This is a genomic window from Pseudomonas sp. V88_4 (genome assembly GCF_029967985.1).
GTDB lineage: Bacteria > Pseudomonadota > Gammaproteobacteria > Pseudomonadales > Pseudomonadaceae > Aquipseudomonas > Aquipseudomonas glycinae.
Genome location: NZ_JASCAF010000027.1, coordinates 55,068 through 112,738, shown reverse-complemented (window position 1 = coordinate 112,738; position 57,671 = coordinate 55,068). Strand labels below are relative to the sequence as shown.

Sequence of the window (57,671 nt, the reverse complement as noted above, 5' to 3'; positions counted from 1 at the left end):
GGCACATGTACCTGGACGCCGACGGTCATGCGGTGGCGTTTATCTGGGGCAGCATTCGTGACTACCACGACCGCCACTATTACGGCTGCACCTTCCCGGTCAAACCCGGCGAGTTCTTCGAATTCGGCGGCGAAATGACCCGCGCCTACTTCGGCAGCAGCCTGTCGGTGGACGTCCAGGTCGCCCTCTGGGAAGCCATGGCCGCCCAAGGCTGCAACAAAGTGGTGGACGTCTGCGAAACCCACAACATCCCGGCGCTGAAACTGCACATCCGCATGGGCTACCACGAACAGGGCCGCGTCATGCACGTCTATTGCCTGTTCGGCAAATGGCGCTTCTTCCGCGAAACCCGCTACGAAGGCTCACGCCTGGACCCACTGCGCAAACCGGGACGGCCGGTGGTGACGGCGGCTGCGCAGGCTTGACGGGTTTAACCTGCGACGGCCGGGACGGCGTCGCAGAATCTTCCTACTCTCGTACAGGAACCAGCGTCATTCAGTTTCAGCTCCATCTGGCTGCTCGCAATCATGTGAATGAATACATTCATGCAGAAACGCAGAGACAAACCGATGGATCAAAAAACATCCGATTTTGACATGACAGCATTGCTGGTTGATTTGAATGCCATCCGTGAGTACCTCTCTCAGATACTGGCAGAGGGTGACGATGAAGAGTTGCTCCGAGCAATCGGATACGTGACGCAAGCCCGTATCCGACTCACCGAAAAAGAGACAGCGCCTCTCGCCTCCCCCTCTTGTACCTGCCTCAGCGCTTCACCCCCACCCACGTAAAACACAGCGGCATCTGCGCCTCGCGGTTCTGGTACTGGTCATAGACTTCTTCCCGGTTCGAGTGCGGGTATTCCTTGAAGTGCGTGATGTTAAGGCCGGCCTCGAGGGCGGCGGTGAAGATCGCGCCGAGGGTGTGCACGAACCAGTAGGACTTGGCCGCCGGCTGTTCGACCTTGCCGACGTAGACGATCGGCTCCTCCTGCACGAACGGTTCTTCACGGAAGTACGAGCTGGCGAGGCGAAACGGATCGTCGGCCTCGGGGTCGACCATTTCCAGGAACGGGTGGGTCTCGTAGATCACCAGTTGTCCGCCCGGCTTGAGGGTCGAGGCGACGTGGCGAAAGAACTCGCCGATGTCAGGCATCCAGCCAAAGACGCCGATGGTGATCAGCGCGACGTCAAAACGGCCGCGCAGCGCGTCAGGCAAATGATGGATATCGGCCTCGATGAACTCGGCGTTGTGCGGCGAACGCTTGTTCAGTTCGCGGGCCTGTTCGAGAAACGCGCTCGACTGATCGATGCCGACCACGCTCAGTGCGCCGAGGGCAAACAGCGAAAGGCTTTCGCGACCGTTGTTGCAACACAGCTGCACAACGTCTTTGCCATCGACACCGACCTGCTCGAGCAAGCCGCGCAGGGTGTCGTCGAGGCAGGAAAAATCGGCCTGCGCAACTTCGGTCAGCAAGGCCTGCCACTCGGCAGAGTCCTGGTGATGACGGGCGGAATCATTCCACGCCTGTCGATTGCTCTCGACGGCATTTCTATGGTTTGGCACTTCCATGGCGCACTCCGGGCGATGCTCACCATTGAGCGGCCCGAGTCTACTTCAGCCTCGCGCAACAGGTTGTTGCGAACTTGTAAGCCGACAACGCCTGCACCAACGCCTGCAACGCGTGCAGCTATAGTTAATAGCCTTGGGGAAATCCGCTTCCACAGGTGCTGCCATGGGAATGTTCAATCGACTGCTGTTGTCCGCCTGTCTGCTCGCCGCCGCCCAGGCGCAGGCGCTGGACAGCAATTTCAACTACTACGGGGCGGACCAGCCCTTTGCCCACCCTGCTCCACCGTCGCTGTCGGCCCAGCCGCCCCGGCCGTTCGATGACACGCCGCCGCAGGATTTCATCGTTATCCCGGATCGCCATGTATTCCAGGACTCGCAACTGCCGACCGTGGCCGATGCGACGGTACGGGTGTTTATCCGCACCTACGATGCCGAGCGCGGCATTTACGTCAACGACGAGGTGCTGGACCCGACGTGCGTGCTGGAATGCCTCGGCTCGCCGAATCCGCGCAGCACCACCGTTTACCACTGACGCTTGTCCGGCCGCGCCAGGCCGAGCTTTTCGATGCGGTAGCGCAGCATGTCGCGGCTCAGGCCCAGCAGGCGCGCCGATTTGGTGACGTTCCAGTCGGTCTTGTCGAGCATCTTGCGCACCATGTCGCGCTCGACTTCCGGCAGGTTCATCGATTCGGTGTTGCTCGCCGGGCGCGGTTCGAAGTGCGGGTGCTGCACCTCGTGCTGATGCTGCGGTGGCAGCTCATCGCACAGGCTCATGCACACGTTCAGTTGATGAGCGGCGATGGTGTCGTTCGGCGCCAGCAGCACGGTCTGTTCAAGCATGTTGCGTAGCTCGCGCACGTTGCCCGGCCAGGTGTAACTGAGCAGCAGTTCTTCGGCCTGATCGCTGAAATGCAGGTTCGGTTTGCCATATCGCTTGCCGTGACTGGCGAGGAAGTGCCGGGCCAGCAGCAGGATGTCTTCGCCACGGGCGTACAGACGCGGCACCTTGATCGAGATGATCCGCAGCCGGAAAAACAGATCGCGGCGGAACTTGCCCTGCTGGACCATCTGTTCAAGGTTGCAATTGGTGGCGCTGATCACCCGCAGGTTGACCTTGCGCTCCTTCACCGAGCCGACCCGGCGAATGGTGCGATCCTCCAGCAGTTTCAGCAGCTTGGCCTGGAGCACCAGATCCATTTCACCGATTTCATCGAGAAACAGCGTCCCGCCATCAGCGGCTTCCACCAGGCCGACCCGGCGGTCCTTGGCATCGGTGAACGCGCCTTTCTCGTGACCGAACAGCTCCGACTCCACCAGGTTGGCCGGAATCGACGCGCAGTTGAATTCAATGAACGGGCCTTTGCTGCGCGCACCGTCGAAATGCAGCGCACGGGCGACCAGTTCCTTGCCGGTACCGGTTTCGCCCTCCACCAGCACTGGCGGCAGATCGCCGTTGGTCATGCGCCGTTCGGCTTCGAGCAACTGGCCGATGGTGTTTTTCAGGTGCAGCATCGGCGCCGATTCGCCGATCAGCGCCTGTACTCCGGATTTCTGCGCCTCGCGCTCCTGATAGAACGACAGCGTGCGTTCCATCCGTTCGGTGGCCAGGGCCTTGTCCAGCAGCAGTTTGAGTTCCGGCAGCGCGACCGGTTTGGTGACGTAATGGAAGGCGCCCTCCTTCATCGCGACCACCGCGTCTTCGACGTTGCCGTAACCGGTCATCATGATCACTTTCAGGTCCGGCGCGCTGATGCGCAGCTTCTGGATCAGATCGTGACCGCTCATGCCCGGCAGCGAGTTGTCGGTCAGGACGATGTCCGGCATGAAGCTTTCCAGTTGCCCCAGCGCGTCCTCGGCCGAGTGGCAGACCGTCACCTCGAAGTCCTTGCGCTCCAGGTAGGTCTGAATATTCTCGGCCAGCAGTTCGTCATCCTCGACCAGCAGAATGCTGTGTTCCATATTCCCCTCCCGATGCCACTCTAAAGTTGAGACTGACGCGGGTTCCTTCCTGCTCGCGGCTGGTCAGCATGACCGAACCCTGAAACCGCTCCATGATTCGCTTGACCAGCGCGAGGCCGACCCCGAGGCCGCCCTGCTTGGTGGTGAAAAACGGTTTGAACACCAGTTGTTGCTGCTGCGCGCTCATGCCTTTGCCAGTGTCGCTCAGGGTCATGCGCACCTGACCGGTCTGCGCTGTTTCAATCTCGACACTGAGTACGCCGCCTCTGGGCATCGCTTCCAGGGCATTGGCAAACAGGCTATTGAGAATTTGCGTGAGCAGCACCTTTTGACTGACCACCGGCGGGCAATCTTGTGGCGTGAATCGCACTTCGACGCCGTTGCGCCGGATCAGCGCATCAAACGCCCCCAGGGTGTCCTCGACCGCCGCCAGCAGGTCCACCGTCTCGCCGTCGTCACTCATCGGGCGCAACGACACCAGCAGTTCGCGAACCCAGCGCGACATGCGGTCGACCTGGCTGATGATGTCGCCGATGTTGCGCTGTGCGCCCGGACTGGCGATTTCCTGGGCCAGTTCGGCGCTGGAGCGAATGGTCGCCAGCGGATTGCGCAGACTGTGGGCTACCGCCGAGGACATTTCGCCCAGAGCGACAAAGGTTTCATTGCTGATCAGTTGCTGCTGCTGGCTCTGCAGCAGCGTCGAGGCGCGCCGCACGATCCAGAACAAGCCGAGGTAAATCGCCGCACCGCCCAAGATCGTCGCAGCCCAGATCGAGGCGAACCCACGGTCGATACGGTCGACCAGATCCGCCGGTTCCTTGTAGATCTCGACCATGGCGACCACTTTGCTTTTGTCGGCGTTGAACATCGGAATGTAGTTTTCGATGAACAGGTACTTGGGTTCGCGGGACAGCCGCTGCTCGGGTTTTTCATCGTCGATCTTGTGGTAGCTGGAAGACACCGGGACTTTCATCTCGAACGACTCATCCAGCTCGTCGTCGTCTTCAAACTTGACGTTGATCAGTTCGGGGTTGGTCGACCAGATAACCGTGCGGTCCAGGGCGTACACCGTGGCCAGCAGAACATCCGGCAAGTGTTCGACATGATCGAGAAACTCGGCACGGGCCATTGCATGGGACAGCGGATCGACGTCGGGGTAGTTCCCGTCCTGGCGCGAGTCGAGCATCTCGCCCATGGTCCGTTGCGGCGTGATGTTGGCGTGGCGCATTTCCGCGTCGCCGATGGCCTGCACGAATTGCGCGGTGAGCAGCGCATCGCGCTCCACGCTTTCGGTGACCACGAAGCGCGTGGAGATATACCCCAGCCCCAGCGCCACGGCCGCGATGATGAAAAAACTGGCCAGCGAGAACCAGCGCAGCAGATTGAACTGCCTGCCCCAACTCTTGATGGCTGCCAACGCTATGTTCGGCGCTGCTGTTTTTTGTTCTTCCAGTTGCTGCATGGGATTGCCCTGGCTTTTTTGTGTCGAGCCCGTTACAGCCGCCTTCTCGAATGAGTGTAGGTGGCAATGACCGTGACACACGGTTCAATGATGCTATTTAGCCGCTACTGCATACGACTCACCGCTTCGCTCGCAGAACCCGGTTTTACTGGCGTCAACGCCCCGTCAGCCAAGGGCTGCACGGTCGGATGCTGACGCTCGGTTTCGGCACTCAGAAAGTCGATGATCGACTGCGCCGAAGCTTCATCCAGACGCAAGTTGGGCATCGAAATTCGCTCGTATTGCTCGAACAGTTGCACTGCGATCGGGTCTTTCTCCGCCAGCACACGATCCGGTTCGCGGATCCAGCGATTGAGCCAGGCCGCGTCGCGCTGACGGGTCACGCCGATCAGGTCCGGGCCGATGTTGCGCATACCGATGCCTTCGCCATCCTGCGGGCCGAGGCTGTGGCACGAAGCGCAGCGGGTGCGGAACAGTTCTTCGCCATTGCTCGGCGGCCGGATCTGCGGGGCGTCGGCGTAGCTTTCTTCGGTGCTGGCCTGTTTCCAGTTTTGCAGCGTATTGGCCAGTTGGTCGGCGAGGATCCACGGGTTCTCGAACGGCGAGGCTTTCATCCAGCGCCCTGTGCTCTGGTTACCGACGATCAGGCTCAGGTTGTGGTCCTTGGTGCGCCCGTTGTCGACGCCTTCGATGAACAACCCGAGTTTCTTGCGCAGCTCGGTGACGTCTTCGAACTCGCCGGTAAGGAATTTCCAGCCGGGGCCGACCTTGAAGCGTTGCGCATAGGCCTTGAGCACTGCGGGGGTGTCGCTCAACGGGTCGATGGTGATCGAGTAGAAAAAGATGTCTTTCCCGACCCGGTCCCCCAGCAGTTTCTGCACCTGGCGCAGACGCGCGGTTTCCAGTGGGCAGGAGTCGCTGCACGAAGTGAAGATGAAGTTGATCACCACCACCTTGTCTTTGATCAGGTCATCGAAAAAGCGCACCTGCCGACCGTCCTGGTCGGTCAGCAGGGTGTTGGGGAAATAGTCGCCACCCCACGGGGTGGCGGATTCACTGGCGCCTTCGGGCTGCGTCTGATGGGCGATGAGCACCTGACTGCCGAGCAGGCAGGTGACCAACACCAGAATCAGGTGCATGCCCAGGGCGCGGGAGCGCGGCGTTGGCTGGGTCATGTCGGCTCCCTCCCTTTTCATGGTTTAACGGTCACTTGCGGGCCGAAGCCGTCGCCGGTGCGGAAGGTTGGCAGTGCGGCGGAGTTGACGTAGCGCACGCCATCCCAGCTCGGCAGCGGTGTCGGCATCAACTGCAGTTGCCCGGGTTTTTCGAGGTCCCAACGCAGCAGCATCGAGTTGTCTTCATGCTGGGTGTTGTGACAGTGCTCCATGTAAGTCCCGGCAAACTCGCGGAAGTTGATCGCCATCTCGACGTTGTCCAGCCCGTCGGCCTCCGAACCGATCCGGTAGACGTCCTTGCGCGCCCATTTTTCCCATTCCGGCGGGGCCTTGCCGCCACGGCTGAGGATGATCCCCTCCTCGAAGTGCACGTGCACCGGATGGCTCCAGCCCGTGCCGCCGGCCCTGATGTTCCAGACTTCCAGGGTGCCGATGCCGTTGACCCCGGCGTCCGTCGGGCCGCTGGCCAGTTTGGTCGAGGCGTTCAACCGGCGTGGGTCCATGTGGAAGCCGAAACCGCTGTCGGTCTTGATCGTCCACGGCGCTTCATCGGTGCCGTCGGCGCGGCCGAAGGTGAAGGTCCGGTGCAGCGCCTTGGCCAGCAACGCCTTGTCGGCAGCGTTGTCGCGGTGGATCTTCAGCGGAATCATCACCAGGCCTTCGGCCTTGCCCGGTTTGGCGGGCTCATAAGCGGCCGGGTTCATCGACAGATCCTGGCCGGTATAGGCCTTGACGTTCAGTTGCAGGACCTTGCCCACCACCGGGTCGCCCCGGTCCCATTGCGGGCCTTTGCTGGTCTGTTTGATGACCGCCAGGTATTTCTCCGACAGCACGTCGGCCAGCGGGATCACTTCTTTCGGGCCCTTGCCGTCGTCCTGGGCTTGCAGGTTGACGAAGAACAGCTTGTCGCCCGGTTTGATGCCGTTTTTCGCGAAGTTGACGATGATGTCGAACCGCTCGGCGATGCCCTGGGTCGGCAGAATCGCGTTGTGGTTCTGTTTGTCGCCGTCGGCATCGAGGTCCATCGAGCCGTCGAACGGCACGCTGTGTTCCATGATGTTGCCGTCGTTGGCGATCATGTGGAACGGCACCCGGCTGTACGACACGCCGGAGTTTTTCGGCCCCTGGAATTCGCCGCCGGTGCCTTTGACTTCACGCACCAGCGCGAGCTTGAAGTAGCGCGACACCGAACCGTTGAGGAGGCGGAAGCGATAACTGCGGGCCCGCACATCGAGGGTCGGTTTCCACTGCCAGTTGACCAGCACCTGATCACCGATGAAACCGTCGGTGTTGAACGGGTTGAACCACAGCTGGCCCTGCTGATCCCAGGCCTTGTCGGCGAACACCAGGTTGACGTCGTAGTCGCGGTTGCCCCACGGCAAGGCGCTGCCGCTGGGGAAACGCAGGTTGACGCCGTCGTTCACCGATTCGTTGCCACGGTCCAGGGCGCTGTAGTAGTTCATCATCGCCGCGTTGCCCTTGTAGACGTTCTGCGCGGTGAAATCGAGCATATGGTCGTGGAACCAGTGAGTGCTCATGGTTTCGCGCCAGTCGCCACGAATCTTGATGGTGCCGTGGTCGCAGGTCTTTTTCGCAGGTTGCATGTCGTTGACCCACAGGGTTTCCCCCGGTGCGCACGGAAACGCGGCGCGCGGATCTTCGGCCTTGGTATTGATGCTGTCGTAGCCGGCGAGCTGGATCGGCCAGCGATAGTCGTAGTACTGCCCGGGGAAGAAAAACGCGTTGGCATAACCATCGCTTTCCGCCGGGGCGTGGCCGTTGTGCTCGTGGGTGGTGATGGTGTGCAGACCGAAACCACGGTTGGCCGACGGATCGATCGGCAAGCCGTTGTAATGCCGCATCAACACCGGTTGGCCGTAGCGCACCATCAACAGTTTCGGTGGCAGCGTGCCGTCGAAGGTCCACACCGAGTTGTGGTCCTGCACCGGCATCGCCGGGTGGAATCGCGCATCGACACCCTTGGCCGTGCCATCGGTCGCCGGCACGCCCGCGACGTTGTGGTACAGACCACCGGGGCCGAATTCGCCGACGGCATAACCGTGCATCTGCCGACTGTCACGCAGACCACCGTTCAGCCGCGCGCCGGTCTGCACGGTCTTGTAGGCGACTTGCGGGTAGAACTCGTTCCAGCGCTGATGAGCCCAGCCTTTTCCCGGTGGCCGGCCTTCGGCGGAGGAACCGATGTGACGGTTGAGGAAGATTTCGATCTGCGCCTGCCAAGGGTTGCGGTCAACCACGTTGGCATACTGGCTCGGGAATGGCGTGAGCCCCGGTTGACGCAGGAACGCATCCAGCGCGGTGCCGGGTGGCGCGCTGCGGGCGATGTTGTTCGGGTCTTGCGCCGGCGCCGGGCCGATGGCGGCCGGCGGGAAACTCAACGGCGCGGCCGGTGTGGTCGGGTCGAGTTTTTCCGGGCCGAACTCTTCGAACAGGACCAGTTGCTGAGTGAACGGCTGGGCACCGTACAGCGGGCTCGGCTTGCCGTTGGTGGGGTAATTGAAACTGGTCTGGACGGTGGGCGGCAGGATGTTTTCCATGCGCGTCGTGTTGCGCGTGCCTTTGACCCCGTCAGGCAGATCGAAGGAGTCTACGTTGGCCTCGGGCATCGTCAGGATTGCATTGAGCGCGCCAGCGCGGTCTTCGGGCTCGTCGTAATAGGCCGACGGGTCGGACGCTTCCGGCTGATTCTCGTCGTCGATCGGGCTCGCTCGCACCCCGGTCATCTGGCCAAGGGCCAACATCAGAAAGACGCTCAGTGGCGTCAACAGGAACAGCTTTTTGGGGTCACGCATTGCTCTGTCCATCATCAGCCGCCTCATCTAAGGAAGGGGTGATGGTGTTTTGCAATTAACTCGCCAAAAAATCATTTCCAGTTGTTACAGGGGCTTGCGAGCGCTGTTGCATGCCCCACTCCCCGGTGACTGGGGCCTGACACCCACTGCTGGGGAGAAGTTCACCCCAATTTACTGAATGAGTTGAAACGCCAGACGAACGGTGGTGCCCTTGCCTTCCCGGCTGTCGAGGCTCACGCCTCCGCCAAAGCGCTCCATGATCCGTTTGACCAGTACCAGCCCCACGCCGAGGCCGCCCTGTTTGGTGGTGAAGAACGGCCGGAACGCCATGCTGCGCTGCTCTTCGCTCATGCCTTTGCCGGTGTCGCTGAGTACAACGCTTACGCCACGGCTGTCGCTCGGCTCGAGGGTGATAGTCAGTGTGCCGCCCTTGTCCATCGCTTCCAGCGCGTTGGCCAGCAGGCTGTTGAGGATTTGTGTGAGCTGCACCGGATGGCTGAGTACCATCGGCGTCTGCTGAGGTTGAAACACCACGTGCACGCCAGCCTTGGCAATCTGCTGCTCGAACGCCATCAGACTGTCGTGCAGCGCCGCCACCAGGTTCACCGGCTCCGGTGCGTCATTGAGCGGTCGCAGCGATTGCAGCAGTTCGCGCACCCACTTCGACATGCGGTCGACCTGGCCGATGATGTCCTTGATGTTCTTCTGCGCAGGCCCCGCATCGAATTCCAGGGCCAGCTCGGCGCTCGAGCGAATGGTCGCCAGCGGGTTGCGCAGACTGTGGGCCACCGCCGAAGACATCTCGCCCAGCGCGACAAAGGTTTCATTGGCGATCAGTTGTTTTTGCTGGGCCGCCAGCAGAATCGCCGCCCGACGCACGATCCAGTACAACCCCAGGTAAATCAGCCCGCCGCCCAGCGCGGTGGCCAGCCAGATCAGCGCCAGACCGCGCTCCATGCGGGCGATCAGGTCCTTGGGCTCCTTATAGATCTCGACCATCGCCGTGACGTTCTTGCCCTCGGCGTCGAACAGTGGAATGTAGTTTTCAATGAAGATGTATTCCGGCGGCACCACGAACTTCTGTTCTTCACGGCCCTTGTCTACGTTGTGGTAACTCGCCGACACCGGGATCCTTTGATCGAACGCCCGGTCGAGGTCTTCGTCGGCATGAATGCGGGTGTTGACCAGCGCCGGGTTGGTCGACCAGATCACGGTACGATCCGGCGCATAAACATTGGCGAGGATCACATCCGGCAAATGCTCGATGTGATCAAGAAACTCACCCCTGGCGCTGGCTCGGGCCTGCGGGTCGACATCGGGAAAGTCATTGTCCTGACGCGGGTCGAGCAACTCGCCCATGGTGCGGATATTGGGAATCGAGACGTGGCGCACTTCCGCCGACGCGATGGCCTGAATGAACTGCGCGGTCAGCAAGGCATCGCGCTGCACGCTTTCTTCGATCACGAACCGTGTCGACACCGCCCCGAGCGCCACCGCCACGGTGCCGATCACCGCCATGCTGATCAATGAAAACCAGCGCAACAGGTTGAACGGCTGCTTGCGCGCGCTCAGCTGCTGGCTGCCCTCCTCGACCGGTAGCGTTTTTGACTGCATGTTCATGGCCGCGACTTCCCGATACGTCCCTATAGGGTTATAGCCCACGGTTGGGTGTTTGCCCGGATGCGGGGGGTGAACGGCCCCACACTCAGCCGATTTCCCGGTCAGGCGAAAACCGCCAGGCGTTCATGCCCCCACAATCCCCAATGCTGGGGACAGTCGCCCTGTCCGGACGTTCGCCCTCTTCCCGCGCGTCCAGCTTCCAGCCCTTGCGCCACGGGCCTTTGCCGCCGGTTGGCCGGTCGTTGGTATGGAAGTTGTAAAGCCCCTCTGCAACTGACCCATCCCCAAGGGGCAGGTACTTTGATAGAGGGATTAACTCATGCACCCTTTACTGTCCAAAACCGCGACCGTCCTGGTCGTGAGCGCTTTGGCCCAGGGCATTGCCCAGGCCGCTCTGTTCGCCGTCGACCCGGGTCCCTACACACCGGCCAATGGCGGTTTCGCCAGCTGGTATCAGGACACACACGGTCGCACCCTGGATCTGTGCCTGTCCAAAGCACTCAGCTCACGCGTGCCGAGCACCCCGGGCGCCCCGTCTTACATGTGCTCGCTGCTGCCGACCCCCGGCGTGTTCGATGACACGCAACCGCTCGTATTCCCCACCAACTTCCCCGATGAAGCCTTCTGGTTCACTGGCGATACCTCCATCGTCGATGCGGCACGCGGCATCAATCTGACTTACGTCAGCGCCGTCGAGGCTGCCTTTGCCGCCGGCGATCCGGTGGAGGGCGACCAGATCAGCTTCGCGCGGATCCGCATCCGGGTCGATGTGCCCACTGCCGGCACCTACGTCATCACCCACCCCTACGGCGTCGATGTGTTCACCGTCGACACCCCCGGCCGGCGCGCGATCAACATGACCCGCGACATCGGCATCGGTACCCCGCAAACCTACGACGGCGCGCTCAAGGGTGACATCGGCCCGTTCCTGCGCAGCGTCAACGGGCCTTACACCGAGACCAACCCTTTGACCGGTGCGGCCGAGCAGTTCGTGGGCGATCCGAACCTCAACGAGGCCGTGACCGGCAGCCCGTTCAACACCAACTTCGTACGCATCGAAGGCCCCGGTGGCATCGACCTGCGCAGCACAACTTTCGCCGTGTCCGGCAAGTTGTCGACAGTGGTGCGGCCAACGCCTCTGATCACTGAGCGCAGCACCTACTCGCGCAAGCCCGGCGAAAGCGCACCAGTGGCCCAACAAGACGTGTTCGTCAAAGCCCCGCCAGCACCGGGCACCGCGGCCATCACCAGCAGCACGCCCGTGGTGAACATGAAAGAAGCCGACAGCACCGGCAGCTGGTATGCGCAATCGGCGGTCAACCCGACTTTGCCGGCCGTGTTGCAAGTGACCGCCGACAACCACCTGGCGATCGCCACCAGCTCGCCGACCACCCTGCCCATGACCCTGACCGACCTGGTGGTGATCCAGCGTGCCGAGTACAGCCTCAGTTCCGGGCAATTGACCGTGGTGGCCACGACCAGTGACGAAACCTCGCCACCGGTGCTCACCGCCACCTCCGACACCGGCGCCGCTATCGGTGCGCTGGGTGGCGACGGTGCGGAGAAAACCCTGGCCACCGGGATCACGCCGATACCACCGGCCAAGGTTCGAGTGACGTCGTCCAACGGCGGCAGCGATACCGAAGAAGTGGTCATCGTGCAATGAACGCTCACATGCCCAGATCCGCATCAGGAGGCATCATGAACAAGTGGCCACGCTTCGCGCTCAACGCGCTCGGGCTGACAATCTCGCTGACCGGCAGTGCGTTCGCGCAACTGGCCGCCGTCGATCCCGGCCCCTACACCTTCGCCACCGGGAAATTCCCGATGTGGTACCAGGACAATAACCTGCTGTCGATGGAGCTCTGCCAGTCCCGCGCCGCCAGTTCGCGCGTCCCGGTCAGCACCCCGCCGGCGTACATGTGCACCCTGCTGCCGGAACCGGGCGTGTTCGATGACGCCCTGCCGATGGTGTTCCCCGACAACTGGCCGCCGGAAGCGTTCTGGTTCCTGGCGGAAACCAATATCCCGAACAACGGCGCCGGTTTCGGTGTGGATGCCTACGTGGCGGGGGTCGAAGCGGCGTTCGCCTCGGGGAATCCGGTGGATGGCGATCAGCAAAGCTTTGCGCGGATCCGCATCCGGGTAAACGTACCCGTGGCCGGCACCTACACCATCACCCACCCGTACGGCGTTGAAACCGTCAACGTCACCACCCCTGGCCGGCGGGCGATCAACATCACCAAAGACATCGGCATCGGTGCGCCGGGCAACTTCAGTGGCGCGCTCAACGGTGCCATTGGACCGTTCCTGCGCAGCATCAACGGCCCGTATACCGAAGTGAACCCGGACACCGGCGGCATCGAAACCTTCGTCGGCGACCCGAACCTCACCGAAGCGGTGACCGGCAGCCCGTTCAACACCAACTTCCTGCGGATCGACGGTCCGTCGGGTGTTGGCTCGATTCAGACCAACCTGTTCACCGTCGCCGGCAAGGTCCTCGACAATCGTCAGCAAACCCACGTCGCCGTCGACCGCGCCACCTATCGCCGTACCTCGGCCGGTGTGCGCGCCGAAGTGTTCGCCAAGGCCGACAGCAGCTCGACCCTGTGCTTCCGCGAAACCCTGGCCTTACTGCCCGGACCACCGCCGACGCCGTGCCAGACCACTCTGTTGGGCGACAACAACGGACTGTTCTTCGGCCAGCGTCTGGGCAACGGCACCCTGCCGTCGGTGGTCGTCGTGACCGCGACCAACCCGGCCGGCACCACCCGTCCGACGGCTGTCTCGGCCAAACTCACCGACGTGGTGAAAATCCAGACTGCCCGCTACAGCTGGGCCAGCCACAGCCTGCTGATCGAAGCCACCTCGACCGATGAAGTCGCGGTGCCGGACATGGTTGCCCAGGGCTACGGACGCCTGTCGAAAACCGGCACGCTGCAAAAAATCACCGTGGCCGACCTGACCCAGCCACCCGCCACCGTCACGGTCAAATCCGCCGCCGGCGGCAGCGACACCGAGCCGGTAGTGGTGGTCGGCAGCGCACCGGACACCGGTGAGAACCAGGCGCCACTGTCCGTCGCCGACACCGGCAGCACCAGCTTCGGCGTGCCGATCACGCTCAGCCTGTTGACCAACGACAGTGACCCCGACGGCAATGTGCCGCTGAGTATCACTGCTCTCACTCAACCGGCAGCCGGCCAAGGCACCGTGGCCCTGAACGGCACCACGTCGGTGGTCTACACCCCGCCAGCCGTGGTCAACACTCCGCTGACCACCACCTTCACCTACAAGGCCCAGGACAACAAAGGCCTGGCCTCGGTGAACCCGGCCACGGTAACGATCAGCGTCGCGCCGAACCGGCCACCGACCGCCGTCGCCGACAGCGTCGCCACATTGGGTGTCGCGATCCCGATCAACGTCCTGGCCAACGACACCGATCCGGAGGGCAACGTGCCGCTGGGCGTCGCCAGCCTGACCCAACCGCCGGCAGGACGCGGCACGGTCAGTACCGACGGCACGGTGATCACCTACACCCCACCGGCCACCGTGACCACGGCCTTCACCGCGACCTTCACCTACATCGCCCGGGACAGCTTCGGCGCTCAGTCGACGCCGGCGACCGTCACGGTGCAAGTGTCGCCACGGCCAGCGGCGGAAACCTTCACGATCACCACCTCGACCGTGCAGGCCCGTTCCGGCGGCCGCTTCAACTGGGACTTCGCCGGCACCTCGTCGGTGACCACCGGCAACACCATCACCGTGCAGGTCACCACTCCGACCGGGCTGGTAACGCTGGGCACCACCACGGTACCGGTGACCGGACGCTGGCGGCTGACGCTGAACAACACGCTGGTCGTGCCATCAGCCAACCCGACCGCCACCATCCGTTCGTCCCAGGGCACCGTGCGGACGGTGTCGGTGACCACGCTCTGAGCCAGTGCCCCGCCTGCTTTCGGGCAGGCGGGGCAACGCTCAACGGTTAACGCCCGAGAGGATATTTGCCATGAACACGCCGACCGCCGCCCTGCTTTGCCTGCTCGCCCTGTGCGTCAGTGCGGGCGTGCGCGCCGACGACCTGATGGAAAACGATGACCTGGCGCCCAACAGCGCCGATCTCGGCGAACTGCCGCCGCCCGTGGGCCAGCAAGCCCTGATCGACCAGAACGGTCAGGTCAACCTCGCGCTGCTGTCGCAGAACGGTCAGTCGCTGCTGGGCAGGATCGTGCAGTCGGGCAGCAATCAGGAGGCGTACATCCTGCAACAAGGCAGCGACCTGATGGCCTTGCTCACGCAAAACGGCTCCGGCAACGCCGCGTCCATCACGCAAACCGGCAGCCACAACCGTGCGCAGATTTCGCAAAACGGCAACAACAACGACGCCAGCATCGAGCAGGCGGGCACGGGGCTGCAAAGCGCCGTGACCCAGTCGGGCAACGGCATGAGCGTTTCGGTCAAGCAATATCGCTAAGCACTGCAATCATCGGAGAGTTCATCATGTTCAAACTGACGCCCCTCACCGCCGCCATCCTGGTCATGATCAGTGCCCAGGCCATGGCCGACGACAGCCTTTCCACCCAGAGCCAGTTCGGCACCGCCAACATCGCCAACGTCAAGCAGACCCAGGCGCCGTTCAGCACCGCCACCCAGACCCAACTGGGCCAGGGCAACGACGCGGCCGCCGTGCAGGACACCGCCACCAGCGTCATCACCCAGGACGCGGTCGGCGACTACAACGCCGGTTACGCCGAGCAGCTGTTCGAAGACAACAGCACCATCACCCAACAACAGACCGGCGCCTTCAACACCGCCCACGCCAGCCAGTCCCTCGGCTTCGGCGCCGGCAACCAGGCCCTGCAACAACAGCAAGGCAGCGGCAACTTCTCGTTCGTCTACCAGGACTCGCAGAACGGCAGCGAAGGCAAGACCTTCCAGTTCGGCGACAGCAACGAAGCCAACATCGAGCAACTGTACGAAGGCACCGGCAACAGCTCGGTGATCACCCAGTACGGCACCGCCAACTACGGCACCGCCGAACAAGTGCTGCACAACGGTGGCCAGATCGGCATCAACCAGGCCGGCGAAGGCAACTACGCCTACGGCGACCAGCGCAACGGCACCGGCGGCAACATCACCATCAACCAGTTCGGCAACCTCAACGGCACCGAAATCTGGCAAGACTCGCAACTGGCCAGCCAGGCCACCGTCAACCAGTACGGCGACAGCAACGAAACCGTGGTCGACCAAAGCTTCGGCGAAAACAACACCGCCGCCGTCACCCAGGTCGGCAACACCAACGCCATCTATGCCGACCAGTTCGAATCGGTCAACTCGACCCTGGCCCTGTATCAAGTCGGCAACGGCAACGTGCACTTCACCTACCAGAACGGCGACAGCCACACCCTCAACGCCACGTCGGTGGGCAACGACAACAAGGTCTACGCCAGCAACTGGAAAGGCCCGCAACACGGCGGCCAGTTCGGCAGCAACCAGCGCGCCACGGTCAATCAGACCGGCAACGGCAACATCGCCAGCTTCACCCAGGACGGCATCGGCCAGATCATGACCACCCACCAGACCGGCACTGGCAACAAAACCACGGTCAGCCAGGCGGATTCCTACAACGAGCTGTACTTCGATCAGAACGGCAGCGACAACATCCTCATCGCCGACCAGCGCGGCACCACCAACCTGGTGCAGGGCTCATCGAACGGCTCGGGCAACAGCGCCGAATTCGACCAGTCCGGCACCGGCAACCAGGCCTACACCGCGCAGTTGTATGGCAGCGACAACATGATCACCGTGAAACAGGCTGACACCATGAACGTGGCGTATGTAACCCAGGGCGGCACCGGGAACATTGCCAATGTGGATCAGAGCGGGATGACGCAGACCGCGACCATTCAGCAGTTCGGGTCGGCTAACCAGGCGACGGTTTTGCAGCAGTAAGTGTTGAGTGTTGGAAAGCCGCGATCTTGAGGTCGCGGTTTTTTTTGCGCTGACGCTTGAGTGGCGTCCTACGGAAAACGGAACGTTTTCAAAAAATTCAGGGAGTTTTCTGACGAATTCTGGCGGTTGGCCGTCGGAAGTGCAGGCTCTAGGATTTGCCGGGACAACTTGATCCCCATGGAGCTTGGCCTACATGCAATTCATCCAGACAGCGACGACAGCGATACCGTTACCGAATAGACTTCCAGGCACCCAACCCGGAGGTTCCATGATCGACCCGTCTTTGATCGACCCACTGTGCCCGGTTGTTTCGGATCTTGGTCCTGAGGAGCAGGCTGCGAGTTATGACCGTTGGTTTCGGGCCGAAGTACAGGCCTCTCTCGATGATCCGCGTCCGAGTATTCCCCATGAGCAAGTGATGGCGGAAATAAACGCCTTGATGGAATCAATGCGCAAAAGCGCTGATGCAGATTAAGTGGCGACCCAAGGCTCGGGTCGAACTCTCGAAAATACTGAAGTACATTGGCGAGCGAAATTTTGTAGCGGCGACAGCACTTCACAAGTCAGTCGTAAAAACTACATCTGCGCTTCCTTGGCATCCACACCTATATCGCAAAGGTCGCTCTCCCGGCACTCGGGAAATTGTGGTAAGCCCGAACTATCTCGTCGTTTATCAAGTGGCGGACCGAATTGAGATTGTGAGCATCTTGCATGCGCGTCAGGAATACCCTCGACGCGACCCCAGTTAGATCCCGTCCTCGTCTCAACACAAAAAACCGTGCTTCCCATGGAGGTACGGTTTTTTTGTATCTCAGTACTCAGCTAATTGAGATGAAACATGCGATTTATAGCGGCTCGAGCCTTCTTGCCGTCTGCAACGCAAAGCACTTACCTAGCCTCATGCTTTCTTCGTTTGTCCTCCATCAGGGCCGACATTTCAGCCATCACCTGCTCATTCGGAATGCTGGGTCGTGGGTCATCGATTGAAGCCTGTATTTTGGCAATCAACCAGCGGTCGTAGCTGGCGGCCTGCCCTTCGCTTTCGAAGTCTGAAACGATTGGGGAGATCAGGGGATCCATGGTGACTCCAGTTTGAATGTGAAAAACGCGACCCATTGCTGGGCCGCGTTTTTTTATTGGGGATGTGCTGGATCAGTCCTTCAGCTCGACGTGATCCAAGGCCTGATTCACGGCCAGTTCACCCAGCATGAGGATCTGCGCGATGCCCAGGGCGGTCTTGCGGTGGGCGGGGTCGAGGGTGGCGGCGAAGTTGTTGAGCATTTCGCTGGCCGAGCCCAGGGATTCGCTGGCGTTGGCGAGCAGGGATTCGGTGTTGTAGGCCGGGTTGGCGAGGTACATCGGGGCGGGTTCGTTGACGCTGCCCATGATGTGGGCGCCGGGGCAGAGGTAATGATCGAGCGCGCGTTCGGCGGCTTCGTGGAGTTTTCTGGAGGTGGTGGAGGTGTATGGGGAGGTTGGGTCGGTTTCGGGGTTGGCTTGGGTTTCGGGTGGGTTGGGTGTTGGTTTGAACATAGTGAATCTCCGATCCTGAAATGAAGCTGGCCCATTCGGTTTCCGAACGAAGGGGTGGCAGCTGTACGCAGGCTGGAAACCCGGGGAACGGAGAACCCGGTTGACCCGAAGGTCTCCCGCGCACAGCCGCCATAACGGAGTGCACACTTTTCAAGGTGCGCAAGCATACGTTATGAAAAGCGCTTGTGCGCTCGGTTCTAGTCGGGGTTTCCAATCCCGATCGCTGAATTGGCAGCGACCGAAACAGGCTAGAGCCCGCGCTTCCGACGGACAACCTGAAAACCTTGTGGGAAGGTTCGGTGTATTCAGACACGTTTTTAAACAGACTTTAGGACGCTGGCCCTCACCCCAGCCCTCTCCCGGAGGGAGAGGGAGCCGATCGAGTTGTTTGGGAGAGGTACGCCGACGTGAAATACCGAGTTGCGCTCAGGTTTTAAGAACAAGTGAATCTGCCATTGCCATTGGAATTGGAATTGGAATTGCCATTGCAACCACCAACAGCAACAGCAACAGCAACAGCAACTACCACCATCACCATCCACCTACCACAACACGCGGCGCAGCCGCCCCACTCAACACAATGAGCGTTAGCTCGAGTAAAGATTTTGACGTGCCGGCCCCTTCGGAAGGCTGAGTGGAGGGATTCATCCGGGGGTGGGAGCGCAGCGACCGTTTGGCGAAGCCAAACACATCGAGAGGAGGTGCAGCGAAGCAAACCGTAGGCGATGCCCCCGGATGAATCCCGGAGCGAAGGAACCCCGAGCCCCAGCGAGGGGCCGAACGCCGGGGCCCAGCGTTTTGGTTCCTTTTGGGCGTTTGCAAAAGGGACTCGCCGTAAGGGCGAAACCGCCAGCCGCAACACCCGAAGAAACGGATATTCACCCAGACCACCCAGAGAACCTGGTCGGCCCAAAGGCCGCCAAGTTCACTCAGCCTCCGGATCCACCTTGTTCTGAGTCAGGTACCGATTCAAAACATCATCCTGCGAAGGCGTAGAAGCATCCCCCGCCACCTGCCACAACCGCCGCTCAATCCCCTGCGCCACCATATGCCCCACCGCCGCCTCAATCGCCGACAACACACACAACTGCGCCGGCTCATTCGTCGTATACCCCACCTCAGCCTCAAGCAACTTCTTGAACTCGATAAACTTGAAAATCCCCGCACTGCGCGCCACCGAATAAATCGTCTTGCTGGTCATCACATTCGCCAGCACCTGCCCGCTACGCACATCCACCGCACGCAAATTCACCGTCACCTGATCCACCCGGTACTCACGGGACAGATCGATCCCCAGATACCGCGCCCCTTCCCCACCGCTGCGCACGTTGGTGTCGTAAGCGATGATCCCGCCCTCGAGCATCATGTTCGCCGCCTGCAACGGTGGCAGCTCACCCTGAATGTTCACCGGCGTATTCGGTTTCTTCTGCGAAGCCCGAATGATCTTGCGTTCAGTCAGCAGGTTCTGCAGCCCTTCCCGCTCAAGCACCACAAACCAGCCACTGGCCTGCATCGCGTCCATCAACATCGACGCCGCGCCCTGGGTGACGCTGGTGGAAAACGAACTGGCCGGCGTCGGTTTGTACTGCCCGGTCTGGTCACGGAAGCCGTACACCACCGCCATCAGCCGGCCCTTGGGTCGCGGCATTTTCAGCAAGTCGTAATAAGTGGAGGCCCTGGGGGTCAGGGTCGGGGTATCGGTGTCCTGCTCGGCCGGCATCGGCTCGCGCAGACTGCACCCTTGTAATGCTGCCAACAACAGCCCTAGCGCAATTATTTTTTTCATGTCCATCTCTCCCCGGAACCGTCATCCCGTCATGGGTTGAGGCCGTTCACCTGAATTTCGGAAACTTCGCCGCTCGCTCGGTCGGTCACCTCGATCGTGAGAGCCCCCGAGTCATCAACGACATTGACGATAAAAGCGTCGGTGGACAGGCTCCCCGTGTTGCCGGTGGAGATGTTGTCCAGCAGTTGCCCCAGCAACCGTGACTGCAATTGACTGGTGAAGCGTTCGAGCGCCGAAGTGCCGGCCACCGTCGAGCGTTTCTTGAGGTCCGGATCGTCGTGGTCGTTTTGCGCCTGGGCGTTGTTGAGCAGCCAGGTGCCGTTGAGCGGGTTACCGCCGAACGACGGGTTGACCGGCGTGTAGACCAGTTCGGTGGCCTGGACGGCAGCGGCGCTGGCAAGCCCGATCAACAACCCCGAGATCCAGAATCCGCTGCGCCGTGAGAACGTTGTCGTGTTCATAGTTCGTCCTTCTCAAGGTCGGTGGTGTCCTGCAACAGGGCTTCCAGCTTGCGCCGGACGACCTCCAGTCGAACCGAGTCGGCGGCCTCGTAGGCCTCGTCCTTCAGTTCCACGGTGTTCGGCGGCAGGAAGCGCCGATACACCAGGCGTTGTTGATATTCGACGGTCACCAGGCTCCCCCAGCGCGCGTCGGGGCGCTCGCGCACCACCAGGTTGAAATCCATGCGGCTGGTGTCGCGCAGGCGCTCGCTGAACGAGTAGTAAAAGTCGTGGCCGATGTGCGAGATCGTGTCGTCGACGATGAAGCCCATCATTTCGTCTTCTTCGCTGGCGCTGGCCAAAGACGCCACGGCCGCGAGGATCAACGCGCACCACACGTGGCGGCTCATGGCTGCAACGCCTGTGGCAATGCCGACTGGCCCTTCGCCGGGCCGTTGGTGCCATCGAGAAAGGCTTTTTCAGCCACGAACTGCCAGTCCGAATAACGCTGCATGCCTTCGAAATCCGACCACTGCGACGGGAAGTCCGCCTGCTTCAACGGCACCTCGGTGGAGGCACTGTTGATCCCGGTGATGCGCCCGTCGAAACCCCGTTGCAGGGCCCATTCGCCGCCGCCGATCGGGTCCGGATAGAGCTGGCGCAGATGGTGGCGGGCTTCCGGAAAACGTTCGTCCTGCAACAGGTCGACCAGCTCTTTCGGGTACTGCGCCAGGCCCGGCGAACTGCGGTAGTAGCTGCGCAGTGCCTGGGCGTACTGGGTGCCGACCCAAAGCAGTTGCTTCTCGCGATCGCGGCGCGACACGGTCGACCACAACTCGCCGGCACTGGCCAGGCCCATGCCCATGATCACGATCAGGAACAGCACGCCCAGGTAGGTGAACCCACCCTGCTCCACGTGCTTACCACTCGGAATACTGGCTGCCATCACGCGCCCTCCCGGTAGCTCCGCTCTTGATGTCGGCGACGCCGCCCGCCACACCGTCTGGCGGTGCGATCAGCACCCATTGGTCATTGCGTTCGGTGATCGGGTCCAGCGGCGCGTTGCGCAGGTAACGCATCTCCACCAGTTGTTCGATGGAATCGGGATAGCGCCCGGTGTCGCCGTAGTAGTGATCCAGCGCCTCGCGCATGGCCGACAGGCTCTGGTGCAACGTGGTCTCTTTCGAGGCCTCGAGGCTGTTGAAGTAGCGTGGCAAGGCAATGGTCATCAGGGTCGCGATGATCGCCATCACCACCATCAGCTCGAGCAAGGTAAACCCCTTTTCCCGGCGCATGAGAATCACCACTCGCGGTACGCGATGCCGTTGAGACCCTTGCCCCGGGCGTGGGAGTAGACGTCGAACACGTCCTCGCCATCGCGCGGGTTCTGGGCCGAACTGTTGTAGGCCCGCAGGCCCCAACCGCCGTTGTCGTCACGTTTGGCCGGCACCAGCGGGTCCCGCGGTATCCGGCGCAGAAAGTAGAACTTCGCACCCTTGGCACTGCGCACGTCGCGCACGCCTTCGACCAGCACTTTCAGGTTCGGCGGATAGCCGCTGCTGTTCAGGGATTTCTCGATGTAGCCGGCATCGAAGGCACGCTTGTAGGCGTCGATGCCATCGCGAATCTGATACAGCGCGGTGCGCAGTTCCTGCTCCTTGCCACGCCGTACCAGGGTCTCGGTCAGCGGCGCGGCCATGCCGGCCAGCAGGCCGATCAGGGCCAGCGTCACCACGACTTCGATCAAGGTAAAACCGCGTTGGGAGGCGTTCATGATCAAGGCTTCTCGACGGTTACGCGGGTGGTTGCCACGGCCGCTTCACCGACTGCACGAGGCTGCGCGGCAGGCGCTGGCATCGAGTAGCTTTGCGAGCGATCCGGCGCCTGGATGTGCATGCTGGTTTCGGTGCCGGTGGGGAATTCCATGTCCGACGGGCTCTGGTACGGCAGGTTGCGCACGATCCGTGGGGTGATCGAGAGCACCAGTTCCGATTTGCCGATGGTGTCCTTGTTGCTGCCGAACAACCGACCCAGACCCGGAATGTCGCCGAGGCCCGGAATCTTGTTGCCGGTGGCGCCGTGGTCGTTGCGCATCAGGCCGGCAAGGATCTGGGTTTCGCCGTCATGCAGACGCAGCGAAGTCTGGGCGTTGCGGGTGTCGACCTGCACCGGGATCGTCCCTTGGCGGGTCGGCTCCAGCGGCGTGGCGTTACTCACTTCCAGGGCGATCTTGATTGCCACTTCGTTGTTCAGGTGCACGGTCGGTTGCACTTCAAGCTTCAGACCGACGTCGAGGTAAGTGACGCTTTCGGTGATCACCGGGCCCTGAGTCGACGGCACCGAGGTGGCGCTGATGATCGGCACGCGCTGGCCGATGTGGATGCGCGCCTGTTCGCGGTTGCTGACGCGGATCACCGGGCTGGCCAGAGTGTTGATGTCGTTGTCCTGGGCGTTGATCTTGGCTTGCGGCGACGGCGCGATCGAGATGCGGCTGGAATTGATGCCTTTGAGCTGATCAAGAATGCTCACCGCCGAACCGTCGCTGTTGACCACACCGAAGGTGCTCGGCCATTGCAGGCCCAGATCGAGAATGCGCTGGGTGGCGACTTCCATCACTTCCACTTCCAGCACCACTTCGGGGTTGGACTGGTCTTGCGATTGCAGGAGTTTCTCGGCCATGCGCACGGCGTCTTCGGTGTCGCGCATGGTCAGGGTGTTCAGGCGTTCGTCGACGAACACATCGCGGGTCTTGAGCATGGTCTTGATCATGTTCAGCGCGGTGTTGGCGTCGATGCTGGTCAGGTAGAAGGTGCGCATCACCAGCTCTTGGTAATCCTTCAGTTTCTGCGGCGAGTCCGGAAAGATCAGCAAGGTGTTTTCGTTCACCACTTTCTGGTGCAGCTGGTTCTGTTGCAGCAGCAGTTGCACGGCGTCTTCGATGCGCACGTCACGCACGAAGATCGTGGCTTTCATGTCCGGACGCAGGTCCTTGTCGAAGATGAAATTCAGGCCGGCAACCTGCGACAGCACTTCGAAAATGGTCTTGAGGTTGGCGTCGCGAAATTCCAGGGTCACCGGGCGGTCGAGCCGGGTGCGCAGTTGCGGGTACTGGATCACGTTGCGGCTCTGCACCAGACGGATATTGCCTTGCAGTTCCAGCGCGCCGTCGTTTTTCGGATCGAGTTCGAGGATCTGTTTGACCTGGCGGTCGGCGCCGTAGATGTCGCCCCGGCGCAGGTCGCCACGGGCCAGTTCCAGCTTCTCGTCCATGCTGCGCAGGTAGTCGAGCTGGCGCAGGGCATCCTGGGCGCGGCGGTTGTTTGGCTCGATGGTCAACACCCGGCTGTAGGCGGTGCGGGCCGAGGCGAAATCGCGGCGGGCGCGGTCGGTGTCGCCGGAGGTCAGCAGCGCGGTGATCGCCTTGGCCCGGCCGCTGTTGAGCAGCAGGTGCAGCTCGGTGTCGCGCGGATTTTCCCGCAAGCCTTCCTCGATCCGGGCCAGGCCCGCCTCGTACTGCCCCTGATCGATCAGGTCGGCGGCTTCCTTGTTGGCGACCTGCGCGGAACTGCACGCGGCCAGCCCGGCACACAGGCCGAGGCTCATCAGCAAACGGGATCTGTTCATTGCGTACTCCCCACAGACAAGGTCTGCGACAAATGCAAAGGCAGGTAGACCAGGCTCAGTTCCACATCGGAAATCGCCGCAATCTTCCAGGTGTCGTCGATCACATCCCCGCTGCGCACGACGTAGATTTTCTCGCCGTCCTGCAAGAACACTTGCAGGTCGCTGCGGTCATGCAGCCTGCCGACGAACTGAAACGGCACCGGTGGCAGGCTCGGGGCTTGCACCACCGGGGTCGGGTTGATCGCTTGTTCGGTGACCGTCGCCAGGGTCGGCGCGGCCTTCCAGGATTTGCTCGCAAACAGGTCGCCGGCGGGGCTCAGGTCCTTGATCGGTGCCGCATTCGCCTTGGCGTTGCTGGCGGGCAAGGCGCCACGGGCGCTGGCTTTCGCCGGGCTGGCCACGGCGACTTCGGTCGAATCCGCCTCGTCGCTCGGCGAGAAATATTCCGGCAACCAGGCCAGCGCCGCCGCCACGCCGAAGAACGCCACCCAGCCGGTTACGCGTTTGGTGTCCATCACGACCTCGACAGATAGAGGGTCATACGGATCCGGCCGCTGAGGTCGGTGTCGGCAATCTTCTTGCGTTGAAACTCGACGTCTTCCACCACCACCGCCGGCAACTGGCCGAGCAAGGCGTGCAGGAAACGGCGCAGTTGCGGGTAGCTGCCGCGCACCGGCAACAGGATCTGGTAGCGCGCCAGATGGGTCTTGGGATCGACGCCGAGGGCGTATTCGCCGCGCGCCAGGGTGATGTGTTCCTGCGCGGCCAACGCGTAGATGCGGTCGATGGCGACGGTGGCCTGCGGCTGGGCCGGCAGCTTGTTACGGAAATCATCGAGCTGACGTTGCGGCACCACGGGCGGCGCGATGCTGCCGTCCTCGACCTTGGCCAGGTATTCGGTGGCTTCCTGGGTTTGCTGGCTGAGCTGTTGCAGCGATTGCCAGCCCGGCAGCAAACCGCCGAGTGCCCAGGCAACCGTGACCAGCAGCAGCGCCAGACCGGCGAGGCCCGGAACGCCGAGGCCTTGCAGGTATTCGTGAACGATCAGTCTAGGGATTCGCATCGCCCATCTCCCAGGTCGCCGACAGGTTGAATTGCACCGGTTGCTCCGGCGATTTGACGACGATTTCGTGGCTCAGCAGCGACACGTCGGACAGCTCGTCACTGGCCTCCAGCCGTTTGTGGAAATCCAGCATCGCTTGCAGATCCCGCGCCTCGGCGCTGATCCGCACCTGGCCCTTGCGCGCATCCGGGGTCAGGGTCAGCAAGGCGATGTCGTCGCGCGGCATGGCTTCGAGCATGGCGAACAGGCGTTCCCAGGGGCGGCGCAGTTGCTGCGAGACCTTGCGCATTTCGGCGAGGTTCTGCGCCTGCTCGCGGGTTTCTGCCGGGCTCAGCGTTGTCTTGCTGCCGCTGTCGCCGGTGAGCTGGCGTTGGGTGTGCTGCAAGTGACCTTGCTGTTGTTCGGCCTGATCGCCGAGGTGCTGCTGCACGCCGAAGCACACCAGCGCGAGCAACACACCGCCGCCGAGCAGGCTCCAGCCCAACGGGCCTGAGCGCGGACGAGGCTGGAAGTCGAGGTTCAAGGCGCGCATGTCAGGCCACCGCCCGGGACATGACGTACAAGGCGTCACGCACGGTCATCGAGTTGTCTTCGAGGGTGCGCAGGTGCACCCCCGCCACCTCCGGTTGCGCATCGAGGCGCGCCGGGGCGTGCAGATAAACGTTGAAGGCGCGTTCGCTGGTGGAGGCTTGCAGTTGCCGTTCACGACCGATCAGCGCACTGAGTGCCGCGTCGCTGTCGCTGCCGCCCACCGAACGCACCGACGACCAGCGCCCTTCCCTTGCCAGCAGCAACACGCTGCGTTGCGGTTCGGCGACGATGAACAGGAAGTCACCGGCGTCGAGGCTTTTGTCGAAGCGGTTGAACGCGGTCATCAGGTACGGCTGCACCGAACGCAGGCGCAGGCCGCGACCCGTGACCAGCGTGCGCAGGCGTTCCAACAAATCCTGCGGCAAGGCACTGGCGATCCGGTCATGCCCGGCCGGCTCGGCCGACAACACCAGACTCCACGGTTGGGTCGGGGCGCCGAACAGGTCTTCGAAGCAAAGTTGGGCGAAGCCGCGCAGTTCCTCAGGGCTGCTGATCTGCTCGCTCCACGGCACCAGGCAGAAACGGCTGAAGTGGCCGGAGATCACCACGCTCAGCTCGGCGCCGGCACGGGTGTGTTCGCCGAGCAGACGGTCGAGGGTGTCCAGCGCCACCGCGTAGCTCTGAAAGCCTTCGTCGATGTAGCCGACGCTGCCCAGCCACAGGGTGTCGCTGCCCCGGCGCTGGCCGAGGCCGACACCGCTGGCGCCGAGCACGGCGATAAATTGATCACGCGATAAAAGTGACACGATTGATCTCCTCCAGCGTGGTCCGACCGTGCTCCACCAGCTCCAGCGCCGATTCGCGCAACAGGCGCAAACCACGGGCGCAGGCCAGGGCTTTGATCTGGGTGATGGGTTGGCGCTCGACGATCATCTGGCGCAGTTCGTCGTCCAGGTGCAGCAGCTCGGCAATCGCCGTGCGCCCGCGATAGCCGCTGCCCCGGCAGTGACCGCAGCCCTTGCCGTGGACGAAGTGATAGTGATCGACTTTCTGTGGGTCGAGGCCCGAAGCGCGCAGCTCTTCATCGCTCGGGTTGACCGGCGTGCTGCAACTGCTGCACACCAGCCGGATCAGGCGCTGGGCGAGAATCGCGTTGAGCGCCGAGACCAGGCTGTAGGGGTCGATTTCCATTTGGGTAAAACGACCGATCACGTCGAACACGTTGTTAGCGTGAATGGTGGTGAACACCAGGTGACCGGTGAGCGCCGATTGCACGGCGATCTGTGCGGTGTCCGGGTCGCGGATCTCGCCGACCATGATCTTGTCCGGGTCGTGGCGCAGGATCGAGCGCAAGCCACGGGCGAAGGTCAGGCCCTTTTTCTCGTTGACCGGGATTTGCAGCACGCCCGGCAGCTGATATTCCACCGGGTCTTCGATGGTGATGATCTTGTCCACGCCGTGGTTGATCTCGGTGATCATCGCGTACAGCGTGGTGGTCTTGCCGCTGCCGGTGGGGCCGGTCACCAGCACCATGCCGTAGGGTTCGGCGGCGAGGCGACGCAACTGGCGCAGGGTTTCGTCTTCAAAGCCCAGCGCTTGCAGTTGCACGCCGCAGACCTTGTCGGCCAGATCCTGTTTGTCGAGCACCCGCAGCACCGCGTCTTCGCCGAAGATGCTCGGCATGATCGACACCCGGAAGTCGATCTGCCGGCCGCTGATGCCGATCTTGAAGCGACCGTCCTGAGGCACGCGTTTTTCGCCGATGTCCAGTTCGGCCATGACCTTGACCCGCGAGATCACCTGCTCGGCGAACTCGCTGCCCTGGATCTTGCCGATGTTGTTCAGCACGCCGTCGATCCGGTACTTGATCACCAGGCCCTGGCCGGTGGTGCCGAGGTGGATGTCGCTGGCGTGCATTTTCAGCGCGTCGTACAGGGTCGAGTTGACCAGTTTCACCACCACGCTCGAGTCTTCGCTGATGCTGGTCAGCGACAGGCTTTGCAGGGTGTCGGTCTCGCTGCCGGCGTCGGCCTGGGCGTTGAGCGATTCGACGGCGTGGAAGCTTTCTTCGTGGCGGGCCAGATAGGCCTTGAGGTCGTCGGCGTGCACCAGGTACAGCGGCGCGCCGTGCAGGCATTCGTCGATCCAGGCCAGGCGCGCGGTGTCGAAGGGGTCGGCGAACACGCCGATGACTTCGTCGTTTTGGCGCAGCAGGATGAATTCACGTTTGAGGCATTGCGCGAGGGTGACCCGGTCGAACACCGGGGTCGCCAGAAACAGCGTGTCGGTGTCGAGCACCGGGTAATGCAGGGTGGCGCCGAGGCTGGCAATGAACGGCATCGGCGCCAGTTCACAGAGCACGGCCAGTGCATCGAGCACCCGTTCCCCGGAAGTGCTGGCCCGTGCCCGGGCCTGGGCCAGTTGCTCACTGGAAAAGCGTGGCGGGGTCTGGGCCTCCAGCGCAGGGTTGACCAACAGCGGTTCGACGACAACGGACAGACGATCCATGGCTTGCTCTCCAACACCCGGGGCTTGAGGCCCTGACGGCGCGGGAGGCGAATTCGGCGAGTGCCGGAACGTCTATCGCGCCATTACTCCCCGGTGAGCATTTGATCGTCGTCCGGTGCCATGACCTCCGACCGGTTTCGTCGGCGGTCCGCCAGCACCCAACTGCCATCGTACAACTGCAACGGGAAGCTCTCGGTCCTGCTCTGGCGTCGTTCGACAAAGCCTTCGGATGGGCTCGCACCGGGTTTCGCTTCGCGCTTTATCCCCAGAAGGTCGCAGACAGCTCGGGCCAGTTCCGCCAAGGGAAACGGTTTGAACAGGATGTGACTGACCCCCAGTTGCCGCGCCCGCTCACAGACTTCAGCGGTCGGGTGACCCGTTATCAGCACGAAATGACACGTCCTGTTCTGGCGGACCGCGTCGAGCACCTCGAACCCTTCCATATCGGGCAAGCGGTAATCGAACACCAGCACGTCGGGGGCGAAAGTCTCGGCCAGGCCGATTCCCTCTGCGCCGTCATGTGCAATCCGGACTTCCAGCCCTTGCGCCGACAGATAATCCTGAAGGTTCTGTGCAAGCAGCTGTTCGTCTTCGACAACCAGTACTTTGTTAACCAAGGTGGACTCCCTGAAACCTCAAGTGCCGGCAATTGAAATTCAATGACCCGAACCTGCTGGAGTGCGCCTCACAAGAGGTAACGCACACTTCATGCCAGGCTGAATGCCGGTAATTTTTTGTCTTCATGTCCTTGAATTGAATGGAAATGCCCGCTCGTCCCGGTACCCCGTTCCCCAGAAACGGGGAAGCACCTGAATGGGCATCGAAGCCATTCCCCACTATTGGGGGGGAACCTTCAGTCGTCGTCAATTCGTTCGATCCTGTTCTCTGCCCGTAATTGCGCGAGCACCTGACGACGAGCCTGGGTCTGTTGCTGTCGGGCGAGGTACGCCCTGACTGTTTCCAGCCCTTGCTCCTCTGGGACATCGGCCGCCTCCTTGTGGTTCTCGACAAAAATCAAATGCCAGCCGAACGGTGTGCGCACCGCCTCGCTGACTTCACCAGGCTTGAGGGCAAACGCTGCCGTTTCGAAGGCCGGCACCATCTGCCCACGGGCGAAATACCCCAGGTCCCCGCCCTGGCTGGCGGTGACATCTTCCGATCCCGATCGGGCGACGCTAGCAAAGGTTTGCCCCCCTGCGATAGCGGCACGCAACTCTTCTAAGCGTAGCCGCGCCGCTTCAACCGTGGCGGCATCGGCATCGCCGGCAACCTTGATCAGAATGTGCCGGGCCTGGACCTGCTCCGGTGCGGCCATTTCGGCGCGGTGTTCGTTGAAGAAAGCCCGCACGGTCTGCTCGTCCGGGGCCTGGACTTGGGTCAGTTCGGCGAACATCCGCTGCGCCGCCAGTTCGCGATGGGTGTACTCGGTGAACGAGGCCTCATCGAAACCGGCGTCCTGCAAACGCTGGAGGAATTTGTCGGTGCCTCCAATGGCGGTGCGGGTCTGTTCGACCTGTTCGCGCACGGCTTGCTCATCGATTTTCACCCCGCGCTTGCGCGATTCCTGCCAGAGCAGTTCCTTGTCGATCAGCGTGTCCAGCGCGGCCTGACGCAGTTGTTTATAGGCCTTGGGGTTGCGGATGCTCGCCACGGCACGCCCCTGATCTTCCAGGTACTCGGCGAAAAAACGTTCCAGGCGAAACTCGGAAATCGCCTCGCCGTTGACCCGGGCGGCCACCGGTTCATTGTTCGCCATTCCCACCGACAACCAGCCTGTCAGCAGCCAACACAGGGTTTTGAGCTTCATGATCAGGGCCTCCGGTCAGGGCGTGGCAATAATCGGTTTGTAGGGAGCGACCAGATAAAAACGCTGGTCGGGCAAGTCAACGGTGACCACGTGCGCCCCGCTCAGGCCCAATCGTCGGCCGGGGCCGAAGCTCAGGCGCGGGGTCAGGCCGGTGTCGAAGTCGTGCAGGCCTTCGAGGGCCGCCACCAGTTTTTCGCGGCTGGCGTCGCGACCGGCCTGCTTCATGCCTTCGCTGAACAACAGCATCGAGGCGTAGGCGCCGACTTGCAGCACCGCGTGCTGGGCGCCGAGGCCCTGATGTTCGCGCAACAGCGTCAGCGCCATGCGTCCGGCCTGGGTCCAGTCGCTGGGCACGAACGGATACGCCAGAAACACCCGCCGGGAAAAACCCTCCGGCACTTGCAGCAGATCCCCCGCCACCTGGCTCGACGCAGCAAACAGGTACGGCACCTGCCCGGCATTCTGCAATCCGGCCGCCAGCCGACTGAAACCTCCGCCGCTACCGAGGTAGAACACTGAACGCGAGCCCAGCGGCAAGCTGTCCGCCGCCGGATCGTAGGCCTGCAGATGGACTTTTTCCCAGCCGTGATCCTGTAGATATTGGCCGAGGACCTGTGCCGCCAGCACCTGGGCCGGGTCATCGGGATAGGCAATCAGCGTCGGCCCTTGCAGCACTCGCAAACTGGCGGTGGCGTAATCAGCCAGCGCGATCAGTTGCTCGCGCAGCCCCGGCAGCGGTTCGAAAATCTGTGGGCTGGCCTGCACCGGGCCGAGCAACGACAGGGCCCCGATCAGCGGCACGCCGGACTGCTCCAGGCGCGGCGCCAGTTCGCTGTCCAGCGCCGGGGCCAGCGGCGCGATCAGGGCAAAGACTTGCTCTTGCTCGATCAGCCGTTGCAGGGCCTGTTCGGCGCTGGCGCGATCCGGGCCGGGATCGGCCACGGTCAGGCGCAACTGCCGGCCGTGAATGCCGCCGGCCTGATTGATCCGCGCAACGCTGCCGTTGAGCACCGCCGCGATGGTGGCGCCCTCCTCGGCCAGCGGCCCCTGGCTGGGCAGCAAGGTGCCCAAGTGCAAGGTCTGGTCATCGAGCCCCGGATCGCGGTCATCGGCCAGACGCTTGAGGTACGCGGTGAGGTTGCGCTGATCCTTCATCGACAGCAGGAAGCGCGGCATGCTCGGGTCAAGGCGATTGTTGCCGGGGTCGCGGCCCTGCTGAATCACCCGCGCCAGACTGCTGTCGGTGTAGGCCGGGTAGTTGCGCCCGTTGACCTGTTGCTGACCGTGGATGCTGGTCAGCCGCGACCAGTTCAGTTCCGGCGGACGCACCCCGCCTTCGGGCCGGCCGAGACCGTCGGCGCCGTGGCAGTTGGCGCACGGCAGGCTGGTGGCCGGCAGCAACACATCCGCCGCGCCGACCCGCGCCATGATCGGCTCGCCGCTGGCGGACAGGCCTTCGCGGTACAGGCGCTTGCCGGCGCTTTCTTCATCGGTCAGCGGCAACGCGGCCGCGCCGAGGCTGACGCCAGCGAGCAGGATCAGGGCGAGGACGCGGCCGAGGTTCATGGCGCGGACTCAGCGGCCGGCCACGGGCATTGTCAGCAGCTGCAAGCGCTGGGCAATGGCGGCGGCCGGGGCGTCGGGACGGATTTTGCTCCAGCGTTTGTTGGCCACGTCGCCGACGATCAACTGGGTCGAGTGCTGCTCGGGCGTCGGCACGATCTGGCCAATGCGGCCCAGCACCAGGTCCATCTGCGCCTTGTCGCCGGTAAGGAAAAGCCAGTGAGGGTCATCGGCGCCCTGCTTCAAGGTGTAAGCCTTGAGCACCGCCGGCGTGTCGCGCAGCGGATCACTGGTAAGGGAAATGAAAGTGATGCCGTCGGCCTTGTCGCCCAGCAGCTCGCGGACTTCCTTGAGCTTGCGGGTGATCAGCGGGCAGGCGTCATTGCAGCTGGTGAAAATCACGTTGAGCAGCACCACACGGTTGTGCAGCGCATCGCTGTAGAAACGCTGGACGTCGCCGTTCTGATCCAGCAGCGGCGTGTCGGTGAACCAGGTTTTCGCGTCGTGTGTGCCTTTGGCCGGTGCGGGCGCAGCGCTGGCCGTTGTCGGTGCCGGTTGTTCGTGACCTTCGTGGGCCAGGGCCATAGTGCTGAAAATCCAGAAACAAACCGTCAGGGTGAGCCAGTCCAGGGTTCTCATGGTTGTTGCTCCATGGCAATCGCAGTGTGTTTTGCGTGGGTGCGCAGGCCGCTGAGTTTCTCGACCTCTTTGGCCAGCAATGCCGGGTCGGTGAAGCCGTAATAGCGCGTCCAGTGGCGACTGTTGCCGTCACCGACGAGGATCAGTGGCTGATGATTCTTGAAGTCGCCGCTGAAACTGCCGAGGCCCTTGAGGGTGGCGGTGATCGATTGCGGCGAACCGGTCAGCCAGCTCCAGCCCGGGCCTTTCTGAAAGGTGCGGGCGTAATCCTGCAAGCGTTTCGGGTCGTCGCGCTGCGGGTCGATGCTGATCGACACCAGTTGCACTTCGGTGCCTACCCGGGCACCGAGCTGTTTCTGCACCTTGCCCATGATCGACGAGACCACCGGGCAGACCGTGGTGCAACTGGTGTAGATGAAACTCATGACGACGATCTTGTTGTGCACCAGATCCTGCTCCAGGTGCACGGTCTTGCCGTTCTGGTCGAGCAGCGGCACATCGGCGAACTTGACCTGGGCGTGTTCCTGACTGTTGGCGGCCGGAGCCGTGTGCCCGGCATGCTCGTCCGCCGAGTGGGCGCTGGCCTGCTGGATACCGACGGCCAACAGGCACAGGGTCAGCAGGCCACGGGATGCAAATCGGTTCATGGTCTTTTCCTCGTCACTGAGTCTGGCCGGGCAGTACCCGGACACTGGCAAAGGTCTTGTCGTCGAAACCGGCGCCCAGCGAGGCCGCGCGCACGTGCAGGTACCAGGCGCCGCTGCGATCAAGCGTCACCGGTGCTTCGTACACGCCGTCGGCAACTTCCAGCGCCGCCACTTCACGGGGCCGGGAGGTCGGGGCGAGGAAGTAGCGCAACTGCACGTCGGTCACGCCGCTGCGTTGGGTCTTCTGTTTGCCCTGGACGATGCGGAACCGCACCACGTAGGGGTCGTTGAGGGCCACCGAAGTCTTGTCCAGCAGGAACTCGACTTTTGCCGCGCCCAGGTGTTTTTCAGGCGCGCCATCGGTCGCCACCTGGGCGCTGAAGCAATGAATGATGTTCGGCTGGTTGAGCAGAAACGCCACGTCGAAGCGCCCCGCTGCCGGCAGCTTGACCCGGGCGCTATAGAGCCCCGGCGAGACTTCGCGCAGGCTGCGGTCGATCACCAGCGCGGCGCGAGCGATTTGCCCCCGGTTGGGGTAACCGGACATCGGCGCATTCATGCCTTCGGCATAGAAATAGGTGGTGTTGTCCACCGGGTTGACCACGAACACCGCGTTGTCATCGCGCGATACCGCGAGGCTTGACGCCAGCGGCAGATCCCCGGCCAGCCGTGGCGGCTGCGGCCCGGCTTCAAAACCCTGGGTAATCGGCTGACGCCCTTCGCCCAGCGACGACAGGTTGATCATGGTGACTTTCGGCGAGGCCAGTCCGCGCACGTAGGCATACGCCTGGGTGAACACCACTTGATAGGGTTCGGCCGAGACGTCCAGATCATGGATCGCCGAATCGTTGGCCGCGTCGATCACCGTGGCGCGGTTTTCCACGGTGTTCAGCACCACGCCAAACCGGCCGTCGGCGCTGAAACCCATCGGGCCGAGGCCCTGTTGCAGCTTGATCACCCGGCGTACGGCGCGGCTGTTGCTGTCGATCACGGTGACGGTGCCGTCCTTGCCATCGGCCACGTACACCGCGCCGGACAGCGGCGAGTACGCCACCGACAACGGGCTGGAGCCGGTCCTGACCTGTTGCAGCAGGCTCAGGCTGGCGACGTCGATGACGCTCAGGGTGCCGTCGTCGCGGTTGCTGACGAAGGCGAAACGGCTGTCCTTGCTGAACGTGATTTCGTGGTGGCCGCGTCCGGTCGCCAGGTGTTTCAGCGGTTTGAGGCTCTGGGTATCGATCACCGTGACCCCGGATTCTTCAGCCTTGCTCGCGTTGTTGCCGACCCACAGCAGGCGCTCGTCCGGTTGCAGCGCGACCCGCACCGGTTGGCTGCCGGCGGCCACCGAGTCGATGACCTTGAATTGCTCGCTGTCGATCACCGCCACTTCCCCCGCCGTCGGCATCGACACGAAGACCCTTTTGTTGTCCTTGGGCGTGACCCAGTCCATCGGCGATTGCTTGAGTTCGATCCGCGCCAGGGTGCTGGTGATGCCGCCGACCGAGACTGCTGGATCAACCACCGAAGCGCTGGCATCGCGATTCATCACCAGCAGGAAATAGCTGTTGAGGTCGAGCAGCGGCCGCGCGCCGATGTTGGATTTGAGGAACGTGCCGACCCGCGACTTGCAGCTCTGGTCACGGCCCTGGGCCTGATCGGCGGCGACGGCTTGCGGATCGATCCACGCCCCCGGTGCCACACCGGACAACGGCTGGCCGGAGGCGCCGTCGGTGACACGAAACTGCACGTCGGCGAACTCGCCCTCACGCAACTGACCATCGCTGGCCAACGGCTTCAGATCGAAGGCGATCGACACGCCGTCGCGGGTCAGCACCTGCCCGGCGCCGGTTTGCGCCAGGGCAATCTCGCTCAGCGTGAGCAGTGCGCCGGCCATCGCCAGCAGGCAGATGCCGAGGATGTTGATGATCCTGTTCATGTCGCTCTCCCCTACAAATCCTGTCCCCACCTTTGGGAGCGGGTTCACCGGTTCCCACAGGTCGCGCATTGGCACCTACTGAGCAGGCGGCGCCGGCTCCGGCTCATTGGTCACCCGCAGCAATCCCCACAGCCCCGAGGTATTGCCATAGGCCGCGTAATCGCGGAACAGGTAGTCCCCCGGTATCGCGTTGCTGCCCCCGGCGCTCGGGATCATGAAGCTGAAGTGCGCCGCCGGCAGGATGCTTTCGTGAGCGCCGATGTACATCGACATCGGGTTGTAGCCGAAGCGCACCGAACCCACGCCCGGCGTGCCCATCGGATAGCCGCCGGTGTCGCTCTTCTCGGCCTGGAACGGGTTGAGCGACCAGACGTGTCCGTCGAGCTGGAACGTGGTGCCGCGACTGCCGCCGCTCGGCATCAGGATGTGCGTACGGAACGGCTGGCCGGGTTTGGCATACAGCACCGGCGTCTGCGGATCGCCGCCCACCAGCGCATTGCTGTAGGCCATGTGCGCATTGCTCATGTCGCCGTAACCCGCGCCATCGGCATGGCCGAACGGTGCATCCGGAGCGAGGCCGAAGCGGTACCACAGCGGTTCGGTCTTGTAGTTGATGGCCATGCTCGAGTTGTCCTGCGGATCGGTCGGCACGCCGAAGCCCTCGGCAGCGATGCCTTCGACAGGCCGGCCATTGGCCCAGCGAGTATTCAGCGCCTTGTGCCAGACCATCGCGAAGTCGCGGTAAGTCGTTTGCCCCGGTGCAGTGACTGTGGCGTTGACCTTGCGCGCATCGTCGACCCAGGTCGCGCCGATCGGCAGGATGCTCATCGCACCACCCAGGCCTTTTTGCGGTTGCTTGATCACATCCGCCGGGGTGATGTTCAGGCCTCCGAACTCCACGGCCGTGGCATTGATGTTGTCGACACTGCGCCCCAGTTGCGTGACCGGTTTGCCTTCACGCTCCAGGTGCCCGGCGTAGTACTGATAGGTCCGGGTCGGGTAGGCGCCGCTGCTGCCCACCCGTGGCGGCACGGTCTGGGTCGGGTTGGCGCCGACGTTGGCACCGTCGGACTTGGTGATGTCATAGGCCAGCAGTTGCGCGTGCAGACCCACATGGCTGGACGGCCGCATCAGGTTGTTGCTGAAGGTGGTCGAGCCCAGGCCGCTGTTGCGATCACGTTTGACGATGCCCTGCATCACGGCGGTCTGGGTCAGGTCGGGCATCACGCTCGGCAGACGGTTTTCCAGGGTGATATTGATGCAGTCCCCGGCCGCTGCGCGCAGCACCAGCGGTTCGACCGGAATGCCGGGTTTGAGCTTGCCACTGACCGGATCGAGGTCGGATTTGCGCACGTACAGGATCGCCGTCGGATCATGCAGCGGCCCGCTCTGGCCACCGATGGTGATGGTCTCGCCGTCCTCCGGATCGGTCACCGTGACTTGCGGGATGCTCACCGTGCGCGAGTTCAGCACCAGGGTGCCGCCCGCCGGATTCAGCGGCCCGCCGACATGCTGACCGAGCCCGGCCGAATCGCCGATGCTCAGGCCCAGCGAATTGCCGAGGATGTCGTTGGCCAGCGCCGCCACCACTTCATAATTGCGCTGCACCGTCGGCCGGGTGCCGATACCGTTGGGGTTGGCGCTGATCCGTGGGCAACTGCCTTCGAAGGCCACGGTGTTGCGCATGCCGGCCGGACTCGGGTTGTTGGGGATGGCGAACAGGTCATTGCGTTTGGCCGTGTAGTTGCGCATCACGCCCCAGATCCCGCTCCAGTAGCCTTCGATCGAAGCGTCCATCGAGTACAGATAGTCGCCTGTGGTGGCGGCGGAGCTGGAGAGCATCGACACGGGTGCGATGAAGCCCATCTGTTCGGAGATGCCGATCATCTGCGAGGCGCGCCAGCCGGAGTTGGAGCTGTTGCCGAAACCGGAACCGCTCTGCAGCCACTTCACGCCGTGCAGGGTGACGTTGTGCTCTTCCTCGTGGCCGCCGGCATGCACCCGCAGGCGCACGTTGTCACCGGTGTAGGTACGCAGCATCGGGGTGAACGGGTCGCCCGGCTCGCTGCCGCCCTTGTTGATGTGCGGCGGGAACAGCGTGGTGCCGCCAGTCGGTCCGGTGGCAGCCGTCACCAGATTCGGCGCCAGGTTCATCGCCGGGATCGCACGGTCGGTACGACTTTGCATGGCGTACGCCAGATCGCCGCCGAGGCCGTCGGCCTGCATGCCGCGCTTGCCGTCCGGGCCGACCTTGTTCGGGTCGTAGACCCGCAGGGCCAGCGGCTCGTTGCGATAGTTGACGACGAACATGCCCGGATCATCCACGGAGATCGCTTGCGGGCAAGGCCGGCTCGGGCAGCCCGGCACCTGACCGCCCTGCACTTCCAATACGCCTTCGAGCAGAGTGCTGGCGTTGTTGCGCACCGGCGGGTTGATCGCGTAGCGGAAGCTGTCGGCGGTGGCCGGGAAGGCTTGGGGATTGGGCACGCCGTTGGGGCCGGCGCCCACGTACACACCGGCTTCATAGGCGTGCTGGAAGTCGCTGTATTCGAGGAAGAACTCACGGAAGCTGTCGTTCTTGCCGTCGCCGTCGAGGTCGCCGGTGTTGATCACCGCCTGCCATGAAGTCGGCCCACCGTCCTGCCGTGCGCCGCTGTACAGAGGCTCGCCGGTTTCGGCGTGGAACCAGGTGGAACCGGCCGGTTCCGCCAGCACCGTGGCATACAGGCCGATCTGCTGGTGAGTCGATGGGCCGAGGTGGTCGTGGGTGAAGATGGTGCCCAGCCCCCGATCCACGCCCTTGGCGTTGACCACCGGGTCGACGAACCAGCGTTGCATGGCCGTGCGTGCGCCCATCCAGTCACTGCGCCCGAACTGACCGAAGAACGGATGCGCCTTGGCTTTCGGGCACGCCTGGGTGCCGTCGCGCGGATCGCTGCCCTCGCACTGGTTGAATTCGCGGATCGCATGAATGCGTTCCTGAACAGCACCGGGCGAGAGCACGCCGTCCTCGTAGTTCCAGCCGTTGGAAGAACCGTCGGCGGAGGTCAGGTCCCACTTCGGCAAGTGAATGTGCTGGCCGATCACGTCGGTCGGCGTGCGCACCTGATAGTCGTCCATCTCGTAGGTGGCGGGCACCAGGTTGGTTTGCTGGTATTGCACGCAGTCGAAGGTGTTCATGCGCATCACCAGCGGCTCTGGCGGACGCTGTTTGGTGATCACCGGCCAGGCGTCTTCCCACAACGCCAGAATCCGGGCTTGCGGGAAGTGATAACCGACCTTGTTGTACACCGCGTCGAACTGGATGTTGGCGGCCTTGTAGATCCGTGGCCGGTCGGCGGTGAAAGTCGAGGCGCCGACGAAGGACATGCCGTCCAGCCGGTCACCGCTGGCGAATTCACCGCTGCCGGCGCTGCTGGTCAGGCGTTTTTGCCGGTCGTCCATGCACGGTTCGTAGTACGGCGCACCGGCCATCGGCAAGGCGCCGTTGGTGCGGAAGGCCTTGGCCACGATCTGGTTGCCGGGCAGCAAGGCAAAGCTTGGGTGATCCTTTTTCGCGTGGAACGCCATCGCGGCCTGTTCGACTTCAGTGCCCTCTTCCGGCAGGTAAATCGGTTTGGCGCGGGTGACTTCCTTGGAGAAGTCCAGCGAGGTGGTCACGGTGTGCGCCGCGCCTCCGGCCGATACCCCGTCGAGGGTGTGACGCTGCAAGCCGCCGTCCCAGCCGCCGGACTGATTCGGGTCGAGGTTGGCCCACAGCGCTTTGCCGCTGGCTTTCAACGATTGCGCGGTGGCGGCGTCGAGCATGTCCAGCGGTGGGGTTGGCGGACGCTGCCCCACCGAACTTTCCATGCCGCCGATCCAGAACGGATAGCCAGGGTTTTTCAGGCTGCCGTCGGCGTTGCGGTTGGCTTCGCTGCGATCGACCAACGCCAGGGAACCAATGGCTTGCGAACCACCGTTACCGCCGTGGTGTTCGCCGTCGTCCTCTTCTTCATCGTCGTCGTTGCCGGCGACCAGGGTTTCGCCGATTTTCGGCACCACCACCACTTTGCCCGGCATCGGCGCCATGGCTTTGCCGGGCAGCGGCACCACGGCAGGAATCGGCGTGCCGGCAATGATCTCGCCATCCGGCAAGGCGCGGGCACCGGCAGCCGGTTTACCGCTGCGCAGGGCGTAAGGTTCGCTGTGATAACCATCGGCGCCCTGTTGCGAGACTTCCAGCCGGGTGCCTTCCTCGAACACATCGTGCACCCGCCACATCGACCACATGCCCTGGGCGAAATGCGGGTAGAAGTGGCAGTGATAGATCGCATCGCCGGCCACCCGGTTGCGGTTGCCGGAGCCGCCGTTGGCGATTTCGTAGGTATAGCCGGCGCCTGGGCCAATGCCTTGGGCATCGACGTAATCGGAGTTGTCGTCGTTGGGGTTGAACAGCCACTGATGGCCGTGCAGGTGAAAGATGTGCTGCTCGTGGCCATTGTGGGTGTTGCGGAATTTGACGAAGTCACCGATGTAGCTGTGGTTGACGTTCGACGGCTCCGACGGATACAGGGCCATGGTGGCCTTGACGCCAACCTGATCGGCGCTCGGTGTCTGGCCGGGGGCGATGTTCTCAAGCCCGGTATTGGCCGGCACGTCCACCAGCATCGCCACGTCACCGACGGTATGCGAGCTGAGGAAGAATTCTTCGTAGGCGCACGACAGGCAATCGTGCATCGGTCCCACGCCGAGGCGGTTGGCGACCACTTCGGCACCCATGCCGCCGGAACCGTAGTTGATCATGAACGAGTCGCGGGTCGGCTCCAGCACATGGGCCATGACCGGGTCGGCCCAGTAGGCAGGGAATGCCTGGGTAGCGGCGGTTTCGTCCTGGAACTGCGAGGCGAAATCGCGAAACGGCTCGAGGCGGTTGGGGATCGCCGGGTTGCGTTTGCCCATCGATTCCAGCGGATAGGTGCTGGGCGCAAAACTGCCATCGGCGTTGCTGCCCATGACAATTGCATCGCTTTCGCTGGAGATGATTTCGTTGCCGTCGACCATGCTGATGATCGGTGTACCGGCCTTGCCTTCGCGCAGCCACGGTTCACGCTGCGGATAGCGAGCCTGGTAATCGACGATGGGGTGACCCGCTGGTGTGCGGCCGGTGGTGGCCAGACGCATTTCTTCTTCGGTGAGGGTGTTGCGATAGGTGCGTCCCGACTTCGGCACCACCACGACCTGGCCGAACAGGCCATTGGCGGTGTTGCCGGCCGCGCCTTCCCCGCCGAATGTCGCACCACGGCTGCTGACGGCAAACGCCCCTTCGCGCTCGGCGTACAGCACGTACGACCGGCTCGCGCCCGGCGGCACCAGGGTGTTGGCGTTACGCCCGGTGTAGGAGGAAATGTCGTCGATGCTGTTCACCGCTTGCAGGCCGTTGACCTGGAAGCCGACATGGCGGTCGGCGACCTGCTCGTCGACCTTGAAGGCATCGGCGCCACCGGGGTTCACGGTGCCCTCCTCGCCTTCAGGCCCTTCGAAGTGCTTGTTCGGGTTGGCCTGGTAATCGAGCAGGTTCTGCAGGTTGATCGTCAGGCAATCACCGGCGGCCACCCGCAGCACCAGCGGCCGTGGACGTTTGTCCGCACGCAGCGACACCTTGCCCGGCACCGCGCTGCCGCCGTAGGCCAGCGAAACGTCATGCTCATCGACCACATCGCGGCGCAGGGCGTACATCATGCCATTGGCATTTTGGGCACCGAGGCGGTTGAACATCAGCGGTTGATCGAAGGCGACCACATTGGCCACCAGATTGCGCTCGCAGCGCACAGCGGCACTGGCCAGTTCGACGCTGAGCATCGAGACCAGCAACAGCAGCCAGTTCAACAGGGGCGGTGCGTGGTGAATGCCAACCATGATCGGAAACCTCGTAGTGGGTGCTCACAGGGAACGATTCTCGATAAAGCCCTTGGAGCAATCCGCATGCCACAAAAAATGTCGTTCCAACTCAAACGGTTACACAGGTCACTTGAGAATCCGGGGGATATTCCCCACCCGTTTCCCCACTTTTCCGAGCCCCTCGGGTTTGCCCCGAAAGTGGGGAAAACCAGGACTGGGGGCTACAACGGCGCATCCACCGCCAGCCCCTGCAAGCGCCGGTACTGACGCAGCACGCTCGGGACATAGCGCTGGGTTTCGGCGAACGGCGGAATCACCCGACCCCGGCTGAGCACCGCGTCCGGCCCGGCGTTGTAGGCCGCCACGGCCAGGGCGATGTCGTTGTCGAACAGGGTCATCAGGCGCTTGAGGTATTTGGCCCCGCCCTGGATGTTGGCCTTGGGGTCGTAGACGTCTTTCACCCCCAGCTCGCGGGCGGTGTCGGGCATCAATTGCATCAGTCCGCCAGCGCCTTTGGGCGAGGTGGCACCGGGGTTGTAATTGGATTCGGACTTGATCACCGCGTGCAGCAAAGCCTCGGGCAGGTGATTGGCGCTGGCCGCCGCTGACACCAGCTCGGCGTAGGGCTGGTTGGCGATCAATTGCGGTTGCTGGTCAAGGCTGACCAGCGGCGCATCGGACTCGCGAATCACCCGCTCGTAAGTGCGTCCGGGACGGTGGACGTTCGACAGCACGTAGCTGCCCTTGGCGTCCATGGAAACGAAGACATCGGCTTGCGCGACACCGACCGACAGCACGCAGCCGAGCAGTCCAGCAGTGAATGAATGGATCATTGGGCCTCCCCTGACAGGCCCCGAAAAATTGGGGGAAATGCCCCACTGACCCGTCGTTGACCAGCCGTACGCAAGCACTGTGCCGACTCTTGAAAAGCCCGTAATACAAGGGTTCCAGCCGGACAGCCGAATTTATCGGGGGCTGAGCATGGCAATTGCATAAGCCCTTTCGGCGACACGGCTGCCACTCACGGGAGGTCATCATGAAGCTGCAATTTCGTCCGCGTGCCCAACGCGGTTTCACCCTGCTCGAATTGCTCGTGGTGCTGGTGGTGCTCGGCCTGTTGGCCGGGATCGTCGCGCCCAAATATTTCGCCCAGCTGGGGCGTTCCGAGGTGAAGGTTGCCAAGGCGCAGATCGAAGGCCTGAGCAAGGCGCTGGATCTGTACCGGCTGGAAGTCGGCCACTACCCGTCCACCGAACAAGGCTTGCAGGCGCTGGTGACCGCACCGAGCGACGAAGCCAAATGGACCGGCCCGTACTTGCAGAAAAAACTGCCGCAGGATCCGTGGGGGCGTAATTACACCTACCGCTATCCCGGCGAAAACAGCGAGTACGACCTGCTCTCGATGGGCAAGGACGGCCAGCCCGGCGGCGAAGGCGAAAACGCTGAAGTCACCAACTGGCAATAAGCGGAGCTCACGGCATGCGATTTCAACTCAAAGCAGTGGGCAAGGCCGGGGTGGTGTCGCTGAGCGTCGAGGCGCCCGGCCAGAGCGAAGCGCGGCGCATCGCCGAGGATCAGGGCTTGCGCGTGGTCAGCCTGCACGCCGAGCGCCACTGGCGTTCGTTACGCCTGAGCAAGCGTGAAACCTTCAACCTGGTGCTGTTCAGCCAGGAACTGACCACCTTGCTCAACGCCGGCCTGCCGCTGATCGATGCGCTGGAAAGCCTGGCCGAAAAAGAAACGGCCCCCGCCGCCCGTAAAACCTTGAGCGAGCTGGTGCGGCTGCTGTACGAGGGCAAATCGTTCTCCCAGGCGCTCGGCCAGTTGTCGGCGGTGTTCCCGCCGTTGTACGTGGCGCTGGTACAGTCCAGCGAGAAGACCGGCGCGGTCGGCGATGCGCTGGGCCGTTACGTGAGCTATCGCCAGCGCATGGACGAGGTGCGGCAGAAGATCGTCAGCGCTTCGATCTACCCGCTGCTGTTGCTGGTGGTCGGCGGTGGCGTGGTGCTGTTTCTGATGGGCTACGTGGTGCCGCGCTTCAGCCTGGTGTTCGAAGGGCTGGGCTCGAACCTGCCGTGGCTGTCGCAGATCCTGATGAGCAGCGGCATGTTTCTGCACGCCCATCAGGGTGAGTTTTTCGGCCTGTTGGCGACAATCGTCATCGCCCTCGCCGTGCTGCAGAAACAACCGGCGTTTCGCCGTGGGCTGGATCGGCTGGTGGAGAAACTGCCTGCCGTGCACCAGCGGATTTTCATGTATGAGCTGGCGCGGTTTTACCGGTCACTGGGGATTCTGCTGCAAGGCGGGATTCCGCTGGTGACCGCCATGGGCATGGTGCGCGGCCTGCTCACCGTGGCCTCGCGAGCGCGGCTGGACCAGGCCTGCGAGCGGGTGCGCGAGGGGCAATCGTTGTCCACTGCCCTTGAGCTCAACCATCTGGTGACGCCCGTGTCCCTGCGCCTGCTGCGCGCTGGCGAGCAGTCCGGCAACCTTGGGCAAATGATGGAACGCAGCGCCGATTTCTACGACGAGGAAATCAGCCGCTGGATCGAGTGGTTCGTGCGGTTGTTCGAACCGCTGCTCATGACTTTCATCGGCCTGTTGATCGGGGTGATCGTGATCCTGATGTACATCCCGATCTTCGAACTGGCTTCGAGTATCCACTGACCTCGGGAACGGGTCGGATCACACGCAACAAGCCACATCCACGTTCCCAATCAAGACAACAAAGACGGAGAACGATATGCACATTCAAAAGCTCGTGCTCGCAATGGCCATCGGCGCAGTCCTGTCGGCGTCTACCGTACTGATTCCGGACAACCTGTCCGGGGTGTCGAGTGTTCAGGCCAAGGAAGGGGGAAGTGGTGGTGGAGGAAGCGGCGGCGGCGGTGGTAACGGTGGAGGTGGCGGGGGTAATGGAGGGGGCGGTAGCGGAGGCGGTGGTGGCGGTAATGGCGGGGGTGGCAGCGGAGGCGGTGGTGGCGGTAATGGCGGGGGCGGCAACGGAGGCAATGGTGGGGGTCACGGCGGCAGCGGCGGTGGCGGCAACAGTGGCAGTGGCGGCGGTGGCAACAGCGGCAGTGACCACGGTTCGGGACATTCCGGCAACACGGCGTCATCGGGCCGCAGCGGCACGCATTCTGAACCCGGCGACGACCACGGTGTACATCGGGCCGGTGAAGTCGGTGATGACCACGGCGTGCATCGCGCGGGTGAAATCGGTGATGACCGTGGCGTACATCGCGCTGGTGAAATCGGTGATGACCGTGGCGTACATCGCGCTGGCGAGATCGGTGATGACCGTGGCGTACACGTTGGCGGCGAGCTTGGCGATGACAAGCGCGCCAACTGACCCGAACTGAAAGCACCGCAATCCCTGTGGGAGCTGGCTTGCCAGCGATGAGGCCTGGTCAGTTAAAGCATCACTGACTGACCCACCGCTATCGCGGGCAAGCCCGACTCCCACAGGGCTCATCGGTGCCCACCCGTTCACCGCAAAACCTAGAGAGCGACATGATTCTGATCCAGCCGCTCACGCAAAAACTCGATCAACGCCTGCACCGGCCGTGATGCCTGGCGATGCTGCGGGTACACCGCCGACAGCGTCAGCGGTTCCGGCCGAAACTCGTCCAGCACCGGCACCAGCCGCCCATCCTTCAGCGCCGCGCCGACAATGAACGTCGGCAGATAGGTAATTCCCATCCCCGCCACCGCCGCATCCCGCAGCAACTCACCGTTGTTGACGCGCATCCGCCCGGTGACATTCACCAGCAGCGGCTTGCCCTGCCCCGCATTGAACCGCCACTGCACCGAACGCCCGTGGCCGTAAGGCAGACAGTCGTGGCCCAGCAGATCTTCCGGTTTGACCGGCGTACCGCGCTCGGCCAGATACGCAGGACTGGCGCAGTACACCCGTTCGATTGACGCGATGCGTCGGGCGATCAGGGTCGAGTCTTCCAGTACGCCGATGCGCAGCGCCAGGTCGTAACCCTCGCCCAGCAGATCCACCGGCCGGTCGCTCAAGTCCACCTCCACCGTGACCTCGCGATAACGCTGCAGAAACGGCGGCAGCAGACAGCCCAGATGGGCCAGCGCAAACGACAGCGGCGCACTCACGCGAATCGCTCCGCGCGGCTCGGCAGTCTGCCCGGCGATGCCCTGCTCCACCGACTCGATTTCACCGAGCAAACGCAGCGCCGACTCGTAATAGCTCTGGCCCAGCGGCGTCACGTCCAGGCGCCGGGTCGAACGGTTGAGCAATCGCACGCCGAGGCGTTCCTCCAATTGCATCAGGCGACGGCTGACGAACTGCTTGGAAAGGCCCAACTGATCGGCCGCCGCCGTGAAGCTGCCGGAGTCCATCACCTGGCAAAAAATACGCATGTCTTCGAACGGGTTCATTGTCACTCTCTGGTTGACAGTTAAACGCTTTATAGCCGCTTTTTCACTTTCCGGCACCTCATTAATCTGTGCTCACGGTGTTGCTGAGGCCTGAAGCCCAGCGCCACAGCAGCCCGATCCCAAGGCATACAAAAACTCAAACGACTTAAAAAGGAATTGCACATGAACATCAAGAAAACCCTCGCCGCTTCCCTCCTCGCCCTGTCCATCGGCAACGCCTTCGCCGCCGAAAGCACTGGTGTCGAACACAACACTCAGGCCTTCCTCGACGCCCTCGCCGCCGGCGGTGGCAAACCCCTTGAACAACTGAGCCCGAAAGACGCCCGTGCGGTGCTGACCGGCGCCCAGGCTTCGGTGAAGGTTGACCTGTCCGGGGTTGAAGTCAGCGACAAGGCGATCAAGGTCGACGGCCAGACGATCAACCTGAAAGTGGTGCGTCCGGCCAAGGTCAAAGGCGAGTTGCCGGTGTTCATGTTCTTCCACGGTGGCGGCTGGGTGCTGGGCGACTACCCGACGCACCAACGCCTGATTCGTGATCTGGTGGTGGGTTCCGGCGCAGTCGCGGTGTACGTCGATTACACGCCGTCGCCGGAAGCGCAGTACCCGACCGCGATCAATCAGGCTTACGCCGCGACGAAATGGGTGGCCGAGCACGGCAAGGACATCGGTGTCGACGGCAAGCGTCTGGCGGTGGCCGGTAACAGCGTCGGTGGCAACATGGCGGCGGTCGTAGCGTTGATGGCCAAGGAACAGAAAACCCCGGCCCTGCGCTTCCAGTTGCTGATGTGGCCGGTGACCAACGCCGGGTTCGATAACGGCTCGTACCAGCAATTCGCCGAAGGCCACTTCCTGACCAAAGGCATGATGCAGTGGTTCTGGGACAACTACACCACCAACCCGGCCGAGCGTGCGCAGATCCATGCCTCGCCGCTCAACGCCAGCGCCGAACAGCTCAAGGGCCTGCCCGCCGCACTGGTGCAGACCGCAGAGTTCGACGTGCTGCGTGACGAAGGCGAAGGCTACGCCCGCCACCTCGACGCGGCTGGCGTGCCGGTGACCTCGGTGCGCTACAACGGGATGATTCACGACTTCGGCCTGCTCAACCCGCTGAACGGCATTCCTGAAGTGAAAGCCGCCGTGCGTCAGGCAGCAGCGGAACTCAAGACCCACCTGAACTGAGTGCAACCCCTCGCCACACCTTCGGGTGTGGCGTTTTCTTTTGTGTCCGCCGGAGTTCACCTCATGAGCCTTTTTTCTGCCCACCTGCTGTCCTGGAGCGCTCTGCTGCTGGTGCTCGACACCTTGCTCTGGCACCTCGCACCGTTCAAGCATCGCGCGCAACGGGTCGCCGTGCGACTGGTGCTGTTCCTGGCCTTCAACGCGCTGGCCATCAACGCCGGCGTCAGCCCGTTGCAGGCGCCGCTGTTTGCCGACGACCCGGTGGCGCAACTCGGGGCGACGGCACTGGGGATTCTCTGGTGGCTGTACGCTGCGCGGGTGCTGACCGAAGTCATCGGTCTGATCCTGATGCGCCGCATCGGTCACAGCGGCCGCCTGCTGCAGGACGTGATCGGGGCGCTGGTGTTTCTGGCGGCCATCGTCGCAGCGGCCGGTTATGTGCTGGATCTGCCGGTCAAAGGCCTGCTGGCGACTTCCGGGGTGGTGGCGATCGTCATTGGTCTGGCGCTGCAAAGCACCTTGGCCGACGTGTTTTCCGGCATCGTGCTCAACACCACCAAGCCGTATCAGGTGGATGATCTGGTGGTCATCGATGGTGTCGAAGGCAAGGTGCTCGACATCAACTGGCGTGCCACGCACCTGCTGTCCAGCACCGGCACTCTGGCCGTGGTGCCGAACTCGGTGGCGGCCAAGGCCAAGATCGTCAACCTCAGCCGCCCGAACAACCTGCACGGCGTGTCGATCAGCATCAAGGTGCCGAACCACATTCGCCCGCGCCGGGTGCTCGACGCCCTCGAGCGCACGCTGCAAGGCAGCAGCAGTTTGTTGCTGACGCCCGCGCCGAAAGCGGTGCTGAAAGAGGCCGGCGACGAAATGTCGGAATACGTGGCCAGCGGATTCATCGCCGAACTGGGCAAGAAAAGCGAGGTGCGCAATCAATTGTTCGACCTCGCCCACCGCCATCTCGAAGCGGCCGGTATTTCGCGGCACCCGGACGGTGTGATCGAACCTTCGACCCGCGCCCGCGCCTTGCTCGATGAAGTGAAAATCTTCCGCTCCCTGAGCCACGAGGAGCGCGATCGCCTCGCCGAGTCGATGGTCGCGCAGCAGTACAGCGCCGGGCAGGTGGTGCTCGATCTGGAGGAAGTGCCGGACAGCCTGTACGTGATTGCCACCGGTGTGGTCAGCGCCAGCGTGCCGGATGGCAATGGTTTCACCGAGGCCGGACGCATGGGACCGAGTGAGGTCATGGGCGAGCAAAGCATCCTCGCGGACACGCCTTCGCAAGCGACATTTACCGCGCTGACGTCTTCGATCATTTATCGCCTCGACAAGAACCTGACTCGCCAGTGCATGGAACAGCGCAGTGAAGTGGGTCGGGCGTTGAACAAGTTGCAGGCGGTACGGCAGCAGAACAGTCGGCTGGCGTTGATGGCCAAACCGGCACCGGTGAAAAAAGGTGGATTTCTGGGCTGGTTGCAAAAGCGCTGAGCCCTTTTCTGAAGGCAAAAAGAGGCCCGCCATTTTGGCGGGCCTCTTCGTTACAAGCTTACTTGGCAGTGAACTTGGTGTAGCTGTTGATCAGGTTGCGGTAGTTCGGCAGACGCTGCGACAGCAGATTCGCCAGGCCTTCCATGTCGTTGCGCCAGTCACCCTGCAGCTCGCAGGCCACAGCGAACCAGTTCAGCAGGTGTGCACCGGCAGCCGACATGCGCGCCCACGCCGCTTGTTGCACGGTGGTGTTGAAGGTGCCGGAAGCGTCGGTGACCACGAACACTTCGAAGCCTTCAGCGATGGCCGACAGGGTCGGGAACGCCACGCAGACGTCAGTCACGACACCGGCGATGATCAGTTGCTTGCGGCCGGTAGCCTTGATGGCCTTGACGAAGTCTTCGTTGTCCCAGGCGTTGATCTGGCCTGGACGGGCAATGAACGGTGCGTCCGGGAATTGCTCTTTCAGCTCAGGCACGATCGGGCCGTTCGGGCCGGAATCGAAGCTGGTGGTGAGGATGGTTGGCAGGTTGAAGAACTTGGCGATGTCGCCCAGTGCCAGCACGTTGTTCTTGAACTCGTTCGGCGAGAAATCCTGCACCAGCGAGATCAGACCGGTCTGGTGGTCGACCAACAGCACAACGGCATCGTCTTTGTTCAAGCGTTTGTAAGGAACGTTGCTCATGTGAAACTCCTCGATGGATGGTTGTTGCGGGGAGCGCCGCTCACACAGAGCGGCGCTTTTTCAAAAGGATCAGAACGCGAAGCAGGAGCAGCCGAACGCGCCCCAGAAACCGGCGAAATCGCTGACCGGCGCATTCGACATCCGCGCTTTTTCATGGCTGTGGGTATGCACTGCGCACGGGCCGCTGCACTGATGAACCTGGGCCTGCAAGGGCGAATTCGGGCGCCAGTGGCCAGGGACTTTCACTACCGGCGACCAGTCCGGCAGCACCGGCAATGAACGTGGGCCGAGGTCTTCGAAGTCGCCGGCGGCGTACACAATCTTGCCGCCCACCACGGTCATTACCGACTCGATCCACTTGATCGCTTCTTCTTCGACGCTGAAGAAGTCCGCGCTCAGCGCTGCCAGGTCCGCCAGTTGCCCGACCTTGATCTGGCCCTTCTTGCCCTGCTCGGACGAGAACCAGGCGCTGCCATGGGTGAACAGTTCCAGCGCGGTGCTGCGTGGCAAACCTTCTTCGTACAGCGCCAGACCGCCAACGGTGCGACCGCTGACCATCCAGTACAGCGAAGTCCACGGGTTGTAGCTCGACACCCGAGTGGCATCGGTGCCCGCGCCGACCGGCACGCCTTCGGCAAGCATGCGCTTGATTGGCGGTGTGGCTTCGGCGGCTTGTTTGCCGTAACGGTCAACGAAGTATTCACCCTGGAACGCCATGCGATCCTGGATCGCGATGCCGCCGCCCAGCGCTTTCACCCGCTCGATGTTCTGCGGGGTGATGGTTTCGGCGTGGTCGAAGAACCACGGCAGGCCGTTGAACGGAATATCGCGGTTGACCTTCTCGAACACATCCAGCATGCGGCTGATCGATTCGTTGTAGGTGGCGTGCAGACGGAACGGCCAGCGCTGCTCGACCAGGTGGCGCACCACCGGCTCCAGCTCCTGTTCCATGGTTTGCGGCAGGTCCGGGCGCGGTTCGAGGAAGTCTTCGAAATCCGCTGCCGAGAACACCAGCATTTCCCCGGCGCCGTTGTGGCGCAGGAAGTCATCGCCCTGATGCAACTTGACGCTGCCGGTCCAGTTCTGGAAGTCGGTCAGCTCTTCTTTCGGCTTCTGGGTGAACAGGTTGTAGGCGATGCGCACGGTCAACTGGTCGTCTTTGGCCAGTTGCTCGATCACCTGATAATCGTCCGGGTAGTTCTGGAAACCGCCGCCGGCATCGATGGCGCTGGTCAGGCCGAGGCGATTGAGTTCGCGCATGAATTGGCGGGTCGAGTTGACCTGATATTCCAGCGGCAGCTTGGGCCCCTTGGCCAGCGTCGAGTACAGGATCATCGCGTTTGGCCGCGCCACCAGCATGCCGGTCGGGTTGCCGTTGGCATCGCGCACGATCTCGCCGCCCGGCGGGTTCGGCGTGTCGCGGGTGTAGCCGGCCACGCGCAGCGCGGCGCGGTTGAGCAGCGCACGGTCGTACAGGTGCAGGATGAATACCGGGGTGTCCGGCGCGGCCTGGTTGATTTCTTCAAGAGTCGGCATGCGCTTTTCGGCGAACTGGAATTCGTTCCAGCCGCCGACCACGCGCACCCATTGCGGGGTCGGTGTGCGGTCGGCCTGATCCTTGAGCATGCGCAGCGCATCGGCCAGCGACGGCACGCCTTCCCAACGCAGTTCGAGGTTGTAGTTCAGACCGCCACGGATCAGGTGCAGGTGCGAGTCATTGAGGCCGGGAATCACGCAGCGACCCTTGAGGTCGACCACTTGAGTGCCGGAGCCCTTGAAGGCCATTGCTTCGGCATCGTTACCGACGGCGACGAAGCGCCCGTCCTTGATTGCCACGGCGCTGGCGAGGGGTTTTTCGCGGTCTACCGTATGAAATTGGCCATTGAACAGAATCAGATCGGCGTTCATCGCAGTTCCTTCGAGATAAGTGAAACGGAGCCCGGACCCACCGCTTCAGCGCGGCGGGTTGGCGTTGGATTCCAGGTGTTCATGGGGCTGACTGGCGGTCAGCCATGGCGCGAACAATCGGGTGGCGGCCGGCATGCACACGTAGACCACCGACACCACGATGGTCAGGGTGATCAGAAACGTCGCGACCACATAGTTGGAAAGAAATCCGTTGAGTTTGAGCAACGGCCCCCAGATCAAGGGCACCAGCAAGGTATGTGGCAGGATCACGAAAAGTGATACCACCGCCTGCTTCCAGCGCGGGGGTGGCGAGGCGGCATCGGCCAGTGGCGTGAACCAGAACTCGTTGGCGGCATTGACCTCGGTCTGATCGCCGTCGGCGAGCATCGGCGCGGCTTCATCGATCAGTTTCTGACGCTGCGGCGAGTCGAGCCAGCGCTGCATCGCGTCGGTCGAGCAATAACGCAGCACGCAGGTGAACAGCGCGAGCCCGCCCTGCTGGCTGCGCATCACGTCCACGCCCAGATGCCCTTCTTCGCGCCCTGCCACGCTGACGATATTGCGCAGCCACGCTTCGTACGGCTGTTCGAAACCAGCCTTGACCCGGTGCTTGACGATGAGCGTCACGGTTTCTTCGGGTCCCGGTTTTTTCGGGGTCTGGGCATCAGGCATAACGGAGCACTCCGGGCAAACGAACATTGAGCGCCAGCCGTCCCGGCCCGGCGATCAGAACAGTGGTAAACAGGATCAACAGCAACCAGCCGAACTGCCCTTCGGCCACACTCCATTGCGGATGCACAACCAGCAGCGCCACCAGCAGCACAAAGAGAATAGGCAAGCACGCCAGACGCGCCAGCACCCCGGCGACGATCAGCAGCGGACAGAGGACTTCGGCGAAGATCGCCAGAATCAAAGTGAGATGGGCACCGAGGTGGAACGGGTCCTCGATCAGTTGCAGCTGCGCGGTGAAGTCCAGCAGCTTGGGCAAGCCGTGGACGAACAGCAGAAACAGTCCGCCGGCGACCCGCAGGAACAGCAGGCCGAGATCTTGCGCCTGGTCATTGCGTTGTACAGCGTTCATGGGCCCACCCTTGATCAATCATTGCAGGCAATGGTGCAACGATTGATCGGGGGGAAATTGGATGGGTGTGCTCTCTTTGCTCTTGATCGCCCGCCCTACCGAATCGTGTATTGACGCAGGACAAAAGCCTGAGCCGTTGACGAATTCGCGACGGTGTCCAGGTTGACCCTGAAGCGCACGGTCAACGTGCTGCCCGGACGCAAATCCTTCAAATAGCTGAATAAGACAATGACGCTGTACCCGCTATTGAGGACCCAGCTCTGGTTGACGGTGACATTGCCTGTCCACATCGCGAGATTATGGGGGGCGCCGTTGATGTCTTCGCCCTCCAGATCCAGCCAGAGTGCCTGCAATCTCGCGATATGCGGCCATACACCAAAGCGCAAGGTCGCACCGCCCTGCACATTGGCCAGAATCAGGTCCGACGTACCATTGGCCTCGAGGAAGACGGGCGGAATGAACCTGTCCGCCGGGATCATCCCCACATTCAGATGAATGGGCCCCAAAGGCACAGGCTGGGCCGTACCGCGATCATATTCGGCGCTCACCGTTACCCGCTTGCCCAGGCTGAACGCCACGAGCGTAAGCGGCAATGGGACTCTTCTGGGACGCGTGGTACCGGCCGTGAGGGTATTGGTCGTATGTGAGCCCGCCGCCGGGGTTCCCGGCGCAGCAGTCCAGCGGACTCTGATCCGGTCGTTGGGCTGGATGTCGTAATCCACGACAGCCGTCAGACTGGTCAGTACCGCCAGAGGATCAACATTGCCATTATCGGGCGCCTCGGCAATCGTTACTTCCAGGTTTTGAATGACGACATTGATGCGCCTCGGACTGGACACTCCCCCGCTGCCATCCGCCAGCCGGACCGTGAACGAATGCAGGCCTCCGGTCAGTGCATCTGCCACATAGGTCCAGATACCGCCCACTGCGTTGACGGTGTCGAGAAAAGTTTGACCATCGAAGACGTCTATCGCGCCGAAACCACTACCGCTCAGAGTAACGCTGGTGTAGCGGGTGTCTGCGCCATCGGCGACTTCGCCATCGAGGTCGGTCACCGACGATATCCTGGGCGCATTGGCAGCTTCTGTCAGGACGATGTAGTTTCGGTGAGCAAACGGCTGGGCCCGGGACAGATCCGAACTCCTTTCCAGCCCGGCCATGAACTCCAGCCTAAGCACGCTGCGATTTTTCAAACCCAGTAGCGGTGCTGCAGGAAAAATCTGCTCGACGAAACCAAACCGGATGAATTCGTCGTCGATGACCTCCGCCAGCCAATACCACGCCTCGAACACACTGTCATCGACAGCGGTACCTACGAACTTGACCCAGTAGAACTGCCCCCTTCTACTCAATAGCCAGGCGTCGATCCGCAGCGTGAAGTCAGTCAGGTTATTCAAATCGAGCAACACCCCATGACCGGCCATGTCTGCCTGCTTGATCAACGGTCGGGTGAGATCGCCTTGCGCGATGGGCAGTACATAGACAATCAGCGGCTGCGATGTCAGCGGCACCCCGGTATCGGGATAAACGGTGTAGGTGACGATCGCGGTTCGCCCGAGATTGAAGGTCACCAACTCCGTGTCCAGACGCACCTCTTGGGGATTTTGCCCGGTGAAAGGAATGCGCGGCGTGGTGTGCGACCCCTCTGCTCCCGTCCCGGGCGCCCCTGCCCAGGTCACGGTAAAACCGCCAGAAGTCTGCCCGTGGTGCCCGACGAGCATGGTTAATGTATGCCTCGACCGTGCCGGATTCAGAAGTCCAGATGAGCTGCCTTGTTGCGTCTCCGGACTTTCCTGGATCGACGGAGGCGGCAGCTCAGCGCTGCCAATAGTTTGAGCCGGGGCGTCCATATTTCCATCCCTATAGCGCTGGCCATATCGGCATGGGCCAATCAGATAGGGGTTAGAGAGATTGCGCTACTGTCAGAACTTACAGGTGGAGCGATATTCCGGACAAACGGCGCGCTTACACCGCCGGAATATCCAGCGTCACCGACATGAACTGACTGATCCGCGAACGCAGCCATTTCTCCGCCGGGTCGTTGTCATGCACCCCGCTCCACGCCATCGACAGTTGCGCCGCATCGATCGGAAACGGCGGATCTTCGGCCCGCAACGCACACCCCTCGACCAACGCACATGCGGCGTAATCCGGTACGGTGGCGATCATCTCGGTACCCGCGAGCAAGGCGCGCAAACCGCTGAACTGCGGAACCCCAAGCACCACACGGCGGCTGCGACCAACCTTGGCCAGGTCCACGTCGATGTTGCCGCTCAGATCACCCGAGAACGACACCATCGCATGGGGCCGCTCGCAGTATTCGTCGAGGGTCAGCGGGCCCGGACGATTGTCGCCACGCAGGACCTTGCAGGGAATGTCGCGCAGTTTCTTGCGCTTGGCGTTGGCCGGCAGATCGGTGGTGTAACTCACGCCGACGGAGATTTCCCCCGATGCCAGCAACCCCGGCATCAGCAGGTAATTGGCGCGACGTACCACCACGACAATCCCCGGCGCCTCTTCCTGCAACTGGCGCAGCAGCGGCGGGAACAGACCGAATTCGGCATCGTCCGACAAGCCGATGCGGAACACGTCGCAACTGGTCGCCGGATCGAATTCCTTGGCCCGGCTGACCGCGCCGGAAATCACGTCCATCGCCGGTTGCAGCTCCTGGAGAATCGCCAGCGCCCGCGCCGTCGGCTCCATGCCCCGGCCATTGCGCAGCAACAGCGGATCATCGAACAGATCGCGCAGACGCCCCAGCGCCGCGCTCACCGCCGGTTGGCCCATGAACAGTTTTTCGGCGACGCGGGTCAGGTTCTTTTCGAACATCAGCGCTTCGAAAATCACCAGCAGGTTCATGTCGACGCGGCGCAGATCGTTACGGTTCATGGGCGTGTTTTCCTTATTGGCCAGGCGCAAGTGCTACGCACTTTACTTGATCGACGGCCATTGGAAACCGACTTTGGTGGTGGAATTAACAACGTTTAACTCGTCAGCACCCGCCCCTCGCCAAACAATGAACCCCTCTGCGCAGCGTTGTTTTTTTGATCTGAGGGAAAGCGCTGACCGTGCGTTCCCCACCGACACGGACCTTGGCCATGGCTCACTCACAGCAAACCGTCGCCCTCGCCCCTGCCAGCGAACACCGCAAGACCAGCACCGGCGGCCTCAGCCCGCAACGGGAACGGCTGGTGAAACAGCTGATTCTCGAACGCCTCGGCGACAGCCTTGAAGTCACCGAACTGGCCAACGCCTGCGCACTCTCGCGCAGCCATTTTTCCCGGGCGTTCAAATGCAGCACAGGGTACTCGCCGCAAGACTGGATCCGCACCCAGCGCATTGCCCGGGCCAAGCAGTTGATCCAGCACACCAACCACAGCCTCACGCAGATCAGCCTGGAATGCGGCTTCTGCGATCAGGCGCACTTCTGCCACATCTTCACCCGCAGCGAAGGGATCAATCCGTTTGCGTGGCGTTGTCAGGTCATGAAAAACCGCTGAGGCGGTTTTACCCTCGAGCCATCCGCTGGGCCAGTCGCGCCACCCGCTCGCCCAGGTGCGCGGCGGTCTGTTGGTCTTCCAGCGGCGGCGCCTGCTCGGGCGGTTGCTCGACACAGGACTGGGACATGGCGCCGAGGGAGCTGCCGAGGCGATTCAATTGCCCGTCGAAAACACCTGCGCACGCACGCGCCGGCAACAGATCGAGCCCGACCCAGATCATCGAATGCTGGGCCGCAAACACCGCCATTTGCAGCAAGGTATTGAGCTTGTCGCCGCACAGGCTGCCGGAATTGGTGAAGCCCGCCGCGAGTTTGTCGCGCCACGGCCGGGCGAGGTAGAACGAGGCCGTGGCCTCCATGAATTGCTTGAACGCCGCCGAAGCGCTGCCCATGTAGGTCGGCGCACCGAAGATGATGGCGTCGGCGCGGTGCAGGTCATCCCAGTGGGCTTCCACGTCTTCTACCGCCAGCAACAGGCAGGTGCTGCCCATGTGGCGCTCTACACCTTGGGCCACAGCCTGGGCAATGACGCGGGTGTGCCCGTAGCCACTGTGATAAACCACTACTACCTTGCTCATCGCAGCGTCCTCCGGACGTATGCATTCCATTGCCGTGGAGTTTTGGCTCTGAAGCCGGCGCGGACGAGTTAATCGTTGTTAATTTTCCCCGGCTATCGGGTAAAACGGCACGGGTTCCGGCCTTTGAATACAGTGGTGACGGTACTGGATGCCGAGTGATGCAAAGGACCGAGTCCTTCGCGAAAGTTGCGCTGGCGTCAAATCCTGAGGAATATGCTCGGATACTGCGGATCAGACGGCTTGCGTGCCCCTCAAACCTCTATTCGCCCTGCCCGTCACGGATTCTTCACCCTGACGGATCAGGATCATAAAAAGCGTCGAAGGAGTGAGCGGTTGAGTCTTTCCCCGAATCAGGCCATCGGTTTCGGCCCCTATCGGATCCACCCCGGCCAGCGGCTGGTGCTTGAAGGCGACCAGCCTTTGCGCCTGGGCCGGCGCGCCATGGACATTCTGCTGATCCTGCTGGCCCATGCCGGCGAGGTCGTGAGCAAGCAACAGTTGATCGCCGGAGTCTGGCCGGACAGCGTGGTGGAGGACATCAATCTGCGGGTGCACATGGCCGCGCTGCGCAAGGCCCTCGGCGACGGTCAGGCCGGGCAGCGCTACATCGTCACGGTGGCGCAGCGCGGATACAGTTTCGTCGCGCCGGTCGTGCTGCAATCGATTGAACAACGTCCCGCCACCGCCAACCTCGGCCGGCATAACCTGCCGCTGCGCCGCACTCGGATGATCGGTCGCCAGTCGGTGGTCGACAGCCTGATGACGCAACTGCCGCGTCAGCGCTGCATCACCCTGGTCGGCCCCGGCGGCATCGGCAAGACCACCGTGGCCCTGCGCGTCGCCGAGCAACTGATCGGCCGTTATCGCGACGGTATTCGTCTGCTGGATCTGGCCCCGCTCAAACATCCGGGCTCGATCTGCTCGCACCTCGCCGCCCTGCTGGACCTTTCGCTGCACGACAGTGAACCGATGGCCTGCCTGATCAACAGCCTGCGCGAGCGGCAGATGCTGCTGGTGATCGATAACTGCGAGCACTTGATCGACGCCGTGGCGATGCTGAGTGAAAACATTCTGCGCGGCGCACCGCAGGTGCACATTCTGGCCACCAGCCGCGAAAGCCTGCGTGCCGAGGGCGAGTATGTGCAGCGCCTGGAATCCCTCGACTGCCCGCCGCCGATTGCGGTGCTGGATCGCGATCAGGCGATGGAATTCTCCGCGCTGCAATTGTTCGTCGAACGGGCGATGGCGGCCCACGAACATTTTGAGCCGGGAAACGCTGATCTGCCCTTGATCATCGACATCTGTCGGCGACTGGACGGCATCCCGCTGGCACTGGAACTGGCCGCTGCGCAGGTGGCGGGCCTCGGGCTGGAGGGTTTGCTGAGTCAACTCCAGGGACGCTTGCCGGCGGGCAATCAGACTCGTCTGGGTCGGCATGAAACCCTGCGCGCTACGCTGGACTGGAGCTTCAACCTGCTCAACAGCTGCGAACAGACCGGTCTGCGCCGACTGGGGGTGTTTCGTGGTGCGTTCACGCTGGAGTCCGCGGCGGCGGTCATCGTCGGTCAGCACATCGAGCCGAACGAAGTCTTCGCTTCGATCACGCAACTGGTCGCCAAGTCGCTGCTCAACGTCGAGGTTGGCGATGAAGAAGTGTTCTATCGCCTGCTCGACACCACTCGCCGCTATGCGCTGGAAAAACTCGACCAGGCCGCCGAACTCGGCGAAACCCGCGAACGCCATGCCGAACGCAGCCTGGCGCTGATGTATCAGGCCCAGGCCGATTGGGAGAACACGGCGACTGAAGTCTGGATCGAGCGTTACGCCCGTGGCCTTGAAGACTTGCGGGCGGCGCTTGAGTGGACGCTGAATGACGAAGGCTCGCGCGCGCTCGGCGTTCGACTGACGGCGACCTCGGCGCCGTTGTGGCAGGAACTGTCCTTGCTCAAGGAGTACGGCGTTCATGTGCGCCGGGCACTGGCGCTGCTGGCTTCATCCGACGAGCCCTGCCCGCGACTGGAAATCGCCTTGAAACTGGCCCTGGGCAGCGCCTGTTACCACACCTGGGGCGGCACGCCGGAAACCATCGAGGCCTTCGTCAGCGCCCGGCTGCTGGCACAACAGCACGACGACATGGCCGGTCAGTTGCGCGCCGTGTCGGGGCACATGGCGGTCAATCTCAGTTGCGGGCATTACCGGATGGCGCTGGAGCAGAGCGAGCAATTCGAAAGCCTCGGAGTGCACGGCGATGCGCAGCTGTCCCTGAGTACCCACCGCTTGCGGGTGCTCGCGCTGCATTACGCCGGCGATCAGCACCAGGCGCGAATCCACGCCGAGCAAGT

51 protein-coding genes and 1 pseudogene (2 of these 52 cut by a window edge) are annotated in these 57,671 nt (G+C 62.7%); 16 read left to right on the top strand and 36 right to left on the bottom strand.

Translation table 11 applies throughout. From position 1 onward, the window contains the following. Both QLG12_RS07765 and QLG12_RS07760 read left to right on the top strand, forming a co-directional pair. Positions 1-425: the 3' portion of an N-acetyltransferase gene (locus tag QLG12_RS07765; RefSeq protein ID WP_282474257.1), read on the top strand. Its footprint begins 268 nt before the window's first position; the window shows 425 of its 693 coding nt (coding positions 269-693); its start codon lies beyond the left edge, outside the window; the stop codon is at positions 423-425. Positions 426-569: 144 nt separating this feature from the next. After that, positions 570-710, top strand: a pseudogene (locus QLG12_RS07760) (transcriptional regulator); the annotation flags it as partial. A 55-nt stretch (positions 711-765) separates the two neighbouring features. Here QLG12_RS07760 and QLG12_RS07755 read toward each other — a convergent pair. Continuing rightward, positions 766-1,572 (bottom strand): class I SAM-dependent methyltransferase, encoded by an 807-nt coding sequence (locus tag QLG12_RS07755; protein WP_282474256.1) that lies wholly within the window; start codon positions 1,570-1,572, stop codon positions 766-768. Between the two features lie 163 nt (positions 1,573-1,735). Here QLG12_RS07755 and QLG12_RS07750 point away from each other — a divergent pair, with 163 nt between their 5' ends. Then, on the top strand, positions 1,736-2,104 hold the full coding sequence (locus QLG12_RS07750; protein WP_282474255.1) for a hypothetical protein: 369 nt from the start codon (positions 1,736-1,738) through the stop codon (positions 2,102-2,104). Here QLG12_RS07750 and QLG12_RS07745 read toward each other — a convergent pair. The 5 genes from QLG12_RS07745 to QLG12_RS07725 all read right to left on the bottom strand — a co-directional run bounded on the left by QLG12_RS07745 (position 2,095) and on the right by QLG12_RS07725 (position 10,601). Then, the gene (locus QLG12_RS07745; protein ID WP_064378923.1) at positions 2,095-3,531 is read right to left on the bottom strand and encodes a sigma-54 dependent transcriptional regulator; all 1,437 of its coding nucleotides are present in this window, start codon (positions 3,529-3,531) and stop codon (positions 2,095-2,097) included. The two genes, QLG12_RS07750 and QLG12_RS07745, sit on opposite strands and share 10 nt — an antisense overlap. Next, positions 3,500-4,993 (bottom strand): ATP-binding protein, encoded by a 1,494-nt coding sequence (locus QLG12_RS07740; RefSeq protein ID WP_197870934.1) that lies wholly within the window; start codon positions 4,991-4,993, stop codon positions 3,500-3,502. Before QLG12_RS07740 ends, QLG12_RS07745 begins: the two co-directional genes overlap by 32 nt. 104 nt (positions 4,994-5,097) lie before the next feature. Continuing rightward, positions 5,098-6,168, bottom strand: a complete 1,071-nt coding sequence (locus QLG12_RS07735; protein ID WP_282474254.1) for an SCO family protein — start codon at positions 6,166-6,168, stop codon at positions 5,098-5,100. 17 nt (positions 6,169-6,185) lie between these two features. After that, positions 6,186-8,993 carry a multicopper oxidase domain-containing protein gene (locus QLG12_RS07730; RefSeq protein ID WP_236195303.1) on the bottom strand — a complete coding sequence of 936 codons (2,808 nt, stop codon included), beginning with the start codon at positions 8,991-8,993 and terminating at the stop codon, positions 6,186-6,188. A gap of 159 nt (positions 8,994-9,152) precedes the next feature. Further along, positions 9,153-10,601 (bottom strand): ATP-binding protein, encoded by a 1,449-nt coding sequence (locus QLG12_RS07725; RefSeq protein WP_282474253.1) that lies wholly within the window; start codon positions 10,599-10,601, stop codon positions 9,153-9,155. A 319-nt stretch (positions 10,602-10,920) separates the two neighbouring features. Between QLG12_RS07725 and QLG12_RS07720 the strand changes: the two genes are divergently transcribed. From QLG12_RS07720 to QLG12_RS07695, 6 genes are all read left to right on the top strand, one after another. Next, positions 10,921-12,267: a hypothetical protein gene (locus QLG12_RS07720; RefSeq protein ID WP_011333444.1), complete on the top strand. Its 1,347-nt coding sequence runs from the start codon at positions 10,921-10,923 to the stop codon at positions 12,265-12,267. Positions 12,268-12,302: 35 nt separating this feature from the next. Next, the gene (locus QLG12_RS07715) at positions 12,303-14,537 is read left to right on the top strand and encodes an Ig-like domain-containing protein (protein ID WP_282474252.1); all 2,235 of its coding nucleotides are present in this window, start codon (positions 12,303-12,305) and stop codon (positions 14,535-14,537) included. A 70-nt stretch (positions 14,538-14,607) separates the two neighbouring features. Next, positions 14,608-15,072, top strand: a complete 465-nt coding sequence (locus QLG12_RS07710) for a curlin (protein WP_282474251.1) — start codon at positions 14,608-14,610, stop codon at positions 15,070-15,072. Between the two features lie 26 nt (positions 15,073-15,098). Next, positions 15,099-16,550, top strand: a complete 1,452-nt coding sequence (locus tag QLG12_RS07705; RefSeq protein ID WP_282474250.1) for a curlin — start codon at positions 15,099-15,101, stop codon at positions 16,548-16,550. A gap of 268 nt (positions 16,551-16,818) precedes the next feature. Next, complete coding sequence (locus tag QLG12_RS07700; RefSeq protein WP_103387228.1) at positions 16,819-17,025, top strand: antitoxin; 207 nt, start codon at positions 16,819-16,821, stop codon at positions 17,023-17,025. Next, on the top strand, positions 17,015-17,299 hold the full coding sequence (locus QLG12_RS07695; RefSeq protein WP_080770598.1) for a type II toxin-antitoxin system RelE/ParE family toxin: 285 nt from the start codon (positions 17,015-17,017) through the stop codon (positions 17,297-17,299). Before QLG12_RS07700 ends, QLG12_RS07695 begins: the two co-directional genes overlap by 11 nt. 139 nt (positions 17,300-17,438) lie before the next feature. On the opposite strand, the gene QLG12_RS07690 is transcribed toward QLG12_RS07695, so the two are convergent. From QLG12_RS07690 to QLG12_RS07585, 22 genes are all read right to left on the bottom strand, one after another. After that, positions 17,439-17,630, bottom strand: coding sequence for an antitoxin (locus QLG12_RS07690; protein ID WP_197870924.1), 192 nt, complete (start codon positions 17,628-17,630; stop codon positions 17,439-17,441). A gap of 72 nt (positions 17,631-17,702) precedes the next feature. Beyond that, positions 17,703-18,083, bottom strand: coding sequence for a DUF6124 family protein (locus QLG12_RS07685; RefSeq protein ID WP_197870922.1), 381 nt, complete (start codon positions 18,081-18,083; stop codon positions 17,703-17,705). Between the two features lie 925 nt (positions 18,084-19,008). After that, positions 19,009-19,869: a CsgG/HfaB family protein gene (locus QLG12_RS07680; RefSeq protein ID WP_282474249.1), complete on the bottom strand. Its 861-nt coding sequence runs from the start codon at positions 19,867-19,869 to the stop codon at positions 19,009-19,011. A 29-nt stretch (positions 19,870-19,898) separates the two neighbouring features. Next, entirely contained in the window at positions 19,899-20,330 is a 432-nt protein-coding gene (locus tag QLG12_RS07675; RefSeq protein ID WP_007956141.1) for a curli assembly protein CsgF, read from the bottom strand. After that, entirely contained in the window at positions 20,327-20,719 is a 393-nt protein-coding gene (gene csgE / locus QLG12_RS07670) for a curli production assembly/transport protein CsgE (RefSeq protein WP_197870918.1), read from the bottom strand. The genes QLG12_RS07675 and csgE overlap by 4 nt, the downstream gene beginning before the upstream one ends. Next, complete coding sequence (locus tag QLG12_RS07665) at positions 20,716-21,255, bottom strand: type II secretion system protein (RefSeq protein WP_007956138.1); 540 nt, start codon at positions 21,253-21,255, stop codon at positions 20,716-20,718. The genes csgE and QLG12_RS07665 overlap by 4 nt, the downstream gene beginning before the upstream one ends. Then, positions 21,230-21,604, bottom strand: coding sequence for a type II secretion system protein (locus QLG12_RS07660; RefSeq protein WP_011333435.1), 375 nt, complete (start codon positions 21,602-21,604; stop codon positions 21,230-21,232). Before QLG12_RS07660 ends, QLG12_RS07665 begins: the two co-directional genes overlap by 26 nt. Positions 21,605-21,609: 5 nt before the next feature. Then, positions 21,610-22,083 (bottom strand): type II secretion system protein, encoded by a 474-nt coding sequence (locus QLG12_RS07655; protein WP_007956136.1) that lies wholly within the window; start codon positions 22,081-22,083, stop codon positions 21,610-21,612. Between the two features lie 2 nt (positions 22,084-22,085). Further along, positions 22,086-23,933, bottom strand: coding sequence for a secretin N-terminal domain-containing protein (locus QLG12_RS07650; RefSeq protein ID WP_236195264.1), 1,848 nt, complete (start codon positions 23,931-23,933; stop codon positions 22,086-22,088). After that, positions 23,930-24,448 (bottom strand): hypothetical protein, encoded by a 519-nt coding sequence (locus QLG12_RS07645; protein ID WP_197870908.1) that lies wholly within the window; start codon positions 24,446-24,448, stop codon positions 23,930-23,932. The genes QLG12_RS07650 and QLG12_RS07645 overlap by 4 nt, the downstream gene beginning before the upstream one ends. Then, positions 24,448-24,996, bottom strand: a complete 549-nt coding sequence (locus QLG12_RS07640; RefSeq protein WP_007956132.1) for a GspMb/PilO family protein — start codon at positions 24,994-24,996, stop codon at positions 24,448-24,450. The genes QLG12_RS07645 and QLG12_RS07640 overlap by 1 nt, the downstream gene beginning before the upstream one ends. Next, positions 24,983-25,528 (bottom strand): PilN domain-containing protein, encoded by a 546-nt coding sequence (locus tag QLG12_RS07635; protein WP_197870906.1) that lies wholly within the window; start codon positions 25,526-25,528, stop codon positions 24,983-24,985. Before QLG12_RS07635 ends, QLG12_RS07640 begins: the two co-directional genes overlap by 14 nt. A gap of 1 nt (position 25,529) precedes the next feature. Continuing rightward, complete coding sequence (locus QLG12_RS07630) at positions 25,530-26,333, bottom strand: hypothetical protein (protein WP_282474248.1); 804 nt, start codon at positions 26,331-26,333, stop codon at positions 25,530-25,532. Then, positions 26,314-28,035: a GspE/PulE family protein gene (locus QLG12_RS07625; RefSeq protein WP_282474247.1), complete on the bottom strand. Its 1,722-nt coding sequence runs from the start codon at positions 28,033-28,035 to the stop codon at positions 26,314-26,316. The genes QLG12_RS07630 and QLG12_RS07625 overlap by 20 nt, the downstream gene beginning before the upstream one ends. 83 nt (positions 28,036-28,118) lie before the next feature. Next, a complete protein-coding gene (locus tag QLG12_RS07620; RefSeq protein ID WP_064378905.1) occupies positions 28,119-28,652 on the bottom strand; it encodes a response regulator in 534 nt (177 codons plus the stop codon). Between the two features lie 236 nt (positions 28,653-28,888). Next, positions 28,889-29,842 carry a peptidylprolyl isomerase gene (locus QLG12_RS07615; protein ID WP_197870900.1) on the bottom strand — a complete coding sequence of 318 codons (954 nt, stop codon included), beginning with the start codon at positions 29,840-29,842 and terminating at the stop codon, positions 28,889-28,891. A gap of 15 nt (positions 29,843-29,857) precedes the next feature. Next, positions 29,858-31,408, bottom strand: coding sequence for an ABC transporter substrate-binding protein (locus QLG12_RS07610; RefSeq protein ID WP_197870898.1), 1,551 nt, complete (start codon positions 31,406-31,408; stop codon positions 29,858-29,860). A gap of 9 nt (positions 31,409-31,417) precedes the next feature. Further along, a complete protein-coding gene (locus QLG12_RS07605; RefSeq protein WP_282474246.1) occupies positions 31,418-32,044 on the bottom strand; it encodes an SCO family protein in 627 nt (208 codons plus the stop codon). After that, a complete protein-coding gene (locus QLG12_RS07600; protein ID WP_064595146.1) occupies positions 32,041-32,691 on the bottom strand; it encodes an SCO family protein in 651 nt (216 codons plus the stop codon). The genes QLG12_RS07605 and QLG12_RS07600 overlap by 4 nt, the downstream gene beginning before the upstream one ends. A 13-nt stretch (positions 32,692-32,704) precedes the next feature. Next, positions 32,705-34,627 carry a beta-propeller fold lactonase family protein gene (locus tag QLG12_RS07595; RefSeq protein WP_282474245.1) on the bottom strand — a complete coding sequence of 641 codons (1,923 nt, stop codon included), beginning with the start codon at positions 34,625-34,627 and terminating at the stop codon, positions 32,705-32,707. Positions 34,628-34,702: 75 nt separating this feature from the next. Next, entirely contained in the window at positions 34,703-40,525 is a 5,823-nt protein-coding gene (gene mnxG / locus QLG12_RS07590; RefSeq protein WP_282474244.1) for a manganese-oxidizing multicopper oxidase MnxG, read from the bottom strand. Positions 40,526-40,728: 203 nt separating this feature from the next. After that, positions 40,729-41,340 (bottom strand): lytic transglycosylase domain-containing protein, encoded by a 612-nt coding sequence (locus QLG12_RS07585; protein WP_221615678.1) that lies wholly within the window; start codon positions 41,338-41,340, stop codon positions 40,729-40,731. Positions 41,341-41,543: 203 nt separating this feature from the next. Here QLG12_RS07585 and gspG point away from each other — a divergent pair, with 203 nt between their 5' ends. From gspG to QLG12_RS07570, 3 genes are all read left to right on the top strand, one after another. Then, the gene (gene gspG, locus QLG12_RS07580; RefSeq protein WP_011333421.1) at positions 41,544-41,972 is read left to right on the top strand and encodes a type II secretion system major pseudopilin GspG; all 429 of its coding nucleotides are present in this window, start codon (positions 41,544-41,546) and stop codon (positions 41,970-41,972) included. Positions 41,973-41,986: 14 nt separating this feature from the next. Continuing rightward, positions 41,987-43,174: a type II secretion system F family protein gene (locus QLG12_RS07575; RefSeq protein ID WP_064595139.1), complete on the top strand. Its 1,188-nt coding sequence runs from the start codon at positions 41,987-41,989 to the stop codon at positions 43,172-43,174. 76 nt (positions 43,175-43,250) lie between these two features. Continuing rightward, entirely contained in the window at positions 43,251-43,859 is a 609-nt protein-coding gene (locus tag QLG12_RS07570; protein WP_282474243.1) for a hypothetical protein, read from the top strand. 149 nt (positions 43,860-44,008) lie between these two features. Here QLG12_RS07570 and QLG12_RS07565 read toward each other — a convergent pair whose 3' ends face one another. Beyond that, complete coding sequence (locus QLG12_RS07565) at positions 44,009-44,908, bottom strand: LysR family transcriptional regulator (RefSeq protein ID WP_282474242.1); 900 nt, start codon at positions 44,906-44,908, stop codon at positions 44,009-44,011. Between the two features lie 162 nt (positions 44,909-45,070). Here QLG12_RS07565 and QLG12_RS07560 point away from each other — a divergent pair, with 162 nt between their 5' ends. Both QLG12_RS07560 and QLG12_RS07555 read left to right on the top strand, forming a co-directional pair. Then, complete coding sequence (locus QLG12_RS07560; protein ID WP_108560823.1) at positions 45,071-46,087, top strand: alpha/beta hydrolase; 1,017 nt, start codon at positions 45,071-45,073, stop codon at positions 46,085-46,087. 63 nt (positions 46,088-46,150) lie between these two features. Then, a complete protein-coding gene (locus QLG12_RS07555) occupies positions 46,151-47,578 on the top strand; it encodes a mechanosensitive ion channel family protein (RefSeq protein WP_197870884.1) in 1,428 nt (475 codons plus the stop codon). A gap of 58 nt (positions 47,579-47,636) precedes the next feature. Here QLG12_RS07555 and ycaC read toward each other — a convergent pair whose 3' ends face one another. From ycaC to QLG12_RS07525, 6 genes are all read right to left on the bottom strand, one after another. Continuing rightward, positions 47,637-48,263: an isochorismate family cysteine hydrolase YcaC gene (gene ycaC, locus QLG12_RS07550; RefSeq protein WP_011333417.1), complete on the bottom strand. Its 627-nt coding sequence runs from the start codon at positions 48,261-48,263 to the stop codon at positions 47,637-47,639. A gap of 69 nt (positions 48,264-48,332) precedes the next feature. Continuing rightward, positions 48,333-50,171 carry an amidohydrolase gene (locus QLG12_RS07545; protein WP_197870882.1) on the bottom strand — a complete coding sequence of 613 codons (1,839 nt, stop codon included), beginning with the start codon at positions 50,169-50,171 and terminating at the stop codon, positions 48,333-48,335. Positions 50,172-50,216: 45 nt separating this feature from the next. After that, positions 50,217-50,843 carry an antibiotic biosynthesis monooxygenase gene (locus tag QLG12_RS07540; protein WP_197870880.1) on the bottom strand — a complete coding sequence of 209 codons (627 nt, stop codon included), beginning with the start codon at positions 50,841-50,843 and terminating at the stop codon, positions 50,217-50,219. After that, complete coding sequence (locus tag QLG12_RS07535) at positions 50,836-51,252, bottom strand: DoxX family protein (RefSeq protein WP_197870878.1); 417 nt, start codon at positions 51,250-51,252, stop codon at positions 50,836-50,838. Before QLG12_RS07535 ends, QLG12_RS07540 begins: the two co-directional genes overlap by 8 nt. A gap of 95 nt (positions 51,253-51,347) precedes the next feature. After that, positions 51,348-53,102, bottom strand: a complete 1,755-nt coding sequence (locus QLG12_RS07530; protein ID WP_282474241.1) for a hypothetical protein — start codon at positions 53,100-53,102, stop codon at positions 51,348-51,350. Between the two features lie 115 nt (positions 53,103-53,217). Next, positions 53,218-54,141 (bottom strand): LysR family transcriptional regulator, encoded by a 924-nt coding sequence (locus QLG12_RS07525; RefSeq protein WP_197870874.1) that lies wholly within the window; start codon positions 54,139-54,141, stop codon positions 53,218-53,220. Positions 54,142-54,350: 209 nt separating this feature from the next. Here QLG12_RS07525 and QLG12_RS07520 point away from each other — a divergent pair, with 209 nt between their 5' ends. After that, positions 54,351-54,752 carry a helix-turn-helix transcriptional regulator gene (locus QLG12_RS07520; protein ID WP_197870872.1) on the top strand — a complete coding sequence of 134 codons (402 nt, stop codon included), beginning with the start codon at positions 54,351-54,353 and terminating at the stop codon, positions 54,750-54,752. A 7-nt stretch (positions 54,753-54,759) separates the two neighbouring features. On the opposite strand, the gene QLG12_RS07515 is transcribed toward QLG12_RS07520, so the two are convergent. Further along, positions 54,760-55,329 carry a flavodoxin family protein gene (locus QLG12_RS07515; protein WP_064378889.1) on the bottom strand — a complete coding sequence of 190 codons (570 nt, stop codon included), beginning with the start codon at positions 55,327-55,329 and terminating at the stop codon, positions 54,760-54,762. Between the two features lie 333 nt (positions 55,330-55,662). Between QLG12_RS07515 and QLG12_RS07510 the strand changes: the two genes are divergently transcribed. Next, a protein-coding gene (locus QLG12_RS07510) for a winged helix-turn-helix domain-containing protein (RefSeq protein ID WP_236195327.1) crosses the window boundary here: on the top strand, positions 55,663-57,671 show its 5' portion. 778 nt of this gene lie beyond the right edge of the window; the window shows 2,009 of its 2,787 coding nt (coding positions 1-2,009); its start codon is at positions 55,663-55,665; the stop codon falls past the right edge of the window.

Coding starts and splice junctions, on each gene's coding strand:
- QLG12_RS07555 (WP_197870884.1), top strand. CDS start 46,151: ATGAGCCTTTTTTCTGCCCACCTGCTGTCCTGGAGCGCTCTGCTGCTG.
- QLG12_RS07645 (WP_197870908.1), bottom strand. CDS start 24,448: ATGGACACCAAACGCGTAACCGGCTGGGTGGCGTTCTTCGGCGTGGCG.
- QLG12_RS07745 (WP_064378923.1), bottom strand. CDS start 3,531: ATGGAACACAGCATTCTGCTGGTCGAGGATGACGAACTGCTGGCCGAG.
- mnxG (WP_282474244.1), bottom strand. CDS start 40,525: ATGGTTGGCATTCACCACGCACCGCCCCTGTTGAACTGGCTGCTGTTG.
- QLG12_RS07750 (WP_282474255.1), top strand. CDS start 1,736: ATGGGAATGTTCAATCGACTGCTGTTGTCCGCCTGTCTGCTCGCCGCC.
- QLG12_RS07755 (WP_282474256.1), bottom strand. CDS start 1,572: ATGGAAGTGCCAAACCATAGAAATGCCGTCGAGAGCAATCGACAGGCG.
- QLG12_RS07530 (WP_282474241.1), bottom strand. CDS start 53,102: ATGGACGCCCCGGCTCAAACTATTGGCAGCGCTGAGCTGCCGCCTCCG.
- QLG12_RS07740 (WP_197870934.1), bottom strand. CDS start 4,993: ATGCAGCAACTGGAAGAACAAAAAACAGCAGCGCCGAACATAGCGTTG.
- QLG12_RS07700 (WP_103387228.1), top strand. CDS start 16,819: ATGATCGACCCGTCTTTGATCGACCCACTGTGCCCGGTTGTTTCGGAT.
- QLG12_RS07615 (WP_197870900.1), bottom strand. CDS start 29,842: ATGAAGCTCAAAACCCTGTGTTGGCTGCTGACAGGCTGGTTGTCGGTG.
- QLG12_RS07725 (WP_282474253.1), bottom strand. CDS start 10,601: ATGAACATGCAGTCAAAAACGCTACCGGTCGAGGAGGGCAGCCAGCAG.
- QLG12_RS07575 (WP_064595139.1), top strand. CDS start 41,987: ATGCGATTTCAACTCAAAGCAGTGGGCAAGGCCGGGGTGGTGTCGCTG.
- QLG12_RS07600 (WP_064595146.1), bottom strand. CDS start 32,691: ATGAACCGATTTGCATCCCGTGGCCTGCTGACCCTGTGCCTGTTGGCC.
- QLG12_RS07605 (WP_282474246.1), bottom strand. CDS start 32,044: ATGAGAACCCTGGACTGGCTCACCCTGACGGTTTGTTTCTGGATTTTC.
- QLG12_RS07730 (WP_236195303.1), bottom strand. CDS start 8,993: ATGGACAGAGCAATGCGTGACCCCAAAAAGCTGTTCCTGTTGACGCCA.
- QLG12_RS07525 (WP_197870874.1), bottom strand. CDS start 54,141: ATGAACCGTAACGATCTGCGCCGCGTCGACATGAACCTGCTGGTGATT.
- QLG12_RS07595 (WP_282474245.1), bottom strand. CDS start 34,627: ATGAACAGGATCATCAACATCCTCGGCATCTGCCTGCTGGCGATGGCC.
- QLG12_RS07520 (WP_197870872.1), top strand. CDS start 54,351: ATGGCTCACTCACAGCAAACCGTCGCCCTCGCCCCTGCCAGCGAACAC.
- QLG12_RS07720 (WP_011333444.1), top strand. CDS start 10,921: ATGCACCCTTTACTGTCCAAAACCGCGACCGTCCTGGTCGTGAGCGCT.
- QLG12_RS07710 (WP_282474251.1), top strand. CDS start 14,608: ATGAACACGCCGACCGCCGCCCTGCTTTGCCTGCTCGCCCTGTGCGTC.
- QLG12_RS07735 (WP_282474254.1), bottom strand. CDS start 6,168: ATGACCCAGCCAACGCCGCGCTCCCGCGCCCTGGGCATGCACCTGATT.
- csgE (WP_197870918.1), bottom strand. CDS start 20,719: ATGAGCCGCCACGTGTGGTGCGCGTTGATCCTCGCGGCCGTGGCGTCT.
- QLG12_RS07660 (WP_011333435.1), bottom strand. CDS start 21,604: ATGCGCCGGGAAAAGGGGTTTACCTTGCTCGAGCTGATGGTGGTGATG.
- gspG (WP_011333421.1), top strand. CDS start 41,544: ATGAAGCTGCAATTTCGTCCGCGTGCCCAACGCGGTTTCACCCTGCTC.
- QLG12_RS07695 (WP_080770598.1), top strand. CDS start 17,015: ATGCAGATTAAGTGGCGACCCAAGGCTCGGGTCGAACTCTCGAAAATA.
- QLG12_RS07685 (WP_197870922.1), bottom strand. CDS start 18,083: ATGTTCAAACCAACACCCAACCCACCCGAAACCCAAGCCAACCCCGAA.
- QLG12_RS07635 (WP_197870906.1), bottom strand. CDS start 25,528: ATGCGCGCCTTGAACCTCGACTTCCAGCCTCGTCCGCGCTCAGGCCCG.
- QLG12_RS07675 (WP_007956141.1), bottom strand. CDS start 20,330: ATGAACACGACAACGTTCTCACGGCGCAGCGGATTCTGGATCTCGGGG.
- QLG12_RS07650 (WP_236195264.1), bottom strand. CDS start 23,933: ATGAACAGATCCCGTTTGCTGATGAGCCTCGGCCTGTGTGCCGGGCTG.
- QLG12_RS07560 (WP_108560823.1), top strand. CDS start 45,071: ATGAACATCAAGAAAACCCTCGCCGCTTCCCTCCTCGCCCTGTCCATC.
- QLG12_RS07585 (WP_221615678.1), bottom strand. CDS start 41,340: ATGATCCATTCATTCACTGCTGGACTGCTCGGCTGCGTGCTGTCGGTC.
- QLG12_RS07655 (WP_007956136.1), bottom strand. CDS start 22,083: ATGAACGCCTCCCAACGCGGTTTTACCTTGATCGAAGTCGTGGTGACG.
- QLG12_RS07690 (WP_197870924.1), bottom strand. CDS start 17,630: ATGGATCCCCTGATCTCCCCAATCGTTTCAGACTTCGAAAGCGAAGGG.
- QLG12_RS07515 (WP_064378889.1), bottom strand. CDS start 55,329: ATGAGCAAGGTAGTAGTGGTTTATCACAGTGGCTACGGGCACACCCGC.
- QLG12_RS07570 (WP_282474243.1), top strand. CDS start 43,251: ATGCACATTCAAAAGCTCGTGCTCGCAATGGCCATCGGCGCAGTCCTG.
- QLG12_RS07715 (WP_282474252.1), top strand. CDS start 12,303: ATGAACAAGTGGCCACGCTTCGCGCTCAACGCGCTCGGGCTGACAATC.
- QLG12_RS07545 (WP_197870882.1), bottom strand. CDS start 50,171: ATGAACGCCGATCTGATTCTGTTCAATGGCCAATTTCATACGGTAGAC.
- QLG12_RS07610 (WP_197870898.1), bottom strand. CDS start 31,408: ATGAACCTCGGCCGCGTCCTCGCCCTGATCCTGCTCGCTGGCGTCAGC.
- QLG12_RS07680 (WP_282474249.1), bottom strand. CDS start 19,869: ATGAAAAAAATAATTGCGCTAGGGCTGTTGTTGGCAGCATTACAAGGG.
- QLG12_RS07705 (WP_282474250.1), top strand. CDS start 15,099: ATGTTCAAACTGACGCCCCTCACCGCCGCCATCCTGGTCATGATCAGT.
- QLG12_RS07565 (WP_282474242.1), bottom strand. CDS start 44,908: ATGAACCCGTTCGAAGACATGCGTATTTTTTGCCAGGTGATGGACTCC.
- ycaC (WP_011333417.1), bottom strand. CDS start 48,263: ATGAGCAACGTTCCTTACAAACGCTTGAACAAAGACGATGCCGTTGTG.
- QLG12_RS07535 (WP_197870878.1), bottom strand. CDS start 51,252: ATGAACGCTGTACAACGCAATGACCAGGCGCAAGATCTCGGCCTGCTG.
- QLG12_RS07625 (WP_282474247.1), bottom strand. CDS start 28,035: ATGGATCGTCTGTCCGTTGTCGTCGAACCGCTGTTGGTCAACCCTGCG.
- QLG12_RS07665 (WP_007956138.1), bottom strand. CDS start 21,255: ATGGCAGCCAGTATTCCGAGTGGTAAGCACGTGGAGCAGGGTGGGTTC.
- QLG12_RS07540 (WP_197870880.1), bottom strand. CDS start 50,843: ATGCCTGATGCCCAGACCCCGAAAAAACCGGGACCCGAAGAAACCGTG.
- QLG12_RS07640 (WP_007956132.1), bottom strand. CDS start 24,996: ATGCGAATCCCTAGACTGATCGTTCACGAATACCTGCAAGGCCTCGGC.